This is a genomic window from Parablautia sp. Marseille-Q6255 (assembly GCF_951230155.1).
Taxonomy (GTDB): domain Bacteria; phylum Bacillota; class Clostridia; order Lachnospirales; family Lachnospiraceae; genus Choladousia.
In genome coordinates this window covers 1-57671 of sequence record NZ_CATNVD010000016.1, presented here as the reverse complement: position 1 = coordinate 57671, position 57671 = coordinate 1, and the positions used below count along the sequence as shown (strand labels likewise).

Annotated in this window: 54 protein-coding genes and 4 pseudogenes; 48 read left to right on the top strand and 10 right to left on the bottom strand. The window is 41.0% G+C overall.

The features are described from left to right. Window positions 1–9 precede the first annotated feature (9 nt). From QOX44_RS13275 to cls, 9 genes are all read left to right on the top strand, one after another. Window positions 10–927 carry a PocR ligand-binding domain-containing protein gene (locus QOX44_RS13275; RefSeq protein ID WP_283683681.1) on the top strand — a complete coding sequence of 306 codons (918 nt, stop codon included), beginning with the start codon at window positions 10–12 and terminating at the stop codon, window positions 925–927. Between the two features lie 153 nt (window positions 928–1080). Continuing rightward, entirely contained in the window at window positions 1081–2214 is a 1134-nt protein-coding gene (locus QOX44_RS13270; RefSeq protein ID WP_283683679.1) for a glycerol dehydrogenase, read from the top strand. 18 nt (window positions 2215–2232) lie between these two features. Continuing rightward, the gene (dhaK, locus tag QOX44_RS13265) at window positions 2233–3984 is read left to right on the top strand and encodes a dihydroxyacetone kinase subunit DhaK (RefSeq protein ID WP_283683677.1); all 1752 of its coding nucleotides are present in this window, start codon (window positions 2233–2235) and stop codon (window positions 3982–3984) included. Between the two features lie 45 nt (window positions 3985–4029). Continuing rightward, complete coding sequence (locus tag QOX44_RS13260; RefSeq protein ID WP_283683676.1) at window positions 4030–4956, top strand: alpha/beta fold hydrolase; 927 nt, start codon at window positions 4030–4032, stop codon at window positions 4954–4956. 608 nt (window positions 4957–5564) lie between these two features. Beyond that, window positions 5565–6149, top strand: coding sequence for a DUF308 domain-containing protein (locus QOX44_RS13255; RefSeq protein ID WP_158024865.1), 585 nt, complete (start codon window positions 5565–5567; stop codon window positions 6147–6149). A gap of 56 nt (window positions 6150–6205) precedes the next feature. After that, complete coding sequence (locus QOX44_RS13250; protein ID WP_283683673.1) at window positions 6206–7561, top strand: radical SAM protein; 1356 nt, start codon at window positions 6206–6208, stop codon at window positions 7559–7561. 72 nt (window positions 7562–7633) lie between these two features. Next, window positions 7634–8827, top strand: a complete 1194-nt coding sequence (metK, locus tag QOX44_RS13245; RefSeq protein WP_118346883.1) for a methionine adenosyltransferase — start codon at window positions 7634–7636, stop codon at window positions 8825–8827. Between the two features lie 31 nt (window positions 8828–8858). Next, a complete protein-coding gene (locus tag QOX44_RS13240) occupies window positions 8859–9722 on the top strand; it encodes a DegV family protein (protein WP_227149307.1) in 864 nt (287 codons plus the stop codon). A 17-nt stretch (window positions 9723–9739) separates the two neighbouring features. After that, a complete protein-coding gene (gene cls, locus QOX44_RS13235) occupies window positions 9740–11272 on the top strand; it encodes a cardiolipin synthase (protein ID WP_283683671.1) in 1533 nt (510 codons plus the stop codon). 42 nt (window positions 11273–11314) lie between these two features. On the opposite strand, the gene QOX44_RS13230 is transcribed toward cls, so the two are convergent. Continuing rightward, window positions 11315–11878 carry a TetR/AcrR family transcriptional regulator gene (locus QOX44_RS13230; RefSeq protein WP_075758611.1) on the bottom strand — a complete coding sequence of 188 codons (564 nt, stop codon included), beginning with the start codon at window positions 11876–11878 and terminating at the stop codon, window positions 11315–11317. Between the two features lie 70 nt (window positions 11879–11948). On the opposite strand from QOX44_RS13230, the gene QOX44_RS13225 reads away from it, so the two are divergent. The 5 genes from QOX44_RS13225 (at window position 11949) to QOX44_RS13205 (ending at window position 15961) form a co-directional block, all read left to right on the top strand. After that, window positions 11949–13325: a phospholipase D-like domain-containing protein gene (locus tag QOX44_RS13225; RefSeq protein ID WP_075758612.1), complete on the top strand. Its 1377-nt coding sequence runs from the start codon at window positions 11949–11951 to the stop codon at window positions 13323–13325. A gap of 64 nt (window positions 13326–13389) precedes the next feature. Then, a complete protein-coding gene (locus QOX44_RS13220; protein ID WP_075758613.1) occupies window positions 13390–13986 on the top strand; it encodes an HdeD family acid-resistance protein in 597 nt (198 codons plus the stop codon). A gap of 46 nt (window positions 13987–14032) precedes the next feature. Next, window positions 14033–14743 (top strand): TVP38/TMEM64 family protein, encoded by a 711-nt coding sequence (locus tag QOX44_RS13215; protein WP_283683666.1) that lies wholly within the window; start codon window positions 14033–14035, stop codon window positions 14741–14743. A 5-nt stretch (window positions 14744–14748) separates the two neighbouring features. Beyond that, the gene (locus tag QOX44_RS13210) at window positions 14749–15267 is read left to right on the top strand and encodes a DUF308 domain-containing protein (RefSeq protein WP_283683664.1); all 519 of its coding nucleotides are present in this window, start codon (window positions 14749–14751) and stop codon (window positions 15265–15267) included. Between the two features lie 382 nt (window positions 15268–15649). Beyond that, on the top strand, window positions 15650–15961 hold the full coding sequence (locus QOX44_RS13205) for a winged helix-turn-helix domain-containing protein (RefSeq protein ID WP_283683662.1): 312 nt from the start codon (window positions 15650–15652) through the stop codon (window positions 15959–15961). A 25-nt stretch (window positions 15962–15986) separates the two neighbouring features. Here QOX44_RS13205 and QOX44_RS13200 read toward each other — a convergent pair whose 3' ends face one another. Both QOX44_RS13200 and QOX44_RS13195 read right to left on the bottom strand, forming a co-directional pair. Further along, window positions 15987–17393 carry a relaxase/mobilization nuclease domain-containing protein gene (locus tag QOX44_RS13200; RefSeq protein ID WP_283683660.1) on the bottom strand — a complete coding sequence of 469 codons (1407 nt, stop codon included), beginning with the start codon at window positions 17391–17393 and terminating at the stop codon, window positions 15987–15989. After that, window positions 17342–17683, bottom strand: coding sequence for a plasmid mobilization protein (locus tag QOX44_RS13195; RefSeq protein WP_283683659.1), 342 nt, complete (start codon window positions 17681–17683; stop codon window positions 17342–17344). The genes QOX44_RS13200 and QOX44_RS13195 overlap by 52 nt, the downstream gene beginning before the upstream one ends. A 408-nt stretch (window positions 17684–18091) precedes the next feature. Between QOX44_RS13195 and QOX44_RS13190 the strand changes: the two genes are divergently transcribed. Beyond that, complete coding sequence (locus tag QOX44_RS13190) at window positions 18092–19864, top strand: DUF6119 family protein (protein ID WP_283683657.1); 1773 nt, start codon at window positions 18092–18094, stop codon at window positions 19862–19864. Between the two features lie 145 nt (window positions 19865–20009). Here QOX44_RS13190 and QOX44_RS13185 read toward each other — a convergent pair whose 3' ends face one another. Next, entirely contained in the window at window positions 20010–20267 is a 258-nt protein-coding gene (locus QOX44_RS13185; RefSeq protein ID WP_283683655.1) for a helix-turn-helix domain-containing protein, read from the bottom strand. Window positions 20268–20443: 176 nt separating this feature from the next. Here QOX44_RS13185 and QOX44_RS13180 point away from each other — a divergent pair, with 176 nt between their 5' ends. After that, window positions 20444–20779, top strand: coding sequence for a hypothetical protein (locus QOX44_RS13180; protein WP_283683653.1), 336 nt, complete (start codon window positions 20444–20446; stop codon window positions 20777–20779). A 94-nt stretch (window positions 20780–20873) separates the two neighbouring features. Here the strand turns inward: QOX44_RS13180 and QOX44_RS13175 are convergent, their stop codons facing one another. Further along, window positions 20874–21224 carry a helix-turn-helix domain-containing protein gene (locus QOX44_RS13175; protein ID WP_283683652.1) on the bottom strand — a complete coding sequence of 117 codons (351 nt, stop codon included), beginning with the start codon at window positions 21222–21224 and terminating at the stop codon, window positions 20874–20876. Between the two features lie 531 nt (window positions 21225–21755). On the opposite strand from QOX44_RS13175, the gene QOX44_RS13170 reads away from it, so the two are divergent. From QOX44_RS13170 to QOX44_RS18120, 9 genes and pseudogenes are all read left to right on the top strand, one after another. Next, entirely contained in the window at window positions 21756–22205 is a 450-nt protein-coding gene (locus tag QOX44_RS13170) for an RNA polymerase sigma factor (protein WP_283683651.1), read from the top strand. Beyond that, window positions 22180–22461, top strand: a complete 282-nt coding sequence (locus QOX44_RS13165; protein ID WP_283683650.1) for a helix-turn-helix domain-containing protein — start codon at window positions 22180–22182, stop codon at window positions 22459–22461. Before QOX44_RS13170 ends, QOX44_RS13165 begins: the two co-directional genes overlap by 26 nt. Window positions 22462–22607: 146 nt before the next feature. Further along, on the top strand, window positions 22608–22910 hold the full coding sequence (locus QOX44_RS13160; protein WP_283683649.1) for a hypothetical protein: 303 nt from the start codon (window positions 22608–22610) through the stop codon (window positions 22908–22910). Beyond that, window positions 22897–23046 (top strand): SHOCT domain-containing protein, encoded by a 150-nt coding sequence (locus tag QOX44_RS18255; RefSeq protein WP_026648630.1) that lies wholly within the window; start codon window positions 22897–22899, stop codon window positions 23044–23046. The genes QOX44_RS13160 and QOX44_RS18255 overlap by 14 nt, the downstream gene beginning before the upstream one ends. A 65-nt stretch (window positions 23047–23111) precedes the next feature. After that, a pseudogene (locus tag QOX44_RS13150) lies at window positions 23112–24857 on the top strand (recombinase family protein); the annotation flags it as partial. Window positions 24858–25429: 572 nt separating this feature from the next. Next, a complete protein-coding gene (locus QOX44_RS13145; protein ID WP_283683647.1) occupies window positions 25430–26038 on the top strand; it encodes a type IV toxin-antitoxin system AbiEi family antitoxin domain-containing protein in 609 nt (202 codons plus the stop codon). Further along, window positions 26038–26955, top strand: a complete 918-nt coding sequence (locus tag QOX44_RS13140; protein WP_283683645.1) for a nucleotidyl transferase AbiEii/AbiGii toxin family protein — start codon at window positions 26038–26040, stop codon at window positions 26953–26955. Before QOX44_RS13145 ends, QOX44_RS13140 begins: the two co-directional genes overlap by 1 nt. After that, window positions 26952–27695, top strand: a complete 744-nt coding sequence (locus QOX44_RS13135; RefSeq protein ID WP_283683643.1) for a dsDNA nuclease domain-containing protein — start codon at window positions 26952–26954, stop codon at window positions 27693–27695. The genes QOX44_RS13140 and QOX44_RS13135 overlap by 4 nt, the downstream gene beginning before the upstream one ends. A 123-nt stretch (window positions 27696–27818) precedes the next feature. Further along, a pseudogene (locus QOX44_RS18120) lies at window positions 27819–28368 on the top strand (PDDEXK nuclease domain-containing protein). Window positions 28369–28614: 246 nt separating this feature from the next. On the opposite strand, the gene QOX44_RS13125 reads toward QOX44_RS18120, so the two are convergent. After that, the gene (locus tag QOX44_RS13125) at window positions 28615–28878 is read right to left on the bottom strand and encodes a type II toxin-antitoxin system prevent-host-death family antitoxin (RefSeq protein WP_283683641.1); all 264 of its coding nucleotides are present in this window, start codon (window positions 28876–28878) and stop codon (window positions 28615–28617) included. A 135-nt stretch (window positions 28879–29013) separates the two neighbouring features. Between QOX44_RS13125 and QOX44_RS13120 the strand changes: the two genes are divergently transcribed. From QOX44_RS13120 to QOX44_RS13010, 23 genes and pseudogenes are all read left to right on the top strand, one after another. Continuing rightward, entirely contained in the window at window positions 29014–29163 is a 150-nt protein-coding gene (locus QOX44_RS13120) for a transposon-transfer assisting family protein (RefSeq protein ID WP_283683640.1), read from the top strand. A 110-nt stretch (window positions 29164–29273) separates the two neighbouring features. After that, complete coding sequence (locus tag QOX44_RS13115; protein WP_283683637.1) at window positions 29274–29957, top strand: response regulator transcription factor; 684 nt, start codon at window positions 29274–29276, stop codon at window positions 29955–29957. Then, complete coding sequence (locus tag QOX44_RS13110) at window positions 29954–30850, top strand: sensor histidine kinase (protein ID WP_283683635.1); 897 nt, start codon at window positions 29954–29956, stop codon at window positions 30848–30850. Before QOX44_RS13115 ends, QOX44_RS13110 begins: the two co-directional genes overlap by 4 nt. Window positions 30851–30969: 119 nt before the next feature. Beyond that, window positions 30970–31650, top strand: a complete 681-nt coding sequence (locus QOX44_RS13105) for an ABC transporter ATP-binding protein (RefSeq protein ID WP_283683633.1) — start codon at window positions 30970–30972, stop codon at window positions 31648–31650. Window positions 31651–31664: 14 nt separating this feature from the next. Beyond that, window positions 31665–34214: an ABC transporter permease gene (locus QOX44_RS13100; RefSeq protein ID WP_283683631.1), complete on the top strand. Its 2550-nt coding sequence runs from the start codon at window positions 31665–31667 to the stop codon at window positions 34212–34214. 185 nt (window positions 34215–34399) lie between these two features. Then, window positions 34400–35086, top strand: coding sequence for a hypothetical protein (locus tag QOX44_RS13095; RefSeq protein WP_283683629.1), 687 nt, complete (start codon window positions 34400–34402; stop codon window positions 35084–35086). Window positions 35087–35186: 100 nt separating this feature from the next. Further along, a complete protein-coding gene (locus tag QOX44_RS18250; RefSeq protein WP_283683627.1) occupies window positions 35187–35351 on the top strand; it encodes a DeoR family transcriptional regulator in 165 nt (54 codons plus the stop codon). Between the two features lie 397 nt (window positions 35352–35748). Continuing rightward, window positions 35749–38718 (top strand): TOTE conflict system archaeo-eukaryotic primase domain-containing protein, encoded by a 2970-nt coding sequence (locus QOX44_RS13085; RefSeq protein ID WP_283683625.1) that lies wholly within the window; start codon window positions 35749–35751, stop codon window positions 38716–38718. Then, window positions 38711–39670: pseudogene (locus QOX44_RS18245) on the top strand (recombinase family protein); the annotation flags it as partial. The gene QOX44_RS13085 and the pseudogene QOX44_RS18245, both read left to right, overlap by 8 nt. A 216-nt stretch (window positions 39671–39886) precedes the next feature. After that, entirely contained in the window at window positions 39887–40330 is a 444-nt protein-coding gene (locus tag QOX44_RS13075; RefSeq protein WP_283683624.1) for a hypothetical protein, read from the top strand. Window positions 40331–40386: 56 nt separating this feature from the next. Beyond that, window positions 40387–41802, top strand: a complete 1416-nt coding sequence (locus QOX44_RS13070; protein WP_283683622.1) for a Wadjet anti-phage system protein JetA family protein — start codon at window positions 40387–40389, stop codon at window positions 41800–41802. Beyond that, complete coding sequence (locus tag QOX44_RS13065; protein ID WP_283683620.1) at window positions 41795–42460, top strand: DUF4194 domain-containing protein; 666 nt, start codon at window positions 41795–41797, stop codon at window positions 42458–42460. Before QOX44_RS13070 ends, QOX44_RS13065 begins: the two co-directional genes overlap by 8 nt. After that, a complete protein-coding gene (locus QOX44_RS13060) occupies window positions 42457–45756 on the top strand; it encodes an SbcC/MukB-like Walker B domain-containing protein (protein ID WP_283683618.1) in 3300 nt (1099 codons plus the stop codon). Before QOX44_RS13065 ends, QOX44_RS13060 begins: the two co-directional genes overlap by 4 nt. Further along, window positions 45753–46970, top strand: a complete 1218-nt coding sequence (locus QOX44_RS13055; protein ID WP_283683616.1) for a Wadjet anti-phage system protein JetD domain-containing protein — start codon at window positions 45753–45755, stop codon at window positions 46968–46970. The genes QOX44_RS13060 and QOX44_RS13055 overlap by 4 nt, the downstream gene beginning before the upstream one ends. Before the next feature lie 11 nt (window positions 46971–46981). Continuing rightward, window positions 46982–47143 carry a hypothetical protein gene (locus tag QOX44_RS13050; RefSeq protein ID WP_283683614.1) on the top strand — a complete coding sequence of 54 codons (162 nt, stop codon included), beginning with the start codon at window positions 46982–46984 and terminating at the stop codon, window positions 47141–47143. Between the two features lie 172 nt (window positions 47144–47315). Further along, on the top strand, window positions 47316–48062 hold the full coding sequence (locus tag QOX44_RS13045) for an SDR family NAD(P)-dependent oxidoreductase (RefSeq protein ID WP_283683612.1): 747 nt from the start codon (window positions 47316–47318) through the stop codon (window positions 48060–48062). Window positions 48063–48183: 121 nt separating this feature from the next. Further along, on the top strand, window positions 48184–48861 hold the full coding sequence (locus QOX44_RS13040; protein WP_283683611.1) for a TlpA family protein disulfide reductase: 678 nt from the start codon (window positions 48184–48186) through the stop codon (window positions 48859–48861). 27 nt (window positions 48862–48888) lie between these two features. Continuing rightward, a complete protein-coding gene (locus QOX44_RS13035; RefSeq protein ID WP_283683609.1) occupies window positions 48889–49035 on the top strand; it encodes a CD1871A family CXXC motif-containing protein in 147 nt (48 codons plus the stop codon). Then, complete coding sequence (locus QOX44_RS13030) at window positions 49028–49942, top strand: 4Fe-4S binding protein (RefSeq protein WP_283683607.1); 915 nt, start codon at window positions 49028–49030, stop codon at window positions 49940–49942. The genes QOX44_RS13035 and QOX44_RS13030 overlap by 8 nt, the downstream gene beginning before the upstream one ends. A 12-nt stretch (window positions 49943–49954) precedes the next feature. Further along, window positions 49955–50728, top strand: coding sequence for a TatD family hydrolase (locus QOX44_RS13025; RefSeq protein WP_283683605.1), 774 nt, complete (start codon window positions 49955–49957; stop codon window positions 50726–50728). 20 nt (window positions 50729–50748) lie between these two features. Further along, window positions 50749–51630 carry a 16S rRNA (adenine(1518)-N(6)/adenine(1519)-N(6))-dimethyltransferase RsmA gene (rsmA, locus tag QOX44_RS13020; protein WP_283683603.1) on the top strand — a complete coding sequence of 294 codons (882 nt, stop codon included), beginning with the start codon at window positions 50749–50751 and terminating at the stop codon, window positions 51628–51630. Window positions 51631–51684: 54 nt separating this feature from the next. Continuing rightward, window positions 51685–52641 carry an alpha/beta hydrolase gene (locus QOX44_RS13015; RefSeq protein WP_283683601.1) on the top strand — a complete coding sequence of 319 codons (957 nt, stop codon included), beginning with the start codon at window positions 51685–51687 and terminating at the stop codon, window positions 52639–52641. Window positions 52642–52662: 21 nt separating this feature from the next. Further along, window positions 52663–53154 (top strand): GNAT family N-acetyltransferase, encoded by a 492-nt coding sequence (locus tag QOX44_RS13010; protein WP_331488401.1) that lies wholly within the window; start codon window positions 52663–52665, stop codon window positions 53152–53154. Window positions 53155–53229: 75 nt separating this feature from the next. On the opposite strand, the gene QOX44_RS13005 is transcribed toward QOX44_RS13010, so the two are convergent. The 4 genes and pseudogenes from QOX44_RS13005 to QOX44_RS12990 all read right to left on the bottom strand — a co-directional run. Further along, on the bottom strand, window positions 53230–55320 hold the full coding sequence (locus QOX44_RS13005) for a beta-propeller domain-containing protein (protein ID WP_283683600.1): 2091 nt from the start codon (window positions 55318–55320) through the stop codon (window positions 53230–53232). A 96-nt stretch (window positions 55321–55416) separates the two neighbouring features. Further along, window positions 55417–55938, bottom strand: a complete 522-nt coding sequence (locus tag QOX44_RS13000) for an RNA polymerase sigma factor (RefSeq protein ID WP_283683598.1) — start codon at window positions 55936–55938, stop codon at window positions 55417–55419. Window positions 55939–56039: 101 nt separating this feature from the next. Beyond that, window positions 56040–56930 (bottom strand): YitT family protein, encoded by an 891-nt coding sequence (locus QOX44_RS12995; protein ID WP_283683596.1) that lies wholly within the window; start codon window positions 56928–56930, stop codon window positions 56040–56042. Window positions 56931–57291: 361 nt separating this feature from the next. After that, window positions 57292–57671: pseudogene (locus QOX44_RS12990) on the bottom strand (ISLre2 family transposase); the annotation flags it as partial.

Genomic DNA, 57671 nt, shown 5'->3' with positions numbered 1-57671 from the left:
GAGGCATCGATGATTAAAATAGAACAAGTTTTTTCGATAAAAAAATGGGAAATAGTACAGGATTCCTTGGCAGAAACAACAGGTATGGCAATTTTGATGGTGGATTATAAGGGAAGACCGATTACAAAGCATAGTTGTTGCTGTGAGTTTTGTGACAAGGTAAGATCAGATGAGGTTTTGAAAAAGTATTGTGAAAAATGTGATTCTCGAGGTGGAGCGGAAGCAGTGAGACAAAACAAGCCATATATTTATAAGTGTTGCTTTGGAATGGTGGATGTGGCAATTCCCATTGTGTTTAAAGAGACATATTTAGGTGCAGTAATGATCGGACAAGTAAGGACAGATTATAATGATTTAGAGCAGATTGCTTCAGCCCCAGAAAATAAAATAATTCAAGGGAAATTGAAAGCTTTAAAAGATGAATATGAGAAGGTTCGTGAATTGGATTTTAATAAGATTAATACAGTTTCATATATGTTATATGATATTTGCAACTATATTGTCGAGAGGGAAAATCAAAATGCCATGGGTGTACACGAGGAAGATTTCGTTCTTCATAAAGAAAATGAAGAAAGGGTCAAAAAGAATAGAATTGTGGAAATGGCACAGAAATATATTGAAGAGAATTTAGAAAATAATGTTACTCTTGCAGAAACAGCAAAAAACTGTCATGTAAGTGCCAGTCATTTAAGCAGGTTGTTTATAAAAGAAACCGGAGAAGGATTTTCGGTATATGTATCAAATGCAAAAATAGAAAAAGCAAAAGAATGGTTGGAAATAGAAGAATGGTCTGTTAGCGATATTAGTTATCGGTTGGGATTTAATGAAACGGGATATTTTATTCGAACATTCAAGAAAAAAGTAGGGATGACACCGGGAATGTATCGCAAGCATAGGGAGAATGTACATAAAAAAGTGAAAAATTAATACAATTTATCATAAAAGTGCAATTGAAAAGCGATAAAGCAAAAAAGTAATAGCAAAAAATACAAAAACAAGATTTATAATCACGCAGAAATTAGCGGAAATATATAATAAGATAATGCTATCAAAAAACGGTGAAAGAAGGAGGAAATTATTGTGAGAAAAGCATTTATCTGTCCAACAAAATATGTACAGGGAGAAGATGAGATTTTAAATCTTGGTTATTTTGTAAAAACATTTGGGGATTCAGCGCTTTTGATTGCTCATCCGGATGATGTAAAAAGAGTAGGGGACAAATTAAAGCGTACTGCAGAAAAATTCAATATTCGTTTTGTGGAAAGTGAATTCTGTGGAGAATGTTCAAGAAGAGAAGTTTCTAGATTACAGGAACTGGCAAAAGAAAGTAATTGCACATGTACCATCGGTCTAGGGGGAGGAAAAGCCATTGATACAGCAAAGTGTGTGGCAGAGGGAGAAAATCTGATCATTGTTCCTACCATTGCAGCTACGGATGCACCAACCAGTCATTCAGCAGTTTTATATACTCCAGAAGGTGCCTTTGATGATTATGCATATTTCAAACAGAGCCCAAGCGTGATTTTAATTGATACTACGGTAATTGCCAACGCGCCTGTTCGCTTTTTGGTATCAGGAATGGGAGATGCATTATCTACATTTTTCGAAGCACGTGCTAATGTACAATCATATTCAAGAGTTAATGCAGGACTTCCATGTGGCTTTCGTGAAGGCGTGTGTGGTGAAGCAAGAGGGACAAAGGCTGCATTTGCGTTAGCCTCCCTTTGTTATGAATCTCTTTTAGAAGATGGATGGAAAGCAAAGCTTGCATGCGAAAATCATGTGGTAACAGAATCCCTGGAAAAGATAATTGAGACCAATATTTTACTTTCTGGACTTGGATTTGAGAGTGGCGGTTTGGCAGCAGCTCATGCTATCCATGATGGACTTACAATCTTAGAGGGGACACATAAATATTTTCATGGTGAAAAGGTAGCTTTCGGAACTATAGCACAGCTTGCGCTTGAAAATGCGCCTATGGAAGAAATAGAAGAAGTTCTTGAGTTCTGTTTATCCATTGGACTTCCGGTTTGCTTGGAGGATATTGGAGTGAATAACATCACAGAAGAAGAGTTATATCAAGTGGCAGAAAAGGCTTGTATTCCAGAAGAATCTATTTATGCAATGCCATTCCCTGTTACAGTGGAAAAGGTTGCTGCAGCAATTAAACTGGCAGATTCTATTGGAAAAGAATACAAAACACGCAATTGTTAAGGATAGGAGGAATGAAGTATGAAAAAAATCATTAACCGTCCGGAAACAGTTGTGGAAGAAATGTGTAAAGGACTTGCTTTAACAAATCCGGATTTGGAATTTATAAAAAAATACAAGATTATTCGAAAAAAAACTCTTGATAAAAAGAAGGTTAGCCTGATTAGTGGTGGGGGAAGTGGTCACGAACCGGCACACGCAGGATTTGTGGGGAAGGGAATGCTGGATGCGGCTGTTTGCGGAGATGTTTTTGCGTCACCGTCTCAGATTCAGGTGTATCAAGCGATTAAGGAAACTGCCGGTGATAAGGGTACACTTCTGATTATAAAGAACTATAGTGGTGATATGATGAATTTCAAAAATGCAGCTCACCTTGCAGAAGAAGATGGGATTCAAGTAGATTATGTAAAGGTGGATGATGATATTGCTGTTAAGGATAGCCTCTATACGGTAGGCAGGCGAGGTGTTGCAGGTACAGTCCTAGTACATAAAATAGCAGGTGCAGCAGCAGAAAAAGGAGGATCTCTGAAACAGGTGAAAACTGCGGCGGAAAATGCAATAAGTAATGTGCGAAGCATAGGATTTGCACTGAGTTCATGTACTGTTCCGGCAAAAGGAACTCCAACCTTTGAATTAAAAGAACATGAGATGGAGTATGGCGTTGGTATTCACGGAGAACCTGGAATTCAAAGGGAAAACATTCCTTCGGCAGATGAGCTGGCTAAAAGAATGACAGATGCATTGATAACAGAATTAAATGTAACTCAAGGAGAAGAAGTGACCGTTCTGGTGAATGGATTTGGAAGCACTCCCTTACAGGAGTTGTATCTTTTTAATTATGCAGTAGCAAAGGTGCTTCGCGAAAAGAAAATACGTATTTACAGAAGCTTTGCAGGAAATTATATGACAAGTATTGATATGCTTGGAGCATCTTTAACTTTTATGAAAATGAATGCAGAATTAAAAGAACTTTTAGATCAAGAATCGGAAGCGCCGGCATTTTCTGTAAAGGGGCATGTTCCGGAAATTGTACTTGAGGAAGAGACACTTGAATGTAAAAAAGAAGAGGATTTGATAGAAGAACCATATAAAGCTTGTGCAGAAGTAAACAATGAAAAAGTTACACTAGAAAATATCGTTTATATGGTAGACACCATGAGCCACTGCATTATCAAAAATGAGGTTCCATTCTGTGAACTTGATTCCCATGCCGGTGATGGAGATTTTGGAATGAGTGTGGCAAAAGGATTTCGTCAGCTTAAGAAAGAGTGGAAAGAACTTACGAAAGAGCATACATCCAGTATAGGAGAATTTCTTCAGGCGTGTTCATTGGTGATTATGGAACATTGTGGAGGGGCGTCCGGACCAATCTGGGGTTCTGCATTCCGAGCAGCAGGAAAAATGACAGATGGAAAAACAGAGCTGGAGATTTTAGAATTTGCGGATATGATGCAGGCGGCAGTAGCAGGAATCCAGAAAACGGGAGAATATTCTTTTGGACGAGGTGCAGTAGTGGGTGATAAAACGCTGATTGATGCGTTGGTCCCGTGTGCAGATACTTGGGCAACTTGTGCAAATAAAAAAGAAACATTCGAACATGCTTTTACACAAGCAGCGCAGGCAGCAGTGCAAGGCGCAAAAGCTACAGAGACAATTGCGGCAAGAATGGGACGTGCAGGTACTGTTGGTGATAGAAGTATTGGATATCCAGATGCAGGCGCGTATGCTCTTGGTGTGATATTTACAGATTTGAAGAATACACTTGTATTTTGAATAAAAAGGAATGGCATTAATAAGTTTTAATGGAGGTGTGTGTGTATGTTACACGAAGTAAAATTTCAATCCTTTAACGAAAGAGATCAAGTTTATGGTTGGATTTATGTTCCAGCCACAAAGCCAAAAGGAATCGTTCAAATAATCCATGGTTTTGGAGAGCATTCTAGACGTTATCTACATTTGATTGTAAAATTTATGGATGCAGGCTATATTGTTGCTGCTGATGACCATGTAGGACATGGTAAAACGGCATTGGAAAACAATACATGGGGAGATTGGGGCGACAAAGGTGCTCATACTATGATGGAAGACGAATATACCCTTACAACTCTTGTTAAAGAGAAATATCCAAAGCTTCCATATTTTTTATTCGGACATAGCATGGGATCTATGATTGCAAGAGACTATGCGTCGAAATATGGAACTGAACTTGATGGACTGATAATTTGTGGCACATGTGGTGTATTCCGTCATTCTGCAGAAAGTGCCAAATTTTTGAAAAAATTGATTGATGAAGGAAAAGGCAAAGAAGCAGATCCCTCTATTGTAAATATATTACTGGGATGGATGTGCGAATATTGTGGAGAAATAAAACTTGGAAATGAGTGGATTTGTCATAGTGAATATGTGCAACAGGATCATGCGGACGATCCTTTTGACGCATTTACTAAACCGACAAATAATCAATCTTTGTATAATTTTACACAGTTAATGGATGTAATCACTGGGAAAGAATGGGCTGAAAAAATCCCAACGGAGCTCCCAATTTATAACATTGCAGGTGATATGGATCCAGTTGGCGAATACGGAGAGGGGGTATACGAGGTCGCTAATTGGCTACGTTCTACGGGACATCGTGTTACAACAAAACTCTATCCTGGTTATCGTCATGAAATTCTAAACTATACGGAGATTAAAGACGAAGTAGAAGCTGGGGTTATTGCATTTATGGATGCAAATATAATTTGAAATTGAAAAATTCTATAAAAAAGGGCGATATCGGTGAATTACTTAAAGTATGCGCGCTTATTATAATGGAGCATTTCGGAGGTGCATGGATTGGAGGCAGACACTGGTACATGCTTTTGAACCATGGATTTAACATTGGATTGAAGAAGTGGGGGCTTATGCATTAGGAGTATGAATGTAGTAAATTTCATAATCAGTAAAGATTTACTTGAAAATAGGATAAAAGATGGAGTAGGATGGCTCAATCCCTTATCCTATTACTTAGTTAAAGTTGAAATATAAGTTGTAGAGTCATATACGAGACATGTATGTACGGTTCAATGGGAGGGGCGAGAAATTTATACTTCCTCTACCCTATTCGTTTTACTAGCCCCTTACGAAGAACCCTCTTAAATCGCCCCTCATAAAGTTTGAATACCCCAAAGCTTCCCATTGTCGAAACTTATATCGGCAATGGGAAGCTTTTATTAATTTAGGACTTTGAATGAATCCAGACAAACATGTTAAGATTGCCTAGTTTTTGGATATATAGAAGACGTTTGCCCATAGAAGAAGAATGAAATAGTATGTAGAATTTAGGTAAGAAAAAGAGAATGGAGGTGAAAATATTGAAAAAGATTCGTATGGCAAGAGATGGGTATGTTTTGATTTCAATTATTTTCTATATAGCTGGAATCGTATGTATGACAATACCATCTATATCCCCACTGGTGCTATGTATCACAGGGGGCATCATATTAGTTGCCTATGGAATTGTTAAGATTATTGGATATCTTTCAGATGATTTGTATGATCTGGCTTTCCAATATGATCTGGCTTGTGGAATATTCCTGATAGTGCTTGGTGTGATAGTGCTTGGATGCAATTTGCGTATCCGTTCATATCTTTCACCAGGACTTGGATTGTTGATTTTGCTTGATGCTGTATTAAAAGTTCAGACTGCAAAAGACGCAAAAGTATTTGGACTTGAAATATGGAAATGGATATTGACACTTTCCATCATTGTAGCTGCTTTTGGGATCTTAATTATAATAAAGCCGTTTCAGGAAAGTCAGATCAGTCATGTCATTATCGGATGCGGTTTCTTTGCAGAAGGTCTCATGAACCATCTCACGGTCAAGGAGACGGTGAAGATTGCAAAACAAATCCAAGGACAGGAAAAGAACGAGGAAGATACTGACTGGGAAGAATAGCATGTTTAAGTAAAATTTATTATTAACAAATATAAAATCTTAGGAGGAACTCTATTATGAACGCATCAAATACTTTAAAGAAACTGGGAATTGAGCAGACATTCAATTATATTTACAAGGATCCGGATAAGCATATGCCGAAGATGATGGACTGGGCGGACAAATTTGCTGATGGTGAATTTATTTCTCAGAGAAAAATTATTCGGGAAGCAATTACAGATCCGGAACATCCTTATTATAGCTATATCCGCCGTCTTTTTAAAGAGGTAGATCCCAATGTGACTAAGACACTTGCCGTGAATCTTTTTATTAATGCCAGTCTGGTTGGCTGGAAAAAGGAAGAAGAACTGAGAAAGAAGTATAACTGTAATATTCCATGGGCTATCCTTCTGGATCCCACATCGGCCTGTAATCTGCACTGTACTGGTTGTTGGGCAGCGGAATATGGACACAAATTAAATCTTACTTATGATGAGATTGATGATATTATCTGCCAGGGAAAAGAATTGGGCGTTTATTTGTACATTTACACTGGTGGGGAGCCGCTGGTCCGTAAAAAAGACTTGATTCGGATCTGTGAAAAGCATTCGGATTGCGTATTCCTTTGCTTTACAAATTCAACATTGATTGACGAAGAATTTGCGGATGAAATGCTCCGTGTAGGTAATTTTGTACCAGCCATTTCTCTGGAAGGATTTGAAGAGGCAACTGATGGACGACGTGGAGCTGGTGTATATCAGAAAGTACGTAAAGCCATGGAACTTCTCAGAAGAAAGAAACTGATTTATGGAATTTCTTGCTGCTATACCAGTGCCAATTATGATTCAATTACATCAGAGGAATTCTATGATACATTGATTGAAATGGGCGCCTATTTTGTATGGTATTTCCATTATATGCCGGTAGGAAACGATGCTGTTCCAGAGTTGATGCCTACACCGCAGCAGCGTACCGGAGTTTATGAGAAAATCCGTCGTTATCGTGCCACAAAGCCATTATTTGCACTGGATTTTCAGAATGATGCAGAATATGTTGGTGGATGTATCGCTGGTGGTCATCGCTACTTACATATTAATGCTAACGGTAATATCGATCCTTGCGTATTTATCCATTATTCAGATTCTAATATTCGGGAAAAGACGCTTCTGGAAGCACTGCAGTCACCGATGATGATGGCTTACCATGATAATCAGCCATTTAATGATAATATGCTTCGTCCGTGTCCTATGCTGGAAAATCCTGACAAGCTTCGCGCAATGGTTGAAAAATCAGGAGCTCACTCAACAGATCTTCAATCTCCAGAAACAGCAGAACATCTTTGTGCAAAATGTGACCAGTATGCGAAGAATTGGAAGCCAGTTGCAGATGAACTTTGGAAAGAGAACAGAGCGAAAAAGGGAATCGCAAATTAAAGAAACAACTATGAATTTGAATATCAAAGTATTTATTCAGGTAATCGGAAAAAAGATGAAAGGAAATGAAAAATGAATAAAAGTAAACGATTTTTTACATCGGAGTCTGTCACAGAAGGGCATCCAGATAAAATGTGTGATGCTATTTCAGATGCCGTGCTGGATGAATTGTTGAAGCAGGATCCTATGAGCCGGGTGGCGTGTGAGACGGTAACGACTACGGGTCTTGTTATGGTAATGGGAGAAATTACTTCCAATGCATATGTAGATATCCAGAAGGTGGTTCGAGATACAATCAGGGAAATTGGATATACAAATGCAGAGTATGGTTTTGATGCAGATACCTGTGGTGTGTTAACAGCCATTGATGAACAGTCGGCAGATATAGCAATGGGTGTGGATAAGGCTCTTGAGGCAAAAGAACATAATTTGTCGGATGAAGAGATTGAAGCCATCGGAGCCGGAGATCAGGGGATGATGTTTGGATATGCGACGAATGAGACTAAGACGTATATGCCCTATCCCATTGAGCTTGCACATAAGCTGGCATTGCAGCTGACAAAAGTACGAAAAGAAGGAATACTTCCATATTTGAGACCAGATGGAAAAACCCAGGTAACTGTAGAATATGATGAAAAGGACAAACCACTCAGACTGGATGCCGTAGTGCTTTCTACACAGCATGATCCGGAAATAACACAGGAACAGATTCAGTTGGATATTAAAAAATATGTGTTTGACGAAATCCTGCCTGGTGGAATGGTGGACGAGAATACAAAATTCTATATCAATCCAACAGGCCGTTTTGTAATAGGTGGACCGCATGGAGACAGTGGATTGACAGGCCGTAAGATTATTGTAGATACATATGGAGGATATGCGCGGCATGGTGGTGGAGCTTTTTCGGGAAAGGACTGTACTAAGGTAGATCGCTCTGCATCATATGCGGCCCGTTATGCGGCAAAAAACATTGTAGCGTCAGGGTTGGCTGAAAAATGTGAGGTGCAGCTTTCCTATGCTATTGGTGTAGCACAGCCTACCTCAATTATGGTGGACACGTTTGGAACAGGAAAACTTTCAGATGAGAGAATTACGGAGATTGTAAGAGAGAACTTTGATTTCCGCCCAGCTGGTATTATCAAAGAATTGACTTTAAGAAGACCTATTTACAGACAGACAGCTGCTTATGGACATTTTGGAAGAGAAGATTTGGATCTTCCATGGGAAAGGCTGGATAAAGTAAATGAATTAAAGAAATATTTGTAATAGTATAAAAATGGCACAGGAGGATTATGAGATGAATGTTGCGATTGTAACAGACAGCAACAGTGGGATCTTTGAAGAAGAAGGAAAGATTCTAGGTGTCCATGTCATTCCAATGCCGGTGATTCTGGAAGGGAAAACATACTATGAAGGCATTGATTTAACTCATGAGGAGTTTTATCAATGCCTTGAGGAAAAAAGAGAAGTTTTTAGTTCTCAGCCTTCACCAGCAGAAGTTTTAGACATGTGGGATAAACTGCTCTTATCCGAATATGATGAGCTTGTATATATTCCAATGTCCAGCGGACTTAGTGGTTCCTGTCAAACAGCTCAGGTACTGGCACAGGATTATGAAGAAAAAGTACAGGTGGTTGATAATCATCGCATTTCTGTCACCCAGAGGCAGTCCGTGTTGGATGCACTGATGTTGAAAGAAAAAGGGTGTTCTGCAAAAGAAATAAAAGAAGCCTTAGAACAAACTGCTTATGAATCCATTGTCTATGTAGGCGTGGAAACCTTAGAATATTTGAAAATGGGAGGACGTGTCACTCCGGCGGGAGCTGCCATGGGCACATTGTTAAGTATAAAACCACTGCTTGTAATTGCCGGGGAACGTTTAGATGCCTATGCAAAAGTTCGTGGAACAAAAAGCTGTAAAAAGCGTCTGCTTATGGAAATGAAAACAATTGCAGATGAATTTCATAAAAATAGTGATGAGATATATGTTGGCGTCGCAGGGAGCTTCGGAAAAAAAGAAGAACATCAGGAATGGATGGAAATGGCCCAAGAGATGTTTCCTTGGGAAGATGTTAAATACGATCCGCTGACTTTCAGTATCAGCTGTCATGTAGGACCAGGGGCTTTCGGTATGGGGATAAGTAGAAAAATAAGAATTTAGAATAAGTGGGGAATCAAATGAAGCGTTCATGGTTTAGAGCATTGCTCTTGAGACGAGTACAAGTATTATTCTTGTTGATTTTACAACTTTGCTTTTTGTTCTTTATTTTTCAAAATGAAAGCTTTATTGCACAAGTATTACGAAGCGTTGTTCATATAATCAGTGGGTTTCTTGTCCTTTATATCATTTCTAAAAAGGACAAAGGGGCCAATAAAGTAATCTGGATTTTTTTGATTTTATTGTTTCCGTTGTTTGGAAGTCTGTTGTATATCTTATATAATTTTCAGGCATCTACAAGAAAATTTGAACAGAAAATATTTCAGATCGGACAAAAGAACAGAACCCTTTATGGATTACCTGGAAGTGCAGAAAAATCTGCATATTATGAGGCTCCTGCTCATATACCACAGATCCGGTATCTAAAGTATGCTGGTTTTCCTGTTTATGATGATACCCAGACTGAGTACCTTTCGCCGGGAGAGAAATTTTTTCCTATTTTCCTGGAGGAATTGAAAAAGGCACAAAAATATATTTTTATAGAATACTTTATTATAAAAGAAGGATTGATGTGGCAGTCTATTTTGGATATTTTGAAAGAAAAGGTTTCTCAAGGTGTTGAGGTGCGAGTTATTTATGATGATATTGGATGTTTTCTCGCACTACCGAAAGACTATGCGATGCAATTGAAAAATATTGGTATTAAATGTGAAGTGTTTAATCCATTTCGTCCTGTTCTTACGGCTATTCAGAATAATCGGGATCATAGGAAAATTACTGTAATTGATGGGAAGGTTGCTTTTACTGGAGGCTTAAATCTGTCTGATGAGTACATCAATACTTATGAAAAACATGGGTATTGGAAAGATGCAGTTATACAAATCAAAGGGAAAGCTGCATGGAGTTTGACATTAATGTTTTTGGAAATGTGGGAATTATGTTGTGGAATACCAGATGACATAGAGTGCTTTTTCCCAAAAAATGAAGTAGATGAAAGAATAGAATCAGATGGATTTGTACAACCCTATTCGGATAGTCCTGTGGATAATGAAAACGTGGGAGAACATGTATATCTTCAGATTATAAATAATGCTAAGGATTATGTCTATATCTGTACGCCATATTTGATTGTCGATGACAGCATGGTATCTGCATTGTGCTTAGCGGCTAAAAGCGGTGTAGATGTGCGGATTATCACTCCTCATATTTATGACAAGGCCTTGATTCATTTGACTACACGATCATTTTACAGGGAATTGATATATGGTGGTGTGAAAATATATGAATATTCAAAAGGATTTATGCATTCTAAAATATTTGTTTCCGATGACCAGATAGCGACTGTAGGAACAACGAATTTAGATTTTAGAAGCCTCTATCTGCATTTCGAATGTGGAGTATGGATGTATAACAGTAAGGCAGTATTACAAATTAAAAAAGATTATTTTGATACATTGAATGAGTGCACGCAGATTACATTAGAAGAGTGTATAGAAAGGTTGCCAATAAGGGTATTTCAGGAAATCTTGAGAATATTTGCCCCACTAATGTAAAGAGCACCGTCAAGTTGAAGCGGTGCTCAATCTAATCGGGTATTATGTCCTTGAAGATTCGGACAATTCAAGAAATGCCTGCTTCAAAGAATCTCCAATCAAATCAGTAATACGAGTAACTGACTTCAAAAGGTCAAAGTTCATGTTTTTGTCCAGCCAATCTAATGTGTATCCAAGAAGGCAACATTTATAGTACTGTATTAGGATAGTTTTATCTTCAGAAGGAATATTCAAATCTTTGGTAACAGTATGTACATATTGAGTTACTGTGTAGAGTATGATTCTTTCTAATTCGCTTTGGAATATATCTCGTTTCACAGAACGGTATATATGGAGCATGGCTTTTTTACGTTTTAAGCAACGCTCAACAATTGGAATCAAGCAATCCGTCGGTGAACCAAAATGTCCGTTAGTCTGGATGATTTGATCTACATCAGATTTTATCGTAGTTTCCAGAAGCTCAGGAATGTCATGAAAATGATAGTAAAAGGTGTTTCGATTGACTTGGCAGAGTTCTACGATATCCCTTACAGTAATCTTGGTGTAGGGACGTTCTTCCAACAACTGCCAGAAAGCATCTATGATGGCAGATTTTGTATGGTTCATATATATCAACTCGCTTTTTGTTTTTTTATATCGTAGCATAAAATGTCGAAGGATACAATGGTGTAGAATAATGAAAAAATTCGGAAAGATGATAAAAGGTATTTTGAGAATATGGTTCTTTTATTTGATAGTATGTCTGGTGATCCCGCCGCTGTATCACAAACGAGCTGATGAAGAAAACAGAGAGTGTGAAAGGGCGTTAAATATGGCTGGACAGGAGAGGATATTAAATATAGAAAATAATGTGGATGCGTTGGTGTGGCGGCTCCGTTTAATCGAATCGGCAAAAGAAAATATCGTGCTTGCAACTTTTGATTTTCGTGACGATAACAGTGGTCAGGATATGATGGCTGCACTATTAAATGCTGCAGATAGAGGTGTAAAGGTTCAGATATTAGTTGATGGCATAAATGGAACATTATATTTGAGAGGAAGTAGAAATTTTCGGGAACTTACGTCGCATGAAAATGTGGAGGTTAAGCTATACAATCCTATTACGCTGATAAAACCGTGGAAAAATAATTACAGAATGCATGACAAATATTTGATTGCAGATGATTTTGCATATATCCTTGGCGGAAGAAACACAGATGATTTATTTCTTGGTAATTATATCGACTCATATAATGAGGATAGGGATATTCTGGTCTATGAAACGGTTCCGGGTGAGGGTAATTCTTACAATCAGATTCAAGATTATTTCAAAAATATATGGAATCTTTCCTGCTGTAGAATGTCTGGAAAACATGAAGGAATTAATGGCAGATTAAGAGAACACTATCAGGAAGTCAGAGAAAAATATCCAGAAGCTTTTTGTGAAATCGATTGGTTTGAAGAAACGATTGAGACAGAAAGTATTGAACTTTGCACCAACCCTTTAGATCCGTATAATAAACAGCCACAGGTTTGGGACAGGATGGTAAATAAGATGAAAGAAGCGGACAACATTGTGATACAAACCCCTTATGTTATATGCAATCAGAAAATGTATGGTGATTTGAAAGCAATATGTTCGAAAAGTGTGAAGACAGAGTTGATAATCAATGCGGTAGAAAGTGGTGCCAATCCTTTCGGATGTACGGATTATTTGAATCAGAAGAAAGCTGTGAGGCAAACAGGAAGTTATGTGTATGAATATGTTGGAACCCAGGCATTACATACAAAGACTGTATTGGCAGGAGATACGCTCAGTATAGTAGGATCCTGCAATCTTGATATGAGGAGTGTGTATCTTGATACAGAAATGATGCTGTTTATAGAATGCAAGGAACTTAATGAAACTCTCCGTGGACATACAGAGAAATTGAAACTGAAAAGTAGACAAGTTGCTCCGGACGGAACGATTATTGATGGAGAAAATTATCAAATAATAGAACAGAGTGTAGGAAAAAGGATTTTTTATGGAATCCTGCGCATTTTAATTATTCCGTTTCGACATTTGCTATAAAAAGCAGAAATAGTAAATATTATTGATGAATGTGAGAGTTTACTAAAACTGGGAGGAGTAAAATATGAAAACGTTGAAAAAAATAAAGCTGGATATGTGGATAAATGCAATCATGACGGTATTGCTTGGAGTTTTATTCATAATAAAGCCCTATGATTCATTTAAAGTGATTGCAGTGATTGCAGGTATTATGATTTTGTGCAGTGGGATTTTTGATTTGTTCTATGATTTAAAATTTCGGTTGAATACTTATTTTATGCAGGGATTGTTATTTGAAGGCATTTTGAAATGTATTTTGGGAATCTTTATCATTACACATGCTGGAATTACAATAGTGTTGTTTTCTTACGTGTTTAGTATTTTCATCATAATCAATGGAGTAATCTGTATGGAGACGGCTGTTTGTATGAAAGACATATTTCATGTGCGCTGTACATCATATGTTATTCTATCATGTATTATTATTCTGGCTGGAATTAGTATGATGTTCTTTTCACCGGATACAGTTTCAGCCGCTGCATTAATGGCAGGAATTATCTTCATTTTAAATGGCATTATTGACATTATTATATTATACCGATTGAGTAAAATAGGTAAAAAATATGCTCTTGAAATGAAGGATGTGTTTGATGAAGTAAATGGAAATATAATAGACGAATAGATATAAGAAATATCTTGTGATTATAATTATGAATGAGAAAAGTTGGATGAAAATCAGAAACAAAGAAAAAAAACAAAAGAGTGAGAAAAAGTCAGAAATAAAGCTAAAGAAACTCACTCCTTTAGCAGCAATTATTCTGATGACATTGATTTTTTTTGTGATTGTAAGAAAATCAGAAGAACCTTTGTCTGTAAAAACGATATTGAGGTATACACCTGAAAATATGATTTTGGCTGCGTGTGTTTTAGTTTTGTTCTTTGCTCTCAAAAGCCTTACAATTATGTTTCCATTGTCGATTTTATATTTGAGCAGTGGAGTTCTGTTTACACCATTTATAGCTGTGATGGTAAGTATGGTTGGATTGGCGACAACCATTACAATTCCTTATTGGATCGGAAGATACAGCGGTGAGGATATTATACAGTATATTGGGACTAGATATCCCAAGGTTCAACAATTGGCAGGATATCAGAATGAAAATGCTTTTTTTGTATGCTTTATAACCAGAATTGTTGGATTTTTGCCAGGTGACATTGTCAGCCTGTATTTTGGCGCTTGTGGAGTGAAATTCACCACTTATCTGACAGCAGGAATAAGCGGTTCTTTGCTCAGTATTGTTACTACTACTTTGCTTGGAACTAAGTTGAGCAATCCGTTTTCAATAGAGTTTATCATGGTATTATTATTAAGAATTTTGGTTTCTGCCGGAACTGTAGTCTTGAAACACTATATGAATAAAAGAACAGGAGAGAAATGAGAAAAATGAATAGAATATTAAAAGTCAAGAGTATATTGTTTCCAGCTCTAGGATTAATCTGTATATTGTTTTCTGATAGAGTAACTCTTCTGTTACCTTATTTATTAGGAAGTGCTATGGTACTTGTAGGTACTCTGATGTTAGTAAGCTATTTTAAGGAAAAAAAGTTTTTTGAAAAGCAGGCTGACGAATTAGCATATAGTATTATGATGTTTATTATGGGGGTTGCATTTCTGCTGAAAGGATCCAGTTCGTTGGAGGCATTAGGAATTACTTGGGCAATTATCGGTATAAGAAAGGCATCTAAATCATTGAATGCGGCAATTAGGCAGTTCTTTTGTAGAAATAATAATTGTGTTATACCAATGATAGAATTTTTGGTACGAATCACGCTAGCATTACTTCTTCTGTTTAATCCGCTTGAAAAGTTTTCGAATCATGTGGTTATTTTAGGATTAGAACTGATAGCAGTCAGCATCCCTTTTGCAAAATTATTTCCACATACAAGAGATGAGTCCGTGTAGTTTAAATTATATCTATGTTATTCGGTTCCAAAAGAGGCGTTTTTCTGATGTGAAAGTAGACTTTCTGAAGTTATCTGGAAAAGTTGTAGCTTTTCCATGGAGATTATGTTAATGCGAAATTATTACTCTGTCGTTAAGGACTGTTGGTTAACATTAGAGTGGGTATATGATCCATTGAAGGAATAATGACGGTATAGAATATTTAATACAGATGCACGTATGAGCAATTAAAATGTAGGATATAAGAAAGAAGATGATTACATAGGATATATTATATTGGCTGAATTTGATGAGGATGAAAAACCAATTCTTCAAGAATTATTTAGATGTATTGGAAAGGCATCCAGGGTTTAAGCGATATCAATTTCAACAGACATTGGTTTTGGAATTTGATGAATTAGAAATACGAGTAGATAGTAGAAAAGTATATCATCATGGTAAAGAGATTTTTTTGACTTATACAGAATTTGAAATGTTGGTTCTTTTAGCGAGAAATCCAGGTAGGGTATTTAGTAAAGACCAGATCTATGATATGGTATGGAAAGAATCTTACATCGGTGATTACAATATTGTCACAAGTCACATTAGTCATATTCGTGAAAAAATAGAAGATGATCCGGCTAATCCCATTTACATCCAGACAGTCTGGGGCGTCGGATACCGATTTAATCAAAAAATTGGCAGTGTTTCCTGAAGTGAGAAGTACTGCCTGTTTTCTCTCATAACTCATGTACAGAATTTGAAACAAAAGGTTTTTCCTGATCCTGTGGAGAAATTTGGAGATACTCTTCCATATTTCTTTTTATCTGTTCTAATTCTTTTAAACTGCTTGCAGATGTTTTATGTTGTGAAGATAATTGTTTCTTCCGTAAATTCAGATCGTCGTACAGTTTTTTCATATTTTCCAGTTTCATATGCTGAGAGTCAATTCCCATATGTTGGAGCATATGTTCCGCACCGGCAAAAAGAATAATTTGTGATTCATATTTACGTAGAAATTTGTCTTTGTCTTTCACTTTTTCATAGCGGTCATTATAAGGCTTATTTTCGTGATACTGTTCTGTAAATTTGATAATTTCGGACAGCTCCCGGAGCTGGTGTTCAATGGAAATGATACTGATGTTGGCTGTCTGGGTTTGTTTTTTCAGAGCATTGATACGCTCATTCAATTCTGCAAAATTATGAATGTTTTTAGAATTCATGATACTGTATGTGTGGGCAGCAATTTTCAGATTTTCTTTGGTAGCCCATTTCCTCAAGCCAATGTTTTCAGAAATCTTTGTTGCATCTGTGGTTGTGTCGATAAGTTGGCTCATTTGGTTAGATTGGGTAAATAGGCTTCTTCGTTCTTTTTTGTTTTCTATTCGTTCTTTAATCCGCTCTTTTGTAAAATTTCCACCCAATGATTTGGAACTGCCCCGAACAAAGCGATCTTTGCCTGCAGGACGGAAAGCGATATATTTACCACCGCTTTCATTCAGCGAAGTGTTTTTCATTTCATAGCCTTTGGCATTCATCAGTGCGATAAAATCATTATAAGTGGAAGATGCTTTAATTGCCTGATTAATATCCTTTCGTATTTGAGTTTTCCAGCCTTTTTCATTTTGATTAGCAGACCATTCATTGTATTTCATGCCACGATTTTCTGAATATTTGATGACGGAAAGACCGTGTTCTGTACATAATCTGTCACTAAGTTTTCGGATGTACCAGTAATTTTTTCTGCAGTCGTGATAGTGGTTGTGATCAATATTGTCAGCAGCACAGAATATCAGATGATTGTGTACATGACCTTTATCAATGTGAGTGGTCAGTACATAAGAGTATTTTCCTTCTAGAAGTTGGTCTGCTAATTCTTTTCCAATGGTATGTGCTTCTTTAGGGGGAATCTCTCCCGGAGAAAAGGCCTGTATTAGATGAAAAGCCTTATTTTCTCTGATTTGCCCATCAGAAAGAAGCTGTTCACGTGCATGGTCCAATGTGTACTTAAAATCTAAAGCTGCAGTCTCCGGTGAGCAGGCGAAAGATGAGACATAAATCTGTTCATTAGTCTTGACCGGATTGCAGATATATTCTATTGCTTTATCAACGGTTGCTTTGATACCATGGATTTTTGTAACTGCCATATCTGATTCATCAACTCCTTTATCTCTTTCATATCTTTTTTGTAAATGGTATTTGTGCTGTTCACTCGTTTGGCAATCTGGTTCAGATTGCTTCCAATGTTGCCAAGCAAGGCATTCATTTCCCGGATGTGGGAGTAGTCCACATCATAGACAAAACCATAAAGCACCAGTTTCCGGAGAAATGCGGATTTACTTTTCATTCTGGAAAGTCGGAATTTTTCATTCAGGATGTATTGTTCGTCATCGTTAAGGTAAAATTGTACGGGGTGTTTACGTATTCTTTCTGCCATTTTCATTCCTCATTTCTTTTTTTGAGCAGGTAAAAAAGGTACAAAAAAACTGTTGCAACTTGTTCGGTTTACAACAGTATGATAACTTTATGTTCGGTTGTTTGGGCATATTTGTCCATGCACAATTGTAGCAAAGCATCGGAATACAGTCAAGTGAAGAAAAAATAAAATCAGAAAAATCAGAAAAAACAGAAAAAACAGAGAGGGCCAGGGAAACTTCCCTGATCTATTTCCATAAATCGAGCAGGAGGGCGGGCAATGGAAATAAGCCGGTTGTCATGACACCGGCAGTGCTTGCTATATTGTTGTGTAATGTAATTATATGTTGAATGATATAGAATATTTCATTATACTATAAATATAGGAATGGATACTCGTTTAACTAGCGGAAACTATAGAGGATAAAATATGAGCGGCGGAGAGGGAATACAATTCAGTATATACAAAATAGATTATCAGGAAGTAAAAAAGCAACACACTGTTACATTAAAGGAAACAGAACCGACATATGCAGTGGATATGTGCTGTTTTTTGTTGGAAGAAATTAAAAAGAAAATTTCTCAAAAAGAGAATCCAGATATATGGAATGTTGAACATGAAAGTTTTAGAGGAATAATATACAGAACATATCATCATCCAGCATGGGAAGAGATGGCAAAAGATTTATTAATGGAGTGCCTGAAAGATGAAAATCAAGTTGATTCATTGATGCTTAATGTGAATGTTTCATACGTCCTTTTCTATGTAAATAATAATTGCATTTATGTAATGACAGGTGGATATGGTAGCCATTTGATAAAAAAATACATAGAAAAAAATTGGGGGCTACATTTAATGCCTAAATTAGTGAAAAGTGATGCAGGGGTAATAAGACAATTAAAGGAAAATAATCTATTTGGTAATACGAGTTCCATGAGTAAAGCAAATCGTAAGACAACCAATATTACATTAGAACAAGATATGAGTACCATATTTAGGGAATTGTCAGTTGAAGTTGATCAAAATATTGGTAGTAAAATGGGAATTGTCTATAGTGAAGAAGTCTCTGTTAATAGAAAAACAAGTGTCATATTAAAAGATTCTCTGGTACTGAGAAAACATCTTACATTGAGCGAATTGAAAAAAGTAATAGAAGCAATTGAACGTGTTGAAAAAGAAACAGATAATTTTTCATTAGGATACTTCATACAAGCTAAGAAAAGAGGCATAAAAACGAGTGAATTATTAGATGAATTAATAAATCATTTTATTGATGGCAAGTATGATAATTTTCAATTGGTGGGTGATGATTATCTTGCTTATTATACGTCTGCATCAGAATATACTTTGACTACAGAAGCCGGAGAAATTTATTATTCTGCATCCAATCCCATTGAACTTTCTGATATTTTTGAGACATTTAAAGAGAATGAAAAAAAAGTGACAAAGTCCTTCCTAATTAATTTTTTAAAAAAATGGAAAATATGTTCCCAAGATTCATCAGGTGAATTTGTTTTATACCCTATTACAATTATGAATTCTATTCAAGGTTTTATTGAATATGGTGCAGAAAAGATACCATGTTATATTTTTCAGGGACAATGGTATTGTATGGATGAAAAATATAAAGGAATATTACAAAGTGAATTTGATTGCATTTATGATGGCGAGTATGAGAAAGTAAAAGAGATTAAAGCAAAATTTGGCCTTTGTAAAAGTGGGCTTACAGAGGATAGGTATAATAACGATTTTTACGAGAATGATAATATAATCGTAGGACATAAAGCACTGATATCAAATTTTGAAATTGCAGATTTATTTTTCTGGGATTCTGAAAATATTTATCTGATGTGTAATAAATATCATTTTGATGGAAGCGGAAGTAGAGATTTGACGAATCAGATTCGTGCGTCTGCGGACTTTTTGCAACATCAACTGGCATCGCTTCAAAAGAGTAATTTTATTAAAGCATTATATAAAAAAATAGAAGAGTTGTATGTTTCAAAAAAGAAAACGATTCCCATAAAAGAGGAAGATTTTGAAAATATGTTTAATTCAAAAAGGATATGTTATATAGCTGGCTATATAGAGGGGTTCCGTAAAGAAACGGATTCTTTATATGCAAAATACTTAACAGTAGATTTGAACAAAAAGATGCATGAAAAAGGATTTATGTGTATATCAATGGGAATTGGTGATTAGTGTGTTCCTATTTAAGTTTAAGCATTAACTATTTTAGAGAGTACTATTATTGCTTGTAAATTATTTAGGTTATGTATAATTATGTCTCGGAAAAGTTACAGCAGTAAAAGAAAAATAAGCAACAGTCTGAAAAACAGATTGCTGCTTATTTTATGTCTGTCCGGCCTAACAGATATTCGCATGAAACATTGAAATATTCTGCTATAGCAACCACCTCATAGTCGGGAACAAAGCGGGTTCCCTGTTCAATTCTCAAAATGGTTAAATCGTTGAAGTCATAACCGGCAAGCTGGAGTTGCTCGGCCAGAGCTTTTTGCGAGAGTTGCTTATCAGTCCGTAATTCCCGGACCCGCTTCCCTATGCGGTTTTTGGAATTTGTTTCCTTATCCCAGTATATTATCATTCTATCACTCAGACTTTCTAAAGATGAAGTATTTATATATTGATTCTAAGAAGAAATATTGCTAATATACTTCTAAAGATGAAGTTCTTTAAAATTTTTTTGTTCGGATTATCCATAGAATTGATAATATTTGCGGTAACATGAAATACTTAATTTTGAGAAAGGCGGAAACAACTATGAATGATTTTTATGAAGCAGTGGCAAATCTTTTGGAGGAGTTGCGATGTGATCCGGAGGAGAGAGAGTATGCGATTAAGCCGGAGGATATGAAAGAAGCGGATGCAGAGCTGAAGAGAGCGAATAAGAAATTTGGAAAATATCTTACAGGATTGTCGGATAAAGATAAAGCATTTCTGGAGGAATATCAGGAGGCAGTGGAACACGCCCATTTTAAAGAAGAACAGAGGGCATATTATCAGGGTATCATGGATGGTGTCCAATTATTGGGTGGCCTTGGCTTGATCAGGAAAGGCGGTAATATGAAAAAACTAATTAGTAAAGTTGCAGAATAGATAAAGCAGGTGGTGTGTATAGAAAGCACACCATCTGTCTATCATCACAATGATTCATAATTTTTCCAGACTATCTCCACATTTTTTTGATATATTATTCTGCGGGATTTTTGTAAGTACGAAGATAGGCTTCGACAATAGCAAGAATAGTGGTAATCTGGTCTGAAGTACACTCTGACAGATATACCTGGAGCCGTTTGTAATCCAAGTTATCTGCAGAGTTATTATAGAAAAACTGATCGGTAGGAATATGTAACGCACATACCAACTGTTTGAGTTTTTCAAAACTTGGTACATTTCCACGGTTCTCAATCTCTTTTATGTATCTGGTGGAGACACCGGATAATTCGGATAATTCATCATAAGTTAATTTCTGGTCAGTTCGGGCTTTCTTCAAAATCAATCCCATTTCTTTATTGATACGTTTTTTTCTCTTTTGAGTCATATATACACCTCCTGTGCATAAGTGTATAGTTCACAATCAATAAAGAAAATGCATTGATAATACACAAAAATAGAGGGTTATAATGCCCTTTATAATACGATAAAAAACTTTGGGTAATGCATATAAAAAAACGCAGTATTCAAAGGTTTTTTGACGTACTTTTTATCCTTTGATGTGTTTTGGAGGTCTATGAAAGCCAGACAGATCAAGGGATTTTTTTATTCTACCATAGAGAAATATCATTCTAAAGGCAGAAGGAGAAGGCGATAATCAACATTCAGTGCAATGCCATTAATTCTGCTTCTGAAAGTGTATTATACGCCTCTGTATTATGCGGAGAAAACTTAATACCTGATATAAAAAGCGTCCAGTGGATAAATATCTATCTGGACGCTTTTTACATACATCAAAATTTTTTTCAAAAAGATTTGACTTCACCCCAACATGGGAAAATACCCAATCGGGATATTGAGCGAAAGGGAAATAAAGGATTTCGCTCATACCAGTTGGTCGGGAAGGAGGTGAACTCTTATGGAGCAATCTTCTTCCTGGAGAGAATGGACGGTCAGACATCAGTTTGACCGGATATGTAAATTGGCATTAAAAGGCGAAGTCATTGATTATCAAAGGCATTTGGCCTATCGGCAAAAGCACGAAGTGATGTTGTCGGAATTGTCGCAGAAGGAGTTGAGCAGATTTTTTACGATGGATGAATACGATTTGGAAACATGCCGCTTTCAGGTCCTTGGTTATGATATTGAAGTTAAAGATGTTTTGATTGCGGAAGCCTTAAAAAATCTGACGGAAAAGAAGCGGAATGTCATTCTGTTATCCTATTTCATGGATATGAGTGATGCGGAAATTGCAAGGGAAATGAACCTTGTACGCAGTACCATCCATGAACATCGGAAACGCTCACTCGAATTACTCAAACAAATTATGGAGGCAAATACGGATGAGAAAAAACGAAAGACAGATTGATGAATCTGAATTGCTGCCTTTCCATATTATTCAGGCAGCATCAGAGGGTGATGTGGAAGCAATCAATGTAGTGCTGAAGCATTACGAAGGATACATAACCAGTTTATCCACAAGAATGCTATTTGATGAATATGGACAGGCATATTACTGTGTGGATGAGACTTTGCGTCGGCGTTTGGAAACAAAACTGATTACAAAGATACTGGATTTTGATCCGGTTCCTTATGGAACTGGAAAAGCTGCGAATAGGAAATAGGAGAAATAATTCTCTGATCTTAACTGTTCGATTGCACTTCATAGCTTGCTACTCTTTTCCCTTTCAGGAGTAGGGCAGATTGGGATCCAGTGCACCTTGAAAATTGAATATGGTTGATCCTGCAAGACGTATGGAGCAGTTGAGCTATGGAATGGATACGCCAGGACTACCTGTCCTTCTGGCTTCCCGACAAATTGTCGGGAGGTCAGAAGGATTGTAAGCGAGGAAATGCTGTTACGGGCATTGAAGCAAAGGTACGAGCGACAATTATTTGTTCCCGACAGAGAGATAGGTACTTTGTGGCGAAGATGCTGTTTTTGATAATGATACTTCCGGCAAGAGTCCGGTCTGATGAAGATGGTGCAAATCCAATGGGGCTATACCTGATAGCCGCTTGCAGGAATTTTTTAGTATATTTCAGGAAAGGGAATTATTATGGATGGGAATAGATTATTGAGATATAGTATGCAGTTATCTATGTTAAAACAGTTGCTTTCTAAGAAACTAATCAATGAAAGCGAATATCAGTTAATACAAAGAAAACTCATGAAAGATTATGGTGTTGTATCGAATATAACTGCTTGACGAAGTATGTGTGTTGCTATATAATATAATCAACACTACGATAGGAATACAAAAGGAGGGCGAAGATGGAAGTTGAGTTAATAAAAGCAAATGATCCATTTGATGGCTCTGCCAAAAAAAGAATTGATCGTTTAAGAGTTGCTGCGTATTGTCGAGTGAGCACAGACGATGAAGAACAGATAAAAAGCTATAATTCCATGGTTACGCATTATACTGACTTAATTCAGAATAATAAACAATGGATTTTTGCCGGAGTGTATGCGGATAGAGCAATTACTGGTACAAAAGTGGATAAAAGGGATGAATTTCAACGGTTGATACAGGATTGCCTGGATGGTAAAATTGACATGGTTATTGCGAAAAGTATTCCGAGATTTGCCAGAAATACCTTAGATACGTTAAAATATGTACGTATGCTCAAAGAAAGGAATGTAGCTGTATATTTTGAAGTTGAAAAAATCAACACATTAAAAGACGGCGAATTTTTGATGACCATATTAAGCTCTGTGGCACAGCAGGAAGTGGAGAACACATCTGCTTATGTAAAAAAAGGATTGAAAATGAAAATGAAGCGGGGCGAGCTTGTTGGGTTTCAGGGATGCCTGGGATATGACTATGATGTGGTTACGAAATCTCTTTCTGTTAATGAAAAAGGAGCGGAAGTTGTTCGATACATATTTGATCGATATGTTGCCGGAGCTGGCAGTACAATGATAGCCAGAGAATTAAACGAACAGGGAATAATGACAATCAAGGGTAATCCTTGGACTTCATCCAGTGTAATGGGGATTATCAATAATGAAAAATATAAAGGTGATATACTGTTAGGAAAAACTTTTACGGTTGATCCAATTTCAAAAAGAAGATTGGATAATTTGGGTGAAGAGGACAGGTATTACATCCATGATCATCATCAGGCAATTGTTTCGGAGGAAACATTTGAGAGAGCGCAGGAAATTAGAAACCGTAGAAATGGCAATAGAAAACATGAAGTTATTCTTGGAAAGAGAGAAAAGTTCAGCCGTCAATATGCATTCAGTTGTCTGTTAGAATGTGGATTTTGTGGCACAAATTTATCTCGGAGACGATGGCACAGTGGTTCAAAATATAAGAAAACGATATGGCAGTGTGTTAAGTCGACAAAAAATGGAAAGCGTTTTTGTCCTGATAGTAAAGGTATTCCAGAGGAAGTTATTGAACAAGCGTTTATTGAGTCCTATCGGATGCTGTGTAATGACAACAAGGATGTTCTGGAAGAATTTCTAAAGAGAACGGAAAAGACTCTGGGAGAAAATGCTGTTGAAGATGAAATAAATAAATTACAAAAGACAATTGATAGAATTTCTGTAAAGAGAAAGAGTTTACTTAATAGTTTTTTAGATGGTATTATTGAACAAAGTATTTATGAAGAAACTGATGTAGGGTTTCAAAGAGATTTATCGAATGCGAAAGCAAAACTTCAATATTTGAGTCAACAGTTAAAGGAGGAAAGTTTTTTAGAGAGAAGGATTTCTGATTTTAGAAAAGCGTTAACTGACAATCAGGTATTGGAAGAGTTTGACAGAGGAATATTTGAAAGTATTATTGAAAAAGTCATAGTTGGTGGCTATGATGAAGATGGATATAAAGATCCCTATAAGATAACTTTCATATATAAAACAGGATTTAAGAATGAAATTGGAAATGCAAAGGAACGTTTCGACAAGTCAAAGGGTATGGGGGATAAAGCTAAGGAATTGTGTTCCCATATACGTGACGAGGTAAAGGATGTGTGTTCCTATGTTAGTGACAACACATGTGGAAACGGTAGTACTGCTTTCCCACAAAAAACTGACAGCACAATCAGCGTAAAAGTGGAGTTTGGCGAGGGTGAGGGCAAAGTGCCGCTTGATAATATCGCTAAAAGAGCCGAGGTGTACAAGCCGAAAGAGAGAGTGACCTATAAAATGATAAAGGAGTACATAGAAGCTAAATACGGCTTCAAAGTACATACCGCATATATTGCGGAGGTAAAAAGGGATTTAGGCTTGCCGATGTACGAAGCTCCTAATGCGGTAGAAGAACTGAAACAGCCGAGGAAACATCCGACTGCAGAGAAAGTGGAAGCTATAAAGGATGCGTTGAAGTATTTTGAGGTAATTTAATAATGATGAGCGTATCATAAAAACAGTGGTACGCTTATTTTTTTACATATTTGTCTTTTCGTTGACCAATATTTTATTTGGTTATAAAAGCGGAGGACAGATTTTATACTAAACTGCCTAATTAATACAATTAAAAGCGTTCACTTTGCTATTATTGACTTAAAGACAAAAATCAAATATAATATAGTAAAGTGCCCAATCATTGGTTTGATTTGGGGCGATTAAATAGAGGTGAAGATATGCTTCAGAATAAAGATATTGAGACACTGAGAATGTTGTTTAGCAGTCATAATTATGTTATGACTACTGCTGAACTTACAGCTTCAAAGTTATACTATGCAGATATAAAAGAACTTTTAGATGAAGGAGTGATTGAAAGAGTCAGGCGAGGTTACTATCACTGGACTCAAGATTATGGAGAAAGTGAAGTTGTCATTATCAATCGATTGTTTCCCGATGCAGTGCTCTGTATGGAGACTGCCCTATTCTATTATAGATACAGTGACAGAAATCCTGCTGAATGGAACTTTGCAATAGATAAAAATGTCTCTAAGCGGCGAACAAAAATCGATTATCCGTTTATAAAGGTATATCGCGTAGAGTCAGAGTTGGTTACGCTGGGCGAAACCGAGGGTGAAATTGATTTCCACAAAGTCCGCATTTATGATCGTGACCGCACGATTTGTGATGTTTTGCGAAATATGAACAAAATGGATAAAGAGATTTTTAATAAAGCAATTCAGAACTATGTGAAAGACCCTAAAAAGAACATCCCTAACCTTATGCAATATGCAAAAGTGTTGAGAGTGCAAAAACGAGTAAAAGATTTGATTGGAGTGTGGTTGTAATGGCAGATAAAGCGGCTTCTGTTTTGGCAAAGCTCAGAAATAAAGCAAAGGTTTCTGGTATCAGTTATCAGCAGTGTCTACAGCTTTTTATGCAAGAAGAATTTTTGAGAAAGCTCTCGAAATCAAGATACGATGATTTCCTTGTATTAAAAGGCGGGCTGTTTATCTACACTCTTACAAATTTTGAAAGTCGAGCCACTATTGATGTTGATTTCCTGCTCCGTGGATATTCAAATTCAATAGACAATGTTAAGGATTTGATTTATAAAATCATTGATACACCGACAGGCAATGATTATATAGAGATGACAGCAAAAGGCTTTGAGGAGATTTCTCCGCAGAGAAAGTATCACGGTATCAGTACACAGATTATCGGTCAGATAAAGAATGTGCGAGTACCATTCAATGTTGATATAGGTGTGGGAGATGTTATCGTGCCAAAGGCAGAACAGCGTAAAATCAATACGCAGCTTCCAGACTTTGAAGCACCAGTAATCAAAACCTATTCCCTTGAAAGTACCATAGCTGAAAAGTTCGATGCTATTTTGCAACGATTTGAGCTGACAGGCAGAATGAAAGATTTTTATGATATTTACTATCTTTCAAGGACATTCGATTTTGATGGAGCGAAATTGCAAGTTGCTATCTTTGAAACCTTGCAGCGGCGTGGTACTCCCTACGACAAAAACAGTTTCAAGCGAGTTGTCGCACTTGCCGATGATGAGGATATGCAAAAGCGTTGGAAATTCTTTTTGAAGAATATAAAAGACAATACGCTTGAGTTTCCATTCGTCATTGCAGAAATCCAGACTTTCCTTGAGCCTGTGTTTGATGCGATGGTGAATGAAGAAGAATGGCAAAGACAATGGAAATATAATATGAACTGGACTAAAGATGAAAGGAGTTCTAATTTATGAGTATAGTACTTACAACTGAACAGCGTGAGCAAGCAGGTTCAGACTCCTATAACAGATTTGAATATCAAGTTCATTGGATTGTGTGCCATATAATAGACAAACTTCAAGATAATACAGAATGTAGTGTCTTCTGTGAATTTCACGATGATATGGCAGAGTTTTCTACCGATAATCAGCAGTATCAGTTTTATCAAATAAAAACAAAGGAAGACCCATCTGATTGGACTGTTGCAGAAATGTCAAAACGCGAAAAGAAGAAAAGTGGCGGTTATAAAAAGTCTTTCTTAGGATTTTTTTTCTACAATTATCTAACTTTTGGTACGGAGTGTTCACATTGTCATTTTGTATCAAACAATGATTTTGATAAGGAAGTTTTATTGTGGCAGGCAGTTATTGAAGATGGCAAGAAGTTACAGGTAGAAAACATTACACTATATGAAAAAATCAAAGACAGAATAAAAAATGAATTTACCAATGATATGCCAAGTAATTTTGATGCTGTATTTGATGCATTTATACAAAATACTTTTGTTCATAAATCCAATTTGCAATTAGCGGCATATGAAAATCAAACTAAGGGAGAATTTTTCAATCACTTAGCTGATAAAAGTATCCCGACAAATACGGCTAATCTTATTTTTCAACAATTATTAAATGATGTGAGAAAAAAGAGTAAAGAAAAAATTAAAGTACCTATCAGTATGAAAAGTTTAGTTGAGAAAAAAGGCGTTGATGTATGAATAAACAATAGGAAAATAGTGGGAGGTGGGAATATGGATTTAATCAATAAGAATTTTTAGCAAGATATTTCTGAATTGCTTGACAGCGCAAGAAAACAGGCTAAAACAGCGGTTAATTTGTCTATGGTTTATGCATACTATGAGATTGGACGCCGGATTTATGAGGAAGAATAGCAAGGGAAAGAACGTGCTGACTATGGAAAGTATCTTTTGAAAGAATTGTCGGAGTATTTGTTAAAGCGATTTGGAAAGGGATTTTCGGTTACAAACTTGAAACAGATGCGAAAATTCTATCTGACTTATGTGGACGATCAAATTGGTCAGACAGTCTCTGACCAATTCAAAAATTTGCCAACAGTAAGTAGTGGGAGAAAGTTTTTTCTAAGTTGGTCGCATCAGGAGACCCAAATTATTGATCACTTACAAAAGTTTTTGCTGGAACTTGGTACAGGATTTGCTTTTATTGGACGGCAGGTACGTTTTACATTCAACGAGGAGCATTTTCGGGTGGATCTGGTCTTTTATAATCGTTTATTGAGATGTTTTGTGCTTTTTGATTTGAAGATTGGTGAATTAAAGCATCAAGATATTTTCCAGTAAGTATCAGACAGTTCTTCCAAGTAAGGAAGAACTGAAACAGTTGCTTGAAGAACAGAATAATGAATTGAATTAAAAAGTTTGCAGTATTAAGAATGAAAGTATTATATTGTAAAAAGTGGATATGATACGATGTCACTAAAAAAACACTTGTATTGTTAGAAATGCGGATGCCTGGGAAACTATGAAAGAGTGTTGATTTGGCGTTCCGCTTTCTCTAACAGATGATCTGCGGATTGCGGGTTCTTTAAAACAAATTCGATATAATCCGCTGCATGAATCATATCTTTTTCTGCCGTAAGGGTAATGTGAATCTGATAATTCATCGTTTGCAACGGCTTTTTATATCAGCCATTGCTTCTGAAAATGGGCGTGTCCTGCCTGCAGCGACATCTTCAAGACCTTCCTGGATCAGCTCGTATAATTCAAAGCGTCCTACAAGCTGCTCGTAGGCTTCAATACTCATAACGGCAAGATCGCCTTTTCCGTTTTTGGTAATAAAAACAGGTTCAGAATAATCATGGCAGAAAGTAGAAATTTCGTTGTAGCTGTTACGCAAATCTGCGCTTGAACGGATTGTTGGCATATCAGCCCCTCCTTTATAAAGAAATTATACAAAAATTTCTTTATACCGTAAAGGAGAAGGGAAAAGTTTTTGTAGTTGGTATAGGCGCCTCTGGTAGTACTATGAAACATTTGAGAAAAGATTGGAGGGGGCATTATGGCAATGTTTGAAAAAGGGAACTGGAGGCAGACAATGCGGGAAATCCGAAATGTGAACCCTTTCTTAAAGGAAGATGCAGAAATGCTTGCCCTGGTGAAGAGCACGCTGGAGAAAATGGAAAGAAGCAGCCAACGTGGTGCTGGATGAAGATGGGGAACCGGATTTCTGTCTTCTGTTGGAGATTTTAACTTAATGGTTTGATTTATAAAACTGGCAATAATACAATTAGCATAATTTGAAAGAAAGCAGAGCGAATGATGAGCGAAAAGTTACTGATTGTTGAAGATGACAAAAAATTGAATGATGGAATACGTCTTGCTTTAAAGAATGATTCTTATTTCTTTTATCAGTGCAGAACCTTGCAGGAGGCGAGAGAGATTCTAAACAAAGAAGATATCACATTGGTTTTATTAGATGTGAACTTACCGGATGGAAATGGGATTGATTTTGTAAGAGAGATCAGAAAAAACAGTCAGGTGCCGATTATTCTGCTTACTGTAAATAATATGGAAGTGGATATTGTAACTGGATTGGAGGCCGGGGCAAATGATTATATTACGAAACCGTTTAGTTTGATGGTTCTGCGTGCAAGAGTATCTGTGCAGCTTAGAAATAAAGAGGTAACAGTTAAGGATTCTATGGAGTTTGATGGATTTGAGTTCTATTTTGATAAAATGGAATTTTTCAAAGATGGAGCCCCGATTGAACTTAGCAAGACAGAGCAAAAGCTACTGCGGGTGCTGTGTGAAAATAAAGGTAAGGTGTTAAAACGAGAATACTTGATCGACGAGGTATGGCAGGGGGATACAGAGTTTGTGGATGCCCATGCCCTGACTGTTGCGATCAAACGTCTCAGAGATAAATTAGAAGATGATGTGCAGAAGCCTGAATATATCAAGACAGTTTATGGAATTGGTTATACATGGGCGGTGAGAGAGTGATCGAAAGAATAATATGGATTGCAGGAATATTTGTCCTGAGCGGAGTTTTTTGGTACTTTCTTTTTTATCAGAAAGAAAAAAGGCTTTTGAACCGGCTGCAGCAAATGCTGGATCATGCGATAGATGGAGAATTGGAACGGACAGAAATCTCCGAAGAAAAGTATTCTGCCCTTGAAAACAGCATGAAACAGTATTTGGACAGTAATTTTCTGGCAAGAAAGAATCAGCAGGAACAAAAAGAAGTGATACAGAAACTGATTTCCGACATTGCGCATCAGACATTGACACCGATATCTAATTTGAAGATTTATGGTGAAATACTCTCTGAAACGAATCATGAAAATCGGGAGGAGATAGATACCATTTTGGAGCAGACGGAGAAATTAGATTTTTTGATACAATCACTGGTCAAATTATCCCGGATGGAAAGTGGGATTATTGAGGTACATCCGGAAGAGGTTAATATCAGGCAATTACTGCAAGATATTCGTCACCAGTTTGCTGCAAAAGCGAGGGAAAAGAATATTACCTTAAGTATGTGCGATACAGATTTGTATGTTATCTGTGACCTGAAATGGACTGCAGAGGCAATTGGAAATATCGTAGATAATGCGATAAAATACACGCCGGGCGGAGGAACAGTTCAGCTGAAGGTGGAGAAATATTCTTCCTTTGTGAAGGTTGATGTAATCGACGATGGTATTGGAATCAAAAAGGAAGAAATACCAAAGATATTTGGCAGGTTTTACCGAAGTCTGTCAGTAGCGGATCAGCCAGGGGTAGGAGTTGGTTTATTTCTTGCAAGAGAGATTATTCAGGCACAAAAAGGATATGTGAAAGTGAAATCAGAGATTGGGAAAGGTTCCACATTTTCTGTGTTTCTTCCCGTATAAGGTGCGAATAGTATCAAAACTGTGATATTTCAGAAACCGGATGGAGACATTGTTATGATAAAGTCTGTATTGTAAAGATCAATACAGGCTTTTTTACAATATAAGACAGGGAGGAAAACATGAATATATTAAAAGCAGTAGATTTACAAAAAATATACGGACAGGGAGAAACGGAAGTTCGAGCCCTTGACGGTGTAAATTTGGCAGTGGAAAAAGGGGAATTTGTAGCGATTGTTGGAACTTCCGGGAGCGGAAAGTCCACGATGCTCCATATCATTGGTGGGTTGGATAATCCAACATCCGGGCAGGTCATTGTGGATGGACAGGACTTAAGCCATATGACAGATGAAGAGCTTACCATTTTCAGGCGCAGAAATATTGGGTTTGTATTCCAACAGTATAATCTGGTTCCGATGCTGAATGTATGGGAGAATATTATTCTTCCCGTGAAACTGGATGGGAAAAAGATTGAAAAGAAATATGTAGATGAAATCATTGATACACTTGGTATTCGGACAAAATTGGAAAATCTGCCAAGTGCTTTATCCGGGGGACAGCAGCAGAGAGTGGCGATTGCAAGGGCATTAGCGGCGAAACCGGCTATTTTGCTGGCTGATGAACCGACCGGAAATCTGGATTCCAAAACAAGTCAGGATGTATTGGGACTTCTAAAAGTGACCAGTAAGCGGTTTCATCAGACTATCGTAATGATTACCCATAATGAGGAGATTGCCCAGATGGCAGACCGGATTTTGCAGATCGAAGATGGAAAAATTGTTTCAGACAGTGGATTGGTATAGCAGGGGGCGATTTTATGGTAAAAGTAGAGAATAAAGAAACATTACGATTATTAACGAAGCGTTTTATGAAAATGAATCGTGCCAGAAATATCATTGCTGTTATTGCAATCATGCTGACTTCCCTTTTATTCACAAGTCTTTTTGTGGGGAGTGTATCCATGATTCTTTCCAAAAGAGCAACGGAAATCAAACAATTTATGGATTCTGCCCATGCCAGTGCACAGAATCTGTCAGAAGAAGATGCAAAGCGATTGCAGCAAACAATCGAACAGAGTGAAGAGGTGGAACGATATGGTTCCGGCATTTTCCTGGGAGCCGGAATGGATGAGCGGTTTGGCTTTTCTGTAGAGGTCAGATATGCGGATGAAAATATGGCAGAAAGCTTTAATTGTCTGCCAACCACAGGAAGACTGCCGGAAAAAGAAAATGAAGTAGCACTCAGCAGCATGATACTGGAAACTCTGGGCGTTACTCCTAAGATTGGGGAAGAAGTAACGCTGACCTGGGAAGTAAATCCAATGCTGAAGCAATATAAGACAGATACGTTCCGGATCTGTGGATTTTGGCAAGGGGATAAAGCTGTTTTAGGACAGATGGTCTGGGTATCTGAAGCCTATGCAAAGGAGAATTGTTATCCTGTTACAGAGGAAGAATTAGAAAATGGCATTTACAATGGAGGGAAAGAGTATTCTGTCTGGTACAAGAACCTTTGGAATCTGGAAAAGAAAACAGAAACTATATCTAAGGCAGCGGGATTTACAAAAGCAGGGACAGGAATGGAAGTCAATCCGGCATATAATCTTTTGGAAGAAGATTCTTTTTCTTTTTCTTCTCTTATCGTAATGATTCTATTTGTGATATTGGCAGGATACCTGATTATTTATAATATCTTTAATATTTCTGTGAAAACGGATATCCGGGCTTATGGACTGTTAAAGAACGTGGGAACAACAGGAAAGCAGTTGAAGAAAATTGTACGTATGCAGGCATGGAGATTGTCAGCAGTGGGGATTCCAATCGGATTGCTTTGTGGTTATCTTGCAGGTCTTTGTATGGCTCCGTCCTTGAATGCAGATGCTGAAATCAGTGCACAGGCAGGAAAGACTGCTCAGACAGTAGTATCAGCAAATCCTTTGATTTTTCTTTCAGCAGCGCTTTTGACACTTTTAACGGTGTATCTCTCCAGTCTGCAGGCCTGTAAAATGGTGGAAAGGGTATCTCCGGTGGAAGCACTGCGCCTGGCAGAAGGAGAGCAGTCACAGAGGAAAATAAAAAAGAATACTTCTGTAACCTGGTGGGGGATGGCAGTTCAAAATGTGTTGCGAAATTGGAAAAAGGGATTGATTGTTATGCTTTCTATCGCTCTTTCTATGGTGGTTGTCAACTGTATCGTGATGTTGGTGCAGGGATATGATTTTGATTCTTACCGGAATGTGTTTTTAGCCTCTGATTTTCAACTGGATCAGATGACAGGCAGTTTGTTGAACACGAATTTCAATGGTATTACACCTGAAATCAAAAAGATTCTGAACGAATGCCCTGATAGTGCTCAAACAGGATATGTGTATTATTCTGAGGAAACCCACAAGATGGAGCCGGAACTTCTGAAAACATGGGAAGCATTTGCTGATAAATATGAAGAAAACTGGAACGATTATGAAGAACAGGTTTGGGAAGAGGCAAAGGCTTCCAATACAGTAAGTGTTCATTTTCTCGGAATCAGCGAGTCGGTGTTTGACAAATTAGAATGGAGAGGAGAAAAATGCTCATGGGATACATTTAAAAGCGGAAACTATGTGCTTGTAGATTATGGTGATAAATATGCAGAACATCCGGTTTCTTATTATCAGACCGGGGATGTTTTTCAGATGGAGTACAAAAACGGAAACCAAAAAGATTACGAAGTCATTGGAGAAGCACTGATGCCATATGCATTGGATTATCCGTATGCAGACCTTATCTATATTACGGTATTAGTTCCAGAAGATGAGTATATTACCCAGACGGGAAATGAGTCAGCCATGTATGCTGCCATCGATGCAAAGAAAGGAGCGGATAAGCAGATAAAAAAATACATTGATGAAAATGTTTTGAAAGAAAATGAAATGATCAATGTTTTTTCTGCACTGGATATGGAGGAGAGTTTTCAGCGGTTTGTCAGCAAATATTATATGATCGGTGGTTTTCTTGTCGTTATTTTAGCGTTCATCGGTATTATGAATTTCTTTAATACAACAGCCACTTCTGTGATCAGCAGGAAAAAGGAGCTGGCGCTTTTGGAAGTCGTGGGAATGACGAAAAAACAGGTATCGAAAATGCTGGTGGCTGAGGGATTTCTATATTTGGGGGGCGCATTTGTAATTGCAGTATTGTTAGTTGTGTTTGGAGCAGAGAAGATTTTAGTAAATACAATTGGTACAGCATTTTTCTTTCGGCTGCACCTTACGATAGTGCCATGTGTGCTTATGATTCCGATTTTGGTTGGAATTGCGTATGTGATACCCAGGTATCAGTTTGAAAAGATGAGTCGGGAGAGCGTTGTTGAAAGGATTCGTAAGGAATAATAACATTTTCGAGCCGGACATTTATTAGATGCTACCGGTGGGCGAACAATATTTTCGATGACAGAAATCCTGTCTCTATCATCATTATTATATGGTTGTACCCCGAAAATAAATTGAGGGAATAAATATGGAGAATATTTTTCTATATGATAAAATTGTATTTGTGAAGATATGAAGAGGGGGATATGGATATAACAGATTCTCCTATACATCTTCGCATGGATTTGATGGAAAAAGTGCGCCGCCTGATTTCGAATAAGAATCCGCGACATGAATGGCTGAGAATGTCAGATCAGGAGCTTATGGTAAGTGCAGGATTGTATGAAACGGATTTTGTAACCGGGCAACAGGGGTATAATCTTGCAGCAGTATTATTATTTGGAAAAGATGAAGTGATACAGTCGTGTGTTTCTGGATATGTTACGGATGCATTATGTCGAAAAGAAAATCTGGACAGATATGATGATCGTTTGATTGTAAAAACAAATCTTATTGATAGTTATGAAATTTTGATGGATTTTATTGCGAAACATACTTCAGATAAATTTTGCCTGGTAGATAACGTAAGAACAAGCGTAAGAGATTTGATTGCCCGTGAAGTAGTCAGCAATATTCTTGTTCATAGAGACTTTTCCAGTGCATTTCCAGCAAAAGTAGTTATTGAAAACGATTGGATAAAAACGGAAAACTGGTGTCGTGCCAGAAGACAAGGAAAAATTTCTGAAACCGAATTTACACCGTATCCGAAGAATCCGATTCTGGCACGTTTTTTTGTTGCACTTGGTCTGGCTGATACAATTGGTTCTGGCGTGAGAAATTTATTTAAATATACGCCAATATATACACAAGGGGGGAACGCCGGAATTAATTGAGGCAGATGTATTTCGGATTCATATTCCGATTACGCAGATTGCAGTTGAAGAGTATGTTGAAAAGACTGAACTGACAGAACGTGAAAAACAGATTGTCAGTTTGATTGAAGAAAATAATCAATTAACAGTAGAAGAAGTAATGGATGCTTTAAAGATATCAAGAGCAACAGTATTTCGTGATTACGCTAAAATTCGTAAAAAGTGCGGAGCAGTATATGATAAAAAGACAGGGGAATGGTATTTGCCAGTCTCAAGTAAAAAGTGAGACTGAGGACAGATTTTTAATAAAATAAAGAGCTAGTCTCAAAATCTCAAGGGAAAGTCTCACAGTCTCAAGTGGGAAAATGAAGCTGTGAGACTTTAGTCTGCTAAAGGGAATGACAAACGAATATCTGTGATTGTAGTAAAAACTTGCGGCTTATTCAAAAGACATAATTAACAGTAGCGTCAGTGAACAGGCGTGTTGCCCCTTGTCCACTGACGCTAAAATGTCCAGATAGAAAGCTCGTAACACTACCTTGGCACCAGAGAGAATCGTACAGGGAAACGAAAATATGTCAATAAAAAGAAGTATTGAAAGTAGTTGGAACAAGTACCAAAACAAAGTTGGGATATTTGATAGAAATCATATCACAAAAAAATAAGAATTGTAGGTGGAAGGTTTGAACATAGAAGCGTATGATGCAGATTCATTGAGAAAGATGGTTAGGTTGCTTGAATATGAGAACAAGTTGTTAAAAGGTAAATTGAAGAAGGCAGGCATTTCATATGAAGAGGTGAATCCTTTTGAAGAAAAAATAGAAAGTGCAGAAGAATATGATCTGGATCAAGGGAATCGTATTGTAAATCCACCGTATATCACAGAGAAAATGGCAATACGTTTCTTTTCGATGTTTTGGGGAAGAGAAGATGTATATGCCAGACGGGGAAAGAACGGGGGCTATTTTCCACAATGTGCGAATCGTTGGAATGACCGGCTTTGTCCTAAGCAACGTAAAGAGAAGGTATTTTGTGATGAATGTGAAAATACCAAATGGATAAGTCTGGATGTTAAAAAAATAATTGCTCATTTGTTGGGCACAAAAGAGGATGGATCAGATGTAATAGGTGTATATCCTTTACTGCCAAATGGTACATGCAGATTTATTGTATTTGATTTTGATAATCATGAAAAAGGAGCAGAAGTTACGGACTTTGCGAATACGGATAATGAGTGGCATAAAGAAGTGGATGCGCTTAGAAAAATATGTGAGCTTAATGGTATCAGACCTTTAGTTGAGAGATCCCGATCCGGAAAAGGTGCTCACGTATGGATTTTCTTTAAAAAGGCAATACCTGCGGCAAAAGCAAGAAATTTCGGATTTCTCCTATTAGATAAAGGGTCAACTTCCATCAATCTAAAATCGTTTCATTATTATGATAGAATGTATCCTTCGCAGGATGTGGCAAGCAGCATAGGTAATTTGATTGCATTGCCGTTACAGGGACAGGCACTTAGGAATGGAAATAGTGCTTTTGTAGATGAAAATTGGAATGCATATCCTGATCAATGGGATACTCTTTTTAATAAGACCGGAAAGCTGGGAATAGAAGATATTGAACAATGCATGGCAAAATGGCAGGGAGAATTAGCAGAAGCCAGAGGAATGCTTACTAATGTTGAGAAGAATGTCAGACCGAAACCATGGAAGAAGAAATGCGAGTTTTGTAATTCAGATGTTGTGGGCAGGCTGCACATGGTATTGGGCAATGGAGTTTATATTGATACCCTGAATCTTATGCCAAGAATACAAAATCAAATTCGTAGTTTGGCGGCATTTGATAATCCAGAATTTTATAAAAATAAAAGGCTGGGATATTCTAATTATTATAATTTTAGTGCGGTATATTTGGGTAAGGATATAGATGGATATATACAGATTCCGAGAGGGCTACGAGAAAATGTTATACAGGAGTGTGAAAAAGCAGGCATTTCAGTTGATATTTCAGATCAAAGAGAAACGGGACATCCTATCAGAGTATCTTTTAAAGGTGATTTGCGAATGCAACAGGAATTAGCGGCAGAAAAATTATTATCACATTCGGATGGGGTCCTGAGTGCGGCAACTGCATTTGGAAAGACTGTAGTCTGTAGTTATCTTATTGCAGAGCGAAAAGTAAATACGCTCATTTTGCTGCAAAGTAAAGATTTACTTAATCAGTGGGTTGATGAATTGGATAATTTCTTGGAGGTAAGAGAAGAACCGCCGGAATATGAAACAAAAACAGGAAGAAAGAAAAAAAGGGATAGCGTCATAGGAGTTTTACACGGAAGTAAAAATACGTTAACAGGGATTATAGATGTTGCAATGGTTGGTTCGATGTACAGCAGAGGAAAGTTTAATGAGCAGATTAATTCTTACGGAATGGTAATCATGGATGAATGTCATCACGCAGCTTCTAACACATCTATGGAATTATTGCGAAAAGTGAATGCAAAGTATGTGTATGGTGTTTCTGCCACACCAAAACGTGGAGACAGTCTTGATCGGATTATCTATATGCTGCTTGGACCTTTGAGACATAGATTTACTGCGTTGGAGAGAGCTAAGGAACAAGGAATTGGACATTATTTTGTCCCAAGATACACAAGAGTAGTTGATACTGCAGAAAGCAAGGATAATATTAACAAAGCATATAATTTGATTAGTACCAGTAAGGTGCGAAATGAAATGATCGTAGATGATGTTATAACTTGTGTCACAAGAAAACAAACGCCTGTAATTTTGACAAGATTTAAGGAACATGCAAAATTTTTATATGATGCTTTGAAAGGGGAAGCAGATCATGTATTTCTTCTATATGGTGATAATTCCGATAAGGAAAATGCAGAAATTCGAGTAAGGTTAAAGCAGGTTCCTGAAAATGAAACGCTTATTTTAGTTGCAACTGGTCAGAAAATAGGAGAAGGGTTTGACTTTCCAAGACTGGATGTATTAATGCTTGCAGCACCTGTGTCTTTTGAAGGTCGTCTTGAACAGTATGTGGGAAGACTGAATAGAGATTATCCCGGAAAAGAAGCTGTTTATGTGTATGATTATATTGATTCTCATGTCCGCTTCTTTGATAAGATGTATGCGAAAAGGTTAAGAACATACAAAAAGACAGGATTTTCAATATGGACGGGAGAGTTGCAGTCTAAACAGATGATAAATGCAATATTCGATTCCGGAAATTATACCGAAAAATTTGAGCAAGATCTTGTAGAGTCAGAAAAAATGGTGGTAATTTCCAGTCCGGATATCAGACAGGATAAAATTGAAAGATTTCTACTACTGATAAAGAAGAGACAGGAAGCTGGGGCAAAGATTACAGTTATTACAACAGATCCGGAAGATATTACTTATGGAAAGTCAGATGTATGTTATGAACTAATCAGAACAATGCAAGTGGTAGGAATAAATGTGATAACAAGAACCGAAGTAGAAGAATGTTTTGCCGTTATTGATGGTGAAATAGTATGGCATGGTGGGATGAATCTTCTTGGAAAAGCTGATGTTTGGGACAACTTAATGCGTATTAGAAATTCTCAAGTTGCAACTGAATTGTTGGAAATTGCTTTGGGATATTCTGAGGATAGAAAAGGTGAATAAAAAGATTAAATGCGATATATACCAGCGTATCTACAACCATACAGGTAGATGGCTACAGTCTGGATGCTCAGAAAGAAAAGCTCAGGAGATATGCGGAATTTCAAAATATGGAAATTGTAAATGGGTATTCTGATGAAGGTAAATCTGGAAAAAGCGTAGAGGGCAGACCGGAATTTCAGAGAAGGCTGGATAATATAGAGAATGGCACAGATGAGATACAGTTTGTACTGGTATTCAAACTTTCCAGATTTGGCCGTAATGCGGCAGATGTTTTGAATTCTTTGCAGAGGATGCAAGACTGTGGGGTGAACCTGATTTGTGTCGAGGATGGGATTGACAGCTCCAAAGATAGTGGAAAGCTGGCTCATCAAAAACGAGAAAAAACAGGCGTGAAGTATGAAAAGACGCATAGTCCGGATCATGAACATATCTTATCTGGAATACTGAGATGCCCGTTATGTGGAAGCGGTATGTGTGGAAACATGAACCGAAAGAAAAAGAAAGATGGAACCTTATATAAGGATTATTTTTATTATGCCTGCAAACACCGTTGTTTGGTAGATGGTCATAAATGTGGATATCGTAAACAATAGAGTGAGGATAAGATTAACAGCGCAGTGGAAGAAGTTATTCGGAAGCTGGTGAAGAATCCTAAATTTGAAGAAGCAATCTTGAATAAAATCGGTTCAAGAATAGATACAGAAGAAATAGAAAAAGAGATTGAAGGTGTGGAGAACGGTATAGAGAAAGTCAAGAACTGCCTGTTGAATATTCAGCAACAGAAAATATCAGAAGAAAACGTCTATCAATTTCTTTTATATTTTGATAAACTATATGATAAGTTCACCGGCCTGGAGAAGAAGGATTTCTTAACAGCTTTGTAGAACAGGTGGACATTTACGAGCAGGAGCTGCCAGATGGCAGATTTCTGAAGCACATAAAGTTTCGTTTTCGGGCAAGGACCTGAAAATCCGAAAGATCGCAATCGGGTACTCGGCTGCTGCGCTTGCTGTCGTTTCTTTCTCCGTATCGAAGTAATACCAAAGGTGATATAAGGGAAATGTTTGCAACGATTTGGGCGGGAGAAGAATGACAGAAGCAGAGGCTCAGGCCCAGCGTGCTGCAAAAGGATATTGGCGTGTTAAGCCAGAATGTCAGGAGAAATGAAATGGTTATTGGAGTTATTGGTGAAAGCTGCACGGGTAAGTCGACCCTTGCGGATAAGATGAAATGTCTGTTTAATGCAGAAGTTTATACAGGCAAGGATTACTTGCGTCTCGCAAAGAATGAAGCTATTGCAAAAAAACTCTTTCAGAAGAAACTGGATGAGGCTGTTGCCGGTCAAAACATTATCTATGTGGTTTCTGAAAAAGAGCATTTGTCGCTCCTGCCAGAAAAAGCTTTTAGGGTCCTTGTCACAGCAGATTTGGATACAATTAAAGAAAGGTTTGCTCAACGGATGAGGGGTAATCTTCCTGCCCCCGTAGCAGTTATGCTGGAAAGAAAGCACGGCTGTTTCGATAATGAGGCGCATGATATCCATGTAGTATCTGGGCAAGCTGATCTGGATGAAGTATGTGTTTCTGTCAAGAGTATGATAAATGCACTGTAAGAGCAGCGGCAGACAGTTACAATACAAAATAATATATCATCAAAGGTAGGTTCCATATGTCATTTTTTGAGAATATCAATGACAAATTTTTTAATCCGTTTTGCTGTCAGAACAGGGAGATTTATTTTGAGTGTATCAGCCTGCTGATTGAGAAATCAAAGGAAATTTCGGTACTGTACGAGGCGGATGCGAGAAACTGTCTGATTCTTTATCTGCAGAACTGTATGTATGCGATAGAGACGGAGAATATCGGCGAGGAGGTCAGCAGCAGGCGCTCGCCTCAGGAAAATGCATCCTCTATTCTCCGGTATTTTCGTGCCTGCGGGTGGATAACTCCGCAGGAAATCGGGCGCAGTGGGGATAACATTGCGTCCGTATCTGCCTATTGCTGGAAGCTGGTGGACGCTATACATAAAATTTTTGATATGGACTCCAACAGTGCGATCACAAATCATATTTTTTCGATTTATGAAATATTGAAGTCTTCGTTTGGCAAGGACAGCATCCGTGCTATCCGTCCTTATTCTAACATTCTGCTTCCCCTGATCGAACATGAGTGTGATCTGAAAAACGAGCTGCTGATTTTGAAGGACAGTGTTCAGGAAATCATGCGTGCCGTGACGAAGATGACGGATGCGAACAGCCTGGGACAGTTCCTGCTGAAGGACGAGCTGCTGAACCGGTTCTTTCATGATTATTTTTTCATAAAGAAGAGCGGTTTGATTCCCTCCTATATTGCCAGTATTGAACGGATGCTCCGGAAATTGAGATATTCTGAATTGTATGACCAGATGATAAAGGAGTACAGAAGTCTGAAGAATGTCGAAGAGGTGCAGGCGAAGGAGAAGATCGACCGCCAATTTGCAGAGCTGGACAGCTTTATCAGCCTGGAATACGATCAGGAGATGGGGTATATTGATAGGAAGATCAATACGTATTACAATCTCTATTCGGTCCGTATGATGATGGTTTTAAGTAATGGAACGAATCTGGAAAGTCTGCTGAATCGGGTTTTGTTGTTATTAAAGGGAATAGAGGGCGAGGAGCGGGATGTGGTGCTTCGTCAGATCGCGGCGTGTCATCGTCAGATGCAGGTGGGCTATATCAGCCGTAAATCCTTTGAGCGGCGCAAAAAGGCGAACCCGAACATGAAAAGTGCAGGGATTCCTTTGGACGAACTGTCTGTGGAGGAGAAGATGCGCCTGACGGATGAGCTGCTGACTACCATACCAGATCGGTACAGTATGGATCGAGTGAGCGATTATCTGGATGAGAAGATTCCGGATAAGGGTTATATATCTGTGGAGGAATGGGGGATCCGCACGAGAGAGGATGCCATGATGGCTGCAGCCAGTATCATTTATTCCGGCTCGGTGGGCTTTCCCTATGAGGTAGTTTTTGAAGAAGGAACGGTAGAGACAGAGGTTGCGGCGATCAGCCGGATTAAGGTAAAGAGGAAGAACGATGAGTGACATCAGTCTGCATATAACGATAAAAGAAGAAAGTATCATATTATTCAAAAAAAGCATCAGGAAACTGCTGGAATCTACTTTTATTCTTCGGGACAGGGAGGAGAAGCTGTATGCGTTCGTTTCCCGTGAATCAAACCGGCAGGATATTTCGGAATATCTCAGGCTGATCGGGTTTGATCTTCTGGTGGATGACAAGGTGGGGGTGGCTATGCTGACTGCCAGTGAGGAAGACCTGGAGACGGTCGGACTGAAGAGGGCAAATGTGATCGCATTTACAAATCTGCAGTATCATCTGCTGCTGGTTCTCTGGAAAGTATATCTGGAGAATCTGGGGTACGGAGAGGGCAATTTTGTCACAAAGGGCGATCTGATCGATAAGATCCGAGATTACGGAGTCGTCGTTGTTAGGACGGAACTTTCCGCTGCGTTTAAGCTGTTTAAAAAGCATAGCCTGATCAATTATGCGGAGGATGAGGACGGAGAGGATATGAAGATCCAGCTGTATCCGTCTCTTCAGTTCGGCTGGGATATCCCGCAGTTTAAGACGGTGGTGGGCGAGTATCTGAACGAGGAGGATTCCCAAAAGACGGAGGAAGCGGAACAGGCGAAAGAGCAGCCGGAGCTGGAACCGGAGGATTTTGAGGAGGAAGAGCTATGATCTTACTGAAAAAAGTTCGTCTGATCAATTGGTACGGTTTTGGAGCTATTACAGCGCCGATCGGATTTTTTACACTGATCGCAGGTAAGAATGGAAATGGAAAGTCTGCTATGCTGGACGCCATCAAATATGCTGCCTATGGAGATACGGTATTCAACAAATCTTCCGAAGGAAAGGGAAGCAGGACGGTTTCTTCCTATACAAGAGGACTTCTGGATGCTACGGCAGGAACGTATATGCGTCCGCCGGAGAAGATCCCAAATGTATACAGTCATATTGTACTGGAGTTTTTTGACCAGATTGAGGAGAAATCTTTTCTGCTTGGCGTCGTGATTGAAACGAATGCGGCGAACAATTGTCAGACGTACCGATATGTGGCGGACAAAACGACCATGGATGAGATGGAGCATACGTCCAAGCAGGACGGGATGATGATGCCTTACAGCGCCTCCGCGCTCCAGAAGCGCTATAGGCTTACTTTATTGAACCGGGAGCAGGGGCTGCCAAGGTTTATGCAGATGACAGGACTTAAGCTGAGGCTGGATCAGATGCCCACCTATCTTCGCAAGCTGCGGGGAATTATGTCCTACGATCCGGAGGCAAAGATCGACCGGTTTATCCGGGAAAGCGTTCTGGAAGAGAGAAATGTGGATTTCAGCAAGCTGATTGAAGCTAAGAATAATATTGAACGGCTGAATACCGCTTTTTGTGTGGTGCAGGAGGAGATCGAACGACTCGATCAGATCCTTGGAGAATACGACACCCTTGAGAATGAGACGAACAGGCTGCGGGCAGACGAGATCAAGATTGTTTATAAAAAGAAGCTCGATCTGCAGGCAAATCTGGAGCGCCTGTCACAGGACCGGGAGGAGGCAGAGAAAAAGAAAGAAGAGGTTACCCGCGAGCTTCAGATCCTGGATGAACGGCTGGACGAACTGGAGCATCGTCTTGTCCAGGCGAGAGTCAGCTTAAGCCAGATGGATGGCGCCAGAATGGTGGAAGAGGAACGAAAACGGCTGGACGAACTGAAAAAAGAAAAAGATGTATGGAAGCTTAAATGCCGGGAGCTGGAAGATTTCCAGACGAAGGTTGGTGAAATTCTCCACAGCTTTATGGAAGAGGGCAGGGAAGTAGAGAAAAAAGAAATTCTGGCATCTCTGTGCGAAAATGTATATTCCGCGGCGGAAAAGGCGTCGGCAGCGGACGGACTGAAACGTCTGGTGGAGCAGGCCTACGATGAAAAAATCCGTGAAATCGACCGTCTCGATCAGGCGGTGGAGGAGCTGAACCGAAAGCTGAATATACAGGAAAAGATTCTGGAAGACTGCCGGAAGCATAAAAATGCGTATGACCGGATACCGGAGTATGTCGGTCTGCGCGATGAGATCAACAGGGAGTTTGAACAGAGGAAGATTAAGGGCAGGGCGCAGTTTGCCTGCGAGTACGTGATCAGTTTATCGGATGAAAGCTGGCGGGATGCCATAGAAGCGTTTCTTGGCCCGCGCCGGTACAGTATCCTCGTAGAGCCGCAGTATTACGACATTGCGGACGATGTGCTGAACCGTTCCTCTCACAGATATGCCCATTTATTTAATACGAAGCTGCTGATGAGGAAAAAGACAGATCCAGAGGCAGATTCGGTCGTACATATGCTTGAGATCAAAAATGAGGTGGCAAAAAAATACTTTGAATTTCAGCTTGGAAGAATACATGCGGCAGAGCTGCAGCAGGTTCGGAATTTTGAAAATGCCATTTCCAGAGAGGGACGCGTGTCGGTAGCCATGGACAGCTATTTCCTGCGCTTTGACCGCATCGGCTCTTACTATCTGGGGCAGAAGATCTATGAATTGAACCGGATCCGTGCAGAAAAGAAGATATGCGGCATTCAGGAAGAGAAACGGGAGGCGCTTACAAACCGCCGGGAGCTGGAAAACAGAAAGAACCGGCTAAATGGATACAAAGTCTTTTTCCGCCCATACGCGTATGAGGCTGTATCAAAATATCAGGAAGTATCCGGTCTGTGTACGGATTCTGAAAAACAGCTGAAGCGTCTGGAAAAAGCGCTTCAGAATAACCGGGAATATCTGGAGCTGAGCCAGCTGGTGGAACGCCTGCAGGCGGAACAGACCGGTATGAAGCAGGCGAGAGCGGAATATGACCGGGAAAACGGCACTCTGGGTGTGGCGATCCAGATGTGCCGGGAGAAGGCAAAGCAGAAAAAAGACGAGCTTGTATCAGCAGAAAATCGTTTTCGGGAGTATGAGATCAGCTTCTATAACGTGGTCCAAAGAGCGGTGGAAAGCTATGAGAAGTTTTTGGCAGGAAGCGCGCAGGGCGGACTTTTGGCACAGGAAACAAGGGCCCGCATTGTAAGAAGCATGGAGCAGCATAAAAAAGAGCTTTTCTCTCTTCAGGCAGCCTACAACGGCAGGTATCCGGACAGCGGACTCCCGGTGGGGGAAGAAGGCAGAGAGCTTTATGCGGCCAGAAAAGACCGGATCTGGATGGATAATCTGCAGGAGATCCGTCAGGAGCTGGAGGCTCAGACGAGACGGTATGAGGATATTTTCAAAAATGAATTTGTTTTAAATATCCGGAAATACTGCGAGAAGGCAAGAGAAGATCTGAAGCAGATCAATGCAGAGCTGGCAAAGCTGAACTTTTCTGCCAGATATCAGTTTGATGTCCACTATGTAAAGGACGGTACGGAATACGCCAGGATCATCGAGTATGCGAGATACTTAGATGAGCGGGAGCAGCTTGGCACTGCAGAGGGGCAGATGACATTTGAGATGTTTACCTCCGTTTCGGATGAAGAAGGCGAGGAGCTTGAGAAGGAGCTCCGAAAGATCATCAACCGGATCATAGAGAAAAACAGTGAGGAAGCCATCGCGCGCTTTGCAGATTACCGGAATTATATGACGTATGAAATTCTGGTCAGCAACCAGATCCTGGATCGTGCAAAGCTGTCGAGACAGACGGGCTTTAACTCCGGCGCAGAGGTACAGATTCCGTATCTGCTGATCCTGTCGTCGGCGCTGCTTCTGATCTATAATCAGAGGATTAATTCCACCCGCCTGGTATTTATTGATGAGCCGTTTGCAAAGATGGATCCGGGAAATGTAAAGCTGATGCTGCGTTTTATGAGAGAACAGAAGCTGCAGGTGATTTTCTGTTCTCCGGATAAGACGGAAACGATCGGGAATGAGTGTGAGGTTCTTCTTCCGGTGCTGCGCGTGCGTCCGGACAGCATGCAGCTTGGTATTGTCCAGTTTCACGAGGAAAAGGACTTATGATTGATTATAAAGAAAAAATGCTGCGGCTGCTGGTGGAAAAATACAGAAAAAGCAAAAAGGACAGTAAAACGAATGTAATCTGCCGGCGGACGGGCATTTCTCCTTCGGAGCTATATAAGAAGTACAGCAAAAATGACGGCGATATGGATCAGATCGAGAATATCAATCAGGCTGCGGCGCAGTGCGCAGAAGATGGATTTCTGACCTTTGAGGAAAATGGTTTCAGCAACGAAATCGCAAGGATTTACCTGAACGATGAGAAGGTAGATGAGATCGAAACGTATCTGGAGTCCGCTTACGGGTATGAACCAAAGCGCACGAAGAGACAGTACGTGGAACAGATGATTGCCCGCTACAGCGGAATTTCTCCGGCGGCTGACCGGGAATGCGAACGGCTGAAAAGGATTCTTGCTGAAAATAAGATCCCGAATAATTATCAGCAGACGGAGGAGATCCTGAAAGCGCTCACCTTTATAGAACGAAATAAGAGGCAGCTTTATGTGCGGGAAGCCTCTATGATGATCTATGGCTCCTCCAAATATCTGGAGGAAAACACCTTAGAGCGTGTGTGCCGTCTGCTTCGCGCATACAAAAAAAGACCCTGTAAAGAGGACGAATTAGTAAACGAAATCCTTCAGGATTATTCTATTATTCCGGAAAGGCAGAAGATCTGCCTGAAAGGGGATATTACTCTGAAAATCGGCGGAAGGCTGCTGGAATTAGGAAGCCTTGGAGATGGGATTGAATTTTTCACCGAGGATCTCGAAGCCCTGGAACAGGTGAGCGTCCACACCGTGAAATTTATGACGGTGGAAAATAAGACCTCCTATTACCGCTGCCGGGATCAGGCGGTCAGTTTCTTTTATCTGGGAGGATATGCGACGCGGTTCCAGCGGGATTTTCTGAAAAAGGTGTATCACGACAATCCGGCGATACAATATCTGCATTTCGGTGATCTGGATGCGGGGGGATTTTATATCCACGAAAACCTCTGCCGGATCACAGGCATTCCATTTGGATTGTACCGGATGTCGGAAGCAGAGCTTAAAAAGAAAGAATTTTCAACCTGCTGCCAGCCGCTGACTGACAGAGACCGCAAGCGGCTGAACTCTCTGGCTGACACCAAGCTTTATGGGCAGACTGTCCGGTATATGCTGGATCATAATGTAAAACTGGAGCAGGAGATCATCAGCTATTGGGAAGAATCCTATTAGCGGGATTAAGAATGGTATATCCAATCTTTTTTGCCGAAAAGCGGTGGTTTGATGGCAAATTCTCGCGCAGAGAGCAGACAATGACGAAACTTCTGCCTGACGGCAAGATGATAGGCTACATTCTGTTCCATGCGTTTGACGGGGGGGATATGCAGAAACAATTGATGCTGTGAAGTCCGTCAGCCTTATGCAAAAATTAGTTTTGTTATTGTGACTTTGTTACAGATAAATAGATGAGATCCTGGTATTATAGGAGCATAAAAAAATCGTAGCTTTATACAGGAATTTATATCACGAATAATCAGGGCAGGAATGCCGTATATCTATTTATCAGGAGGAAGGAATATGAGATTAAAAGACAGAGTTGCAGTGATCACAGGCGGAAGCAGAGGGATTGGCTTTGCAACGGCAGATGCTTTTTTACGGGAGGGAGCGAAGGTCATCCTGGCAGCCAGCCGTCAGGAGACAGCAGATAAGGCAGTCGCACAGCTTAAGGAAAAGTACCCGGATGCGGTAGTGGACGGGATCAGTCCGAATCTGGGAAAGCTTTCAGAGGTGCGGGAGGCATTTCGCGCAGTCAGTGAGAAGTATGGCTGTATTGAGATCCTTGTAAATAATGCAGGAGTTTCGGAGAGCACGCCGTTTACAGAATATACGGAAGAAGCATTTGACAAGGTCATGGATCTGAACATTAAGGGAGTGTTTAACAGCACAAAGGCTGCTTCTGAGTGCATGATCGCAAAAGGAAAAGGAGTGATCCTGAGTACTTCTTCGATGGTGAGCATTTACGGACAGCCAAGCGGTATTGCTTATCCCGCGTCCAAGTTTGCCGTGAATGGCTTTACGGTATCGCTGGCAAGAGAGCTTGGGCCAAAGGGGATCCGCGTCAATGCGGTAGCGCCGGGGATCACAGAGACAGATATGATGAAGGCAGTGCCGCAGGAGGTTTTGAAGCCTCTGATCGCACAGATCCCATTGCGCCGTCTCGGACAGCCGGAGGATATTGCAAATGCATTCGTATTCCTGGCGTCGGACGAGGCCTCCTATATCACAGGCGTGATCCTGAGTGTTGACGGCATGGCGCGGACGTAAGGAAAAATACTGTCACAAAATGTGAAGCGTTTATAATCTGAGAAATGGATTTGCGCCGGGATATTGATTTCCCGGCGTTTTTTTAATAGAATAGAGGCAGTTATCGAAAGGGGAATAAAATATGAGAAATATACGTTTGCTGGCAATTGGCGTACTTGCAGGAATGATGCTGACAGGCTGCGGCGCACAGGATAAGGAGCCGCAGGATACGGCACAGACAGCGGTACAGACAGAAACGCATACAGAGCCTGCAGAAGAAGCGGCAGAGCAGACAGAAGGCCTGGCGCAGACAGAAATGCAGACGGAGCCTGCGGCAGAGATGACGGAGCAGGACGCAGGCGGAGTCAAAGCTGCTTCCTCGGGGCTCTTTGGCACATTTGAGGCCCAGACGCTGGACGGGGAGACCGTGACACAGGATATTTTTGCACAGGCAGAGCTTACGATGGTCAACATCTGGGGAACCTTCTGCGGACCGTGTATCAGCGAGATGCCGGAGCTGGGAGAGCTTTCGAGAGAGTATGCGGACAAAGGGATGCAGCTGATCGGGATTGTCTCCGATGCGACAGATCCGGACAATGAGACGGCGCACCTGATCATAGAAGAGACGAAGGCAGATTATCAGCATCTCGTTGTATCCGAGAGTCTGTACTACAATTATCTGATGAATGTGCAGGCTGTGCCGACAACAGTATTCGTAGATAAGCAGGGAAATCAGGTCGGTGAGATTTATACAGGTGCAAGATCAAAGGCAGACTGGGCGGCTATTGCAGATGAGCTGCTGGAAGAGGCTGCGCAGTAACGTACAAAAATATCGGATGGTGAAGCTATGACAGATCGTCAGAGAATGTATGCGAGAGCAGCTGTGCTGCTGTGCGGAGCAGTGTTTCTCGCAGTAGGTGTGGCAAGAGGAGAGCTGGCAACGCTGTTCCTCAAAGCTACAAATATATGTCTGGAGTGTATAGGAATTGGATAAGAAGGTGAAAAATACACAGGGAAAAAATCGGCAGGGCGTTTCCCGTGATCCCCGCCTGTGGGTGCAGGTGATCGTCGCGGCTGTGACAAACGGATATGCGCTCGGCTTTTTAAAGGGAAAAATCTATACCGGGCCGCTCAAAAATATATGCGTGCCGGGGCTTAACTGCTATTCCTGCCCGGGGGCGCTGGGATCCTGCCCGATCGGCTCTTTGCAGGCGGTGCTTGGAGCACGCAATTTCAGATTTTCTTTTTATCTGCTTGGATTTTTTATGGTGATCGGAGCGATTTTCGGGCGTTTTGTCTGCGGCTGGCTGTGTCCGTTCGGACTGATACAGGATCTGCTGCATAAGATCCCGTTTCCGTTCAAGCGGAAAAACCTGCCGGGACACCGCCTGCTGGTTTATCTGAAATATGTGGTGCTTGTCGTGATGGTGATACTGCTTCCGCTTGTAGCGACTGATTTCCTAGGCCAGGGGAGACCGTGGTTTTGCCAGTATCTTTGCCCAAGCGGGACGCTTCTGGCAGGGATCCCGCTCACGCTTACGAATGAACCGCTGCGTGCGGCAGCCGGCTTTTTGTTCCAGTGGAAGCTGCTGATACTGATCGTGTGCGTGGTCGGGGCGATTGCGTATTACAGGCCGTTTTGCAAATATCTCTGCCCTCTTGGAGCTGTATACGGGCTTTTTCATCCTATCGCGTTCTACCGCTATGAGGTGGATGAGGAGAAATGTACCCGCTGCGGAAAATGTCAGCGTGTCTGTAAAATGGATATTCCGGTGTGGAAGGAGCCAAACAGCAGAGAGTGTATCCGGTGCGGAGCGTGTGTGAGGGCATGTCCGACGTGCGCGGTACACAGAAAGCCTGCAGGAAAAGGGACGCGGGCGGATCAAAACGATACAGAATAAGGAGGCAGGAGCATGATTTTTGATACACATGCGCATTACGATGATCAGGCATTTGACGAGGACCGGGAGGAGCTGCTTGCGCAGATGGAGCCGTCTGGGATCGGAGGGATCGTTAATGTAGGAGCCTCGCTGCGCGGTATAAAGGCGAGCCAGGAGCTGGCAGAAAAGTATCCGTTTATTTACGCGGCGGTGGGGGTGCATCCAGACGAAGTAGGAGCGCTTGATGAGGAACGTCTTATGTGGATGTATGAGCTGTGCCGCAGGCCAAAGACGGTGGCAGTCGGAGAGATCGGTCTTGATTATTACTGGGACAAAGAGGCGCGCGGGCTTCAGAAGCAATGGTTTATCCGTCAGCTTGAGATGGCGAAGGAGACAGGACTTGCAGTCAATGTGCACAGCCGCGAAGCTGCTCAGGATACCTTTGACATCATAAAGGAGCATCATGCCGGGACGACCGGCGGTATTATCCACTGCTTTTCTTCGTCGGCAGAGCTGGCAATGGAATACATAAAGCTCGGATATTATATTGGCGTCGGAGGTGTGGTGACATTTAAAAATGCGCGGGTGTTAAAGGAAGTGGTGGAGAAGATACCTCTGGAGCGGATCGTGGTGGAAACGGACTGTCCGTATCTGGCTCCGGCTCCCAATCGCGGAAAACGCAATTCATCCCTGTATCTGCCGCTTGTGATCGGGCAGATTGCGCAGCTGAAGGGAATCACGGTGCAGGAGGCAGAGGCAGCGACCTGTGAGAATGCGCTGCGTGTCTATAACCGGATCAGACAATAGGAAAACGGAATGGAGATAATATGGAAAAGCTTTCAAATCCACAGAAAACAATAGAGATTATACAGAAATATGGTTTTGATTTTCAGAAAAAATTCGGCCAGAACTTTCTGATTGACCCGAGGGTGCTTGATAAGATCATTGCAGCGGCGCAGATCACCAAAGAGGATTTTGTGCTGGAGATCGGGCCGGGGATCGGGACCATGACACAGTATCTGGCAGAGGCGGCGAGAGAGGTGACAGCAGTGGAGATCGATCGCAATCTGATCCCGATCCTTTCTGAGACGCTGGCAGAGTATGAGAATGTCACTGTTTTGAATCAGGATGTGCTGAAGACAGATATTGCGGCGATCGCGCAGGAGAGAAATGCAGGACGTCCGATCAAGGTGGTGGCGAATCTGCCGTATTATATCACAACGCCGATCATTATGGGGCTCTTTGAGAGTAAAGTACCGATTGACAGTATTACGGTCATGGTGCAAAAGGAGGTTGCGCAGCGGATGCAGGCGGAACCCGGGACGAAGGACTATGGGGCGCTGTCTCTGGCTGTGCAGTATTACGCAGAGCCGTACATCGCGGCAAATGTTCCGCCGAACTGTTTTATCCCGCGGCCAAATGTCGGCAGTGCGGTGATACGGCTCACCAGACATCAGGATCCGCCGGTAAAGGTGCGGGATGAAAAACTGCTGTTTGGGCTGATCCGCGCATCGTTTAATCAGAGGAGAAAGACGCTTGTAAACGGGCTGAAGAATTCTGCATCCCTGCCCTTTACGAAGGAGCAGATACTTGCAGCATTTGAGCAGACCGGTCTGCCGGAGAATACCAGAGGAGAAGCGCTTACACTGGAGCAGTTTGGCGCGCTTGCGGACGCACTGGCAGCGCAGAGAGGCCAGGCAGAAGAATAGGTCAGGCGAACAGACGCGCAGGCGGACAGGCAGATATGCAAAGGAGGAAGGTATATGGTAAGGGAGGAGCATTTCTATTTTACATCCAGTGAGGGGATGGCGAAGTGTCATGCGGTGCGGTGGATTCCGTCGGGCAGTGTGCGCGCGGTCGTACAGATCGTACACGGTATGGCAGAGTATATAGAACGCTACCGGGAGTTTGCACAGTATCTGGCCGGACAGGGGATTCTCGTTACGGGTCACGATCATCTGGGACATGGAGATACGGTAAAGGATCCCGCGGATTACGGGTACTTTGCCGCGGAGAATGGCAATCTGTGTCTGATCCGGGATATTCACCATCTGCGGCAGTTCACTGGCAGGAAGTATTGTGAAGCGCCAGAAGGAGGGGGACATGTGCCGTATATCCTTTTTGGACACAGTATGGGGTCCTTCCTTGTCAGGCAGTATCTTTGCATAGAGGGAAAAGGGCTTGACGGTGCGGTGATCTGCGGCACGGGAGATTATCCGTATGCGGTGGCGCGGCTTGCGATGTGTCTGGCAAAGGCAGGAGCACTCCTGCATGGATGGAGATACAGGAGCAGATTTCTGGAGTGGATCGTCGCCGGACGCAGCAATGCAAAATTTGCCCCGAACCGCACGTGTGCAGACTGGCTGAGCAGGGATGAGCGCACGGTAGATGCGTACGTCAGTGACAGCCGCTGTGGGTTTGCGTTTACAGCAAATGCCTATTATAATATGTTCCTTGGTATTTCAAAGCTTGGACGCAGGGCATATCTGGAACAGATGCCCAGGGAGATCCCGGTATTTTTTATTGCCGGAGACCACGATCCGGTCGGCAGCTTTGGAAAAGGAGTACTGCGTGTGGCAAAGCGATTTGAGACGCTTGGGGTACAGGACGTCGAGTGCAGACTGTATGCAGACGACCGCCATGAGATTTTAAATGAGCTGGACCGGGAGCAGGTGTACGCGGATGTGTATGACTGGCTGAGCAGGAAGATCCTCTCTTAGATTTTGATGCAGAAGGAATAGATGAATATGACAATAAGAAAAGCGGACGAGAAAGATTTTGACAAAATCAGCAAACTGTTGTATCAGGTGCAGAAGGTGCATAGTGACGCAAGACCTGATTTATTCAGACAGGGCGCAAAAAAATATGATGACAACGACCTGAAGGATATTTTAGAGGACGGTCAGAAGGAAATATTTGTTGCCACAGATGAGCAGGATTCTGTTGTGGGCTATGCTTTTTGTATCATCGAGCTGATCGACAGCAGTATACAAAGGAAGAGGAAAACTCTTTACATAGATGATCTGTGTGTGGATGAAACGGTAAGAGGACAGCACATCGGAATGGCTTTGTACGACTATGTTTTAGAGTTTGCCCGGGAAATCGGATGCTATAATGTAACGCTGAATGTATGGGCGGACAATAAGGATGCCGTCCATTTTTATGAAAAGATAGGGATGCATATACAAAAGATCGGAATGGAGAAGATCCTGCGCAGTGCAGATGACGTCTGATGATGCACGCGGATGCAGGCGGCGTCTGATCGCGCGCCTGCATCCGGTGCGGGAGGCGTGTGCCTCGTGAGGGTGTTACGTTTCTTTTGAAATTTTTATCACATCTGTTTTTTCAAAGTCTTTTTTCATGTCAAAGGAGATCAGGAAGGTATCCCCTGCCAGATAAAGGGTATCATCAATATACAGTCCGCGCATGGTATTGTATTCTGCCTGATTGACGAGCATATCGGAGTAAAAATCATATACCAGCTCACTTGTAAAGCCCTCTGTCTCGTCATATGAGAAGACGAGATAGCGGTTGTCACAGTAAAAACCGATGACATTCTTTTTTGCGTCAGCAAGGATGGCTTTGTGATCCTCGATGGCAGGACACCAGGTAATGCCGGGGATCACGGTACGATGGATTTCTTTTATGTCTGCCGGATCAGAAATATCGAACATGGACAGCTTGAGCCCTTCGATGCTTCCGGTTTCCGGATCGGCCTCATAGCCTATGCCGAGCAGACGGTCTTCCCCGTAAAAATGCAGGTAGGAGGAGAAGCCGCTGACCTTTAGCTCTCCAACAAGCTGCGGATGCTCCGGATCAGACAGATCAACGCAGAAGAGAGGATCTGTCTGTTCGAAGGTTACAAAGTAGCCGGTATCGCCTGAAAATCTGGCGGAGCGGATCGTTTCTCCTTTTGCAAGATCTTCGATCGCACCGATCTGTTTCATGGCTTCATCAAGTATATACAGGGCGTTGTATTCCTCCTGATCGACAGCGGCTTTGACGGATGCGCCGGAAGAATCCGAAACGCTCGCAGCTTTATTATCTGTATACGTGGATACAACACGCAGCTTGCCATTGTATTCATTCATGGAGAAGGAGTTGTTTAAATATCCTGGCACACAGCCTGCCGCGACGCCGGTGATCTCTCCGTCTGCATAGTGGAATTTTGTGATTTCGGTCAGGACGGAGGATGCATCGTAGCGTTCATTTGCAATATAAATATTTTCCGGACTCACATAATAATGGCTGGCGCCTGAGACAAGCGCCTTGCTGTCGAAGATCTCATCCGGCGCATCTGTTTTCATGGAGGAGATCACCAGATAAGAAGTGCTCTCCATGGAGTCCGGGAGATAGATATCTCCGGCAGAGAGTTCTGTCTGGTTGATTCGGGGCATGATGGTGCTGTCTTCAAAGGTATCGCGGATATCCGGCGAGTAGCTTGTAAAAAGATAGATAAATCCGTCATTTTTGCGGGAAGCGGCATACGAACCCTCCTGAGCGATGGCTCCTTTTTGTACAGGAGCGCCGGGGTCGGAGACATCATAGGTCAGCAGCATGGTCTGTCTGCCTGTGCTGGTATAATAGACGTCCTCATCCTGCTCAAGCGAGGTCACGGATTCGCTGGTGATGATATACAGGCAGTCGCCCTCCAGATACATCTCATGCGCATAACCATTATCGCCGGCGCCCAGAGGGGTCACACCGAGAAGGGAGGCCCTGCCCTGTCTGATCTGTGCGATCGCAAGAGAGAGGTCAGTGCGCAGGATATAGATATACTCGCCGTCTGTTTTCACGATGTCTCCCTCATCGACTCCGAGCTCCTGCAGGTTTGTCTGCGAGAAATCTGTGCCGGTCGCATCTGCCGGGGCAGTGTAGGAAGTGTCTTCTATGGCGCTTTCGACGTCCGCTGCGGACTGCAAAAGCTCTGTCCGTGCCATAGATGTAGCAGCATACGCTTCCGGCGTCTGGGAGCAGAACTGTTCGTACAATGCTTCATAGATGGCTTTGGGACTTTCGGCATAGGTGAAGGCTTCGGAAGCAGCCGGAGCAGCTTTTATTTTTTCAGCGTCCGTCTGGTCAGGCTGTCTGGCTTCTTTTGTTTCGGCTGTCATCTGCATTTCCTGTGCTTCTTCTGTTTTCTGGTACTTTTCGATCCGCGAGGACTGCCACAGCAGCGCGCCTGTCAGCGCGAATACAGCAGCAGCGCTCCCAAAACGAAGCCATCGTCTGCGCAATTGTCTGCGTTTTGCGGCGCGTTCGAAATCGGTCGTATCAGTGGAGCGGCTGCGGCTGTTCTCCTGCAGCAGCTTTTCAATGGAGTCCGGCTGCAGGCTGTCAGGAATAGGCAGATCCTTTGCGTCATATTTGATTTTTTCTAAAAGATCTTTCTGATCCATATAGTTTTCCTCCTGTTAGAAAGATGTGGATATGGGATCCGCTGCTTTGAGAGCGGAAATACTTTGCAGGCTGTATATACAGGGGAGCAGGCATACTCAGGAGAGCAGGCCCTCCAGCTTTTTGAGCGCACGGCTTTGTCTGGAACGCACAGTATTTGGGTTCATGCCAAGCTGCGTGCCGATCTCCTGGCTGGAATATCCCGCAAACAGGCTCATGGCAATGATCAGACGGTCCTCTTCAGGAAGAGAAAAAAATGCTCTGCGCACATCCGTCTGTTCAGGAAGGCTGTTGTGGGGAGTGCATCCGGAGATGGATTCTTCCGGCCGGGTCTCATCGAGCGCAGAAGGCGCATGGATATACTCACGGATGCGGCGGCGACATTTTATACTCAGGATGTGAAAGATCCAGGGACCAAAGGATGCGTCCTCCCGAAGTGTGTGGATCTGCGCAAATGCATCGAGTACTGTCTCGCTTACCGTATCCTCCGCGTCCTGAGGATGCCGCAGTGTGTAGAGTGCAAACCGGTACAGGTCTTTATAAACGGATTGATAGAGCAGTGCAAAGGCGTGCGCATCGCCTCCCTTTGCCTGCCGGATCAGTTCTGGGGTTGGGTTCATAAATCTTCCTTTCTGACAGCTGTTTGACAGCAGCGGCTGCTGCGAGATTGTCCTGGTCATATAATAAGTGCAAAAAAATCCCCGGATTGTTGCGGGGATTTTTAAAAAATTTGTTTTTTGTCTGTTTTTTCGATGAAACCTTCGCCGAGCACCTGACTCGTATTCGTCATCATAATAAAAGCATTTTCATCAATTTCGTGAACGGTCTGGATGACCATATGAGACTGCACATCCGAGCAGGCACAGAGCAATACGTCGCGGTCCTGCTTTGTGTAAGTACCCATTGCGCGGATGGCTGTGGAGCCGCGCCCGGTGATCGTACCGATCCGGTCCGCAATCTCCTGTCCTTTGTCTGTGATAATGATCGCGAGCGCGCCGGACGCCATACCGAACATGATCTTGTCAATGGTGATGGACGTGATAAATGTCGTCAGCAGACCGTAGAGGATCGCGTCTACATTACGAAAGACAGGTCCGCCCAGAGCGATAATAAACAGGTCGATCGCCATTGTCACCACTCCGATGGACAGGTGCGGGCGCAGCACCTTGATCGTCACAGTCAGAAAATCCGTGCCTCCGGAGGAGGTGCCGCGGGAGTAGAAGATCGCAAGCGCCGCTCCAATGAAAACGCCGGAGTACAGGGCAGCCATCAGCGGCGAGCCGGTATAGGCAGGCGTAAACGGAAAGACGATATCGAGAAAAAAGGTACAGAAAAGCATCGTGCGCAGTGATTTGATCATAAAGCTCCTGCCGCAGATTTTGTAGCTGATGAGGATCAGCGGAATGTTGAGTACAAGCGACATAGTACCGATCGGCAGTCCCCACAGGTGGTTCATGATAAGCGCAAGGCCGGAAATACCGCCCGGTGCAAAATCTGCTGTCTTGGCAAATGTGTAAATACCGACAGAATACAGGATGCTGCCTGCGATATCGCACAGGATATCCACCAGAAACTCCTTTTGTTTTTTGTTATTTGTAAGAGAAGATACCATAACAGAACCTCCAGACTGTAATAGAAAACACCGTGTTGAAACTATTTTTTCAAATAAAACCCTGCTGTATGCCTTGCCGGAAAAACATTTCTGAAAATTACTATAAGCAAAGTATATCATAAGCGGGGGAAAAGGGAAAATCTATTTTAGAAAAATGTTACTGTCAAGTAATCGTTGGCAAATTTTTTCATACATGATTTATCATACGCCCGTTCAGGAAACAGTCAACGCTGCTAACGCACCCGCTCCATTTCGCTCGCAGCGGAAGCTGACCTCATCCATCTCACCTGCGGCTCTGATTCATTAAGTACCGGCGGCTTCACAGGTGTTGCACTTGGTATCTGTTTTTGTGCCGGGCTGTTTAATATCCTGCCATTGCTAACAGCTTCCGTCCGTCACCTCGCACCTTTCCTTCCAGGCCTACTACATGACCGATCACCGGATATTCATAACCTTTCCCATCCTTCTTCGGTGCCTTTGCTGACAACAGGATCTCCCCATACAGCTCCTCGACTGTCTCCGTCTCAAACAATGGCTGTTTCAGACTCTGTGTTACTTCATACAGTTTTCCACTGCATTTTTTTGCCAGTATCTTTGCCAGATGGTTCCCTCCTCGCTTGCTCCAGCTCGTATGGTTGTGTTTCATCCGCTTCGCGATCACGCTCCATACATGGTTTTCCATCGTTCCCATATTTCTGTATTCCAGCCCCTCCGGGTTCTCTGGCAGTTCTAATCCCTGTG

Excerpts from the sequence above, each read along its gene's own strand:
- QOX44_RS13125 (WP_283683641.1), bottom strand. The coding sequence starts at position 28,878 with ATGCCAACAATCCGTTCAAGCGCAGATTTGCGTAACAGCTACAACGAA.
- QOX44_RS13220 (WP_075758613.1), top strand. The coding sequence starts at position 13,390 with ATGAAAACGTTGAAAAAAATAAAGCTGGATATGTGGATAAATGCAATC.
- QOX44_RS13145 (WP_283683647.1), top strand. The coding sequence starts at position 25,430 with ATGCTTCAGAATAAAGATATTGAGACACTGAGAATGTTGTTTAGCAGT.
- QOX44_RS13140 (WP_283683645.1), top strand. The coding sequence starts at position 26,038 with ATGGCAGATAAAGCGGCTTCTGTTTTGGCAAAGCTCAGAAATAAAGCA.
- QOX44_RS13260 (WP_283683676.1), top strand. The coding sequence starts at position 4,030 with ATGTTACACGAAGTAAAATTTCAATCCTTTAACGAAAGAGATCAAGTT.
- QOX44_RS13000 (WP_283683598.1), bottom strand. The coding sequence starts at position 55,938 with ATGAACCCAACCCCAGAACTGATCCGGCAGGCAAAGGGAGGCGATGCG.
- QOX44_RS13105 (WP_283683633.1), top strand. The coding sequence starts at position 30,970 with ATGAATATATTAAAAGCAGTAGATTTACAAAAAATATACGGACAGGGA.
- metK (WP_118346883.1), top strand. The coding sequence starts at position 7,634 with ATGAATAAAAGTAAACGATTTTTTACATCGGAGTCTGTCACAGAAGGG.
- QOX44_RS13190 (WP_283683657.1), top strand. The coding sequence starts at position 18,092 with ATGAGCGGCGGAGAGGGAATACAATTCAGTATATACAAAATAGATTAT.
- QOX44_RS13175 (WP_283683652.1), bottom strand. The coding sequence starts at position 21,224 with ATGACTCAAAAGAGAAAAAAACGTATCAATAAAGAAATGGGATTGATT.
- QOX44_RS13275 (WP_283683681.1), top strand. The coding sequence starts at position 10 with ATGATTAAAATAGAACAAGTTTTTTCGATAAAAAAATGGGAAATAGTA.
- QOX44_RS13005 (WP_283683600.1), bottom strand. The coding sequence starts at position 55,320 with ATGGATCAGAAAGATCTTTTAGAAAAAATCAAATATGACGCAAAGGAT.
- QOX44_RS12995 (WP_283683596.1), bottom strand. The coding sequence starts at position 56,930 with ATGGTATCTTCTCTTACAAATAACAAAAAACAAAAGGAGTTTCTGGTG.
- QOX44_RS13135 (WP_283683643.1), top strand. The coding sequence starts at position 26,952 with ATGAGTATAGTACTTACAACTGAACAGCGTGAGCAAGCAGGTTCAGAC.
- QOX44_RS13195 (WP_283683659.1), bottom strand. The coding sequence starts at position 17,683 with ATGGCAGAAAGAATACGTAAACACCCCGTACAATTTTACCTTAACGAT.
- QOX44_RS13250 (WP_283683673.1), top strand. The coding sequence starts at position 6,206 with ATGAACGCATCAAATACTTTAAAGAAACTGGGAATTGAGCAGACATTC.
- QOX44_RS13100 (WP_283683631.1), top strand. The coding sequence starts at position 31,665 with ATGGTAAAAGTAGAGAATAAAGAAACATTACGATTATTAACGAAGCGT.
- cls (WP_283683671.1), top strand. The coding sequence starts at position 9,740 with ATGAAGCGTTCATGGTTTAGAGCATTGCTCTTGAGACGAGTACAAGTA.
- QOX44_RS13120 (WP_283683640.1), top strand. The coding sequence starts at position 29,014 with ATGGCAATGTTTGAAAAAGGGAACTGGAGGCAGACAATGCGGGAAATC.
- QOX44_RS13035 (WP_283683609.1), top strand. The coding sequence starts at position 48,889 with ATGACAGATCGTCAGAGAATGTATGCGAGAGCAGCTGTGCTGCTGTGC.
- QOX44_RS13185 (WP_283683655.1), bottom strand. The coding sequence starts at position 20,267 with ATGATAATATACTGGGATAAGGAAACAAATTCCAAAAACCGCATAGGG.
- QOX44_RS13180 (WP_283683653.1), top strand. The coding sequence starts at position 20,444 with ATGAATGATTTTTATGAAGCAGTGGCAAATCTTTTGGAGGAGTTGCGA.
- QOX44_RS13065 (WP_283683620.1), top strand. The coding sequence starts at position 41,795 with ATGAGTGACATCAGTCTGCATATAACGATAAAAGAAGAAAGTATCATA.
- QOX44_RS13075 (WP_283683624.1), top strand. The coding sequence starts at position 39,887 with ATGGTTATTGGAGTTATTGGTGAAAGCTGCACGGGTAAGTCGACCCTT.
- QOX44_RS13170 (WP_283683651.1), top strand. The coding sequence starts at position 21,756 with ATGGAGCAATCTTCTTCCTGGAGAGAATGGACGGTCAGACATCAGTTT.
- QOX44_RS13165 (WP_283683650.1), top strand. The coding sequence starts at position 22,180 with ATGAGAAAAAACGAAAGACAGATTGATGAATCTGAATTGCTGCCTTTC.
- QOX44_RS13040 (WP_283683611.1), top strand. The coding sequence starts at position 48,184 with ATGAGAAATATACGTTTGCTGGCAATTGGCGTACTTGCAGGAATGATG.
- rsmA (WP_283683603.1), top strand. The coding sequence starts at position 50,749 with ATGGAAAAGCTTTCAAATCCACAGAAAACAATAGAGATTATACAGAAA.
- QOX44_RS13215 (WP_283683666.1), top strand. The coding sequence starts at position 14,033 with ATGAAAATCAGAAACAAAGAAAAAAAACAAAAGAGTGAGAAAAAGTCA.
- QOX44_RS13200 (WP_283683660.1), bottom strand. The coding sequence starts at position 17,393 with ATGGCAGTTACAAAAATCCATGGTATCAAAGCAACCGTTGATAAAGCA.
- QOX44_RS13050 (WP_283683614.1), top strand. The coding sequence starts at position 46,982 with ATGGTATATCCAATCTTTTTTGCCGAAAAGCGGTGGTTTGATGGCAAA.
- QOX44_RS13115 (WP_283683637.1), top strand. The coding sequence starts at position 29,274 with ATGAGCGAAAAGTTACTGATTGTTGAAGATGACAAAAAATTGAATGAT.
- QOX44_RS13025 (WP_283683605.1), top strand. The coding sequence starts at position 49,955 with ATGATTTTTGATACACATGCGCATTACGATGATCAGGCATTTGACGAG.
- QOX44_RS13070 (WP_283683622.1), top strand. The coding sequence starts at position 40,387 with ATGTCATTTTTTGAGAATATCAATGACAAATTTTTTAATCCGTTTTGC.
- QOX44_RS13160 (WP_283683649.1), top strand. The coding sequence starts at position 22,608 with ATGGAATGGATACGCCAGGACTACCTGTCCTTCTGGCTTCCCGACAAA.
- QOX44_RS13055 (WP_283683616.1), top strand. The coding sequence starts at position 45,753 with ATGATTGATTATAAAGAAAAAATGCTGCGGCTGCTGGTGGAAAAATAC.
- QOX44_RS13045 (WP_283683612.1), top strand. The coding sequence starts at position 47,316 with ATGAGATTAAAAGACAGAGTTGCAGTGATCACAGGCGGAAGCAGAGGG.
- QOX44_RS13230 (WP_075758611.1), bottom strand. The coding sequence starts at position 11,878 with ATGAACCATACAAAATCTGCCATCATAGATGCTTTCTGGCAGTTGTTG.
- QOX44_RS13060 (WP_283683618.1), top strand. The coding sequence starts at position 42,457 with ATGATCTTACTGAAAAAAGTTCGTCTGATCAATTGGTACGGTTTTGGA.
- QOX44_RS13015 (WP_283683601.1), top strand. The coding sequence starts at position 51,685 with ATGGTAAGGGAGGAGCATTTCTATTTTACATCCAGTGAGGGGATGGCG.
- QOX44_RS13095 (WP_283683629.1), top strand. The coding sequence starts at position 34,400 with ATGGATATAACAGATTCTCCTATACATCTTCGCATGGATTTGATGGAA.
- QOX44_RS13210 (WP_283683664.1), top strand. The coding sequence starts at position 14,749 with ATGAATAGAATATTAAAAGTCAAGAGTATATTGTTTCCAGCTCTAGGA.
- QOX44_RS18255 (WP_026648630.1), top strand. The coding sequence starts at position 22,897 with ATGGATGGGAATAGATTATTGAGATATAGTATGCAGTTATCTATGTTA.
- dhaK (WP_283683677.1), top strand. The coding sequence starts at position 2,233 with ATGAAAAAAATCATTAACCGTCCGGAAACAGTTGTGGAAGAAATGTGT.
- QOX44_RS13225 (WP_075758612.1), top strand. The coding sequence starts at position 11,949 with ATGAAAAAATTCGGAAAGATGATAAAAGGTATTTTGAGAATATGGTTC.
- QOX44_RS13240 (WP_227149307.1), top strand. The coding sequence starts at position 8,859 with ATGAATGTTGCGATTGTAACAGACAGCAACAGTGGGATCTTTGAAGAA.
- QOX44_RS13010 (WP_331488401.1), top strand. The coding sequence starts at position 52,663 with ATGAATATGACAATAAGAAAAGCGGACGAGAAAGATTTTGACAAAATC.